A 57,405-nucleotide genomic window follows, 5' to 3' on the forward strand; every position below is an offset into this window, starting at 1 on the left:
GGCCTCCGTCGATGCCGGCCTGGCCCGTGACCGGGCGCAGAAGCTGTTCACGGCCGGTCTGACCGGATATCTGAACGTGCTGACGACCGAGCAGACCGCCCTGTCCGCCGAGGACCAGGCCGTCGTCGGCCGCCTCGCCCGCGTCCGCAACGCCGTCGCGCTGTACATCGCACTCGGCGCCGGATGGCAGGGCAAGGCCCTTACCGACACCAGACTCCCCGTCGAAGTCAAACAGCAGAACGCTTTCGTCAGAGCCTTCACACGGTAAGGCGAGGCTGCATCCCCGTGAAAGCATTTGGCTTTTGCGGGGAAACGGGACAAGCTTCTGGCAGGGTTACCTCGCCCTTGAGTTAGGATCAGTGATGGGCAGACTGTCTTTCAGGCGGAATATTCCCTCTGCCTTTTTCGCTCTGCTCGCTCTCATCCCATCCGCCCAGGCCAGATCCATTCATGACTGCGTCATGACGAGCGAAGTCGTGCCTTTCCTGAACCCCGCTGGCGCTCCCGTGATTCATGTCCGGGTGAATGACCATGACGTCGGCGCCTTTTTCTCGACCTTCACCACGCGCACGAGTGTCTGGGACGCAAAGGGATTTAATTTTTACCGCGAAGATCCCATCAGAACCATTTCGGTCACGGGAACGGGCGGAAACTATTCCACCACCGTCCACAGCCTTCAGATCGGTCAATCCGTTCTCAAGGACATGACGGCCCTGCTGGTCGGTGAACGCCCCCCGAAAGCACCCGACGGGCTGCTCCTGATGGTGGATATCGGGTGGGACATTCTCGGGAACTATCATGTCCTGATCGACCGTTACTCCCAGAAAATGGCCATTTTTACTTACGACACGGCACCGGACTGCCCCGATATCGGAACGCTCATGAAAGATCCGGGGCCCTTCATTCCCCTGGTTTCGTTCGATGATGAGTCCCCCCAGCTCAATCAGATGACGGCCGTGCTGGACGGGCACAAGGTGGACATGCAAATCAATACCAGCGCCAACCGCTCCATCATCCAGCAATGGGTGGCGCGGAAAATGGGCATTTCACGCCGTATGCTCGCGCAGGATGACGAGATCCGCGTCGGCGCCGGCGAGGTCCTGCTCGGACACAGGCATCATTTCAGCACGCTGCAACTCGGCTCGCACACGCTGCATGACATCACCCTGGACGTCGTCCCGGACGCGGAATTCAACATTCTTGGCATGGACGTCCTCAAGCACTTCAACGTTCTGATCAATCCCATGAAGGGCAGGCTCTGGCTTGAGGACTTCAAGCCCCCGCCGGACTATGTCGAGGAGAAAGCTCTCCCCTGGTCGCCAACCCATGACCGGCTCAGCATTACGCATGCCAGCGAGGAAAAGCAGGCCCCGCCTACACAGGACCAAGGGACGACGCCTGCGCCCCGCCCCTCCGGAAATCCGTGATCAGGCGTCCGCCGAGCCACCATCCACATCAAACTTCACGCCCTGCGCAAGCGGCAGGGTCCGCCCGTAATTGATGGCGTTGGTCTGCCGGCGCATATAGGCCTTCCACGCATCGGAACCGGACTCACGCCCGCCGCCGGTTTCCTTCTCGCCTCCGAAGGCTCCCCCGATTTCCGCGCCGGACGGCCCCATATTGACGTTCGCGATGCCGCAGTCGGAACCCTGGGCCGACAGGAACTGCTCAACCTCGCGGATATCAGTCGCAAAAATGGATGACGACAGGCCCTGCACCACGTCGTTCTGAAGCGCGATAGCTTCATCGAGCGTGTCATATTTCATGACATACAGGATCGGCGCGAAGGTTTCTTCCAGAACCGGCCCCGTCTGCGATGGCATCTCGACCATTGCCGGGCGGACATAGAACGACGCCTCGCCGTTCACATCAACGCGCGTTCCACCATGAACCGTGCCGCCTGCGTCCGCAGCAGCCTTCAGGCTATCCTGCATCATCCTGAAGGAGGCCGCATCGATCAACGGACCAACGAGCGCGTCCCCCTCGACCGGGTTACCGACCGAAATCGCCTTGTAGACAGTGACCAGCTTCGGCACGAGCGTGTCATAGACGCTGGAATGCACGAACAGACGCCGCAGCGTCGTGCAACGTTGCCCGGCGGTCCCCATGGCACCGAAGGAAACAGCACGCAGCGTCAAATCCAGATCGGCGGAGGGTGTGACGATGGACGCATTATTGCCGCCAAGTTCCAGAATGGAGCGCCCGAAACGCCGCGCCACACGCTCACCGACATCACGGCCCATCCGTGTCGAACCCGTTGCCGAGATGACAGGGACACGACGGTCTTCCACCATCAGTTCGCCGATCTCGCGACCACCGACCAGAAGCGTGCTGAGCGCGGCCGGTGCGTCACTGCCGAAACGGGCTGCGGCTTTCAGAAACAGGGCCTGCGTGGCCAGAGCCGTCAGGGGGGTCTTTTCCGAAGGTTTCCAGATCACGCTGTCACCGCAGACCAGCGCCAGCGCGGCATTCCAGGACCAGACCGCAACGGGAAAATTGAATGCCGAAATGATACCTACCGGCCCGATCGGATGCCACTGCTCCGTCAGGCGATGGTCCGGGCGTTCGGACTGGATCGTCAGGCCGTAAAGCTGGCGGGACAGACCGACCGCGAAGTCGCAGATGTCGATCATTTCCTGCACTTCGCCCAGCCCTTCGGACGGCACCTTGCCCACTTCCAGCGTCACGAGCCGTCCGAGCGCCTCCTTGCTGGCCCGAAGCTCCTCACCCAGCAGACGGACAAGTTCACCGCGACGTGGCGCCGGAACCCTGCGCCAGGCTTTGAATGCCCCGAGTGAACTGGCGATCGTCTCCTTCGCCTGCTCTGCACTGATTTCCGCGACCTCGGCAATCACTTCCCCCGTGAGCGGAGACTTCACCGCCAGACTGCCCCCCGTATACAGATCAGGCGACACGCCAAGACTGTCGAGGAGCGCTGTCACTTCGCAACGGAGAGATGCCGTCATTGTTCTTCCTGTCCTGGGTCTTTCATACCGGACGCGGGACACGACCGGGTCTGCATGACGCTAACCGAAAAGCATTTCAGCCCGATCCCGCGTTCGTTCTATTCACAAACCGTTATGACAGGTTCGTCAAGATGACGTGGCCAGAGCAGACATGTCCGAACGCGTCAGGAACCGAAACTCAGGCCTGGATATCCTGAAGGACCTGAAAGCCCTCGAATACGGGTGGCCCCAGCGTCAGGGCTGGTCCCTGCCCGGCACCGGCATGCGCGGCCCGGAATTCTTCCGATCGGGTCCAGCCGATGAAAGCATCGTAAGACGCCCAGACGGTATGAGAGGCATAAAGGACGTAATCTTCCATCGCCGGCCCACGAAGAAACTGGAAGCTGACAAATCCGGGCACGGTTCTGAGCAGCACATCACGATCCAGCCATTTTTTGCGAAAAGCCTCTTCGCTGTCCGGCCGGACCCTGAAGCGGTTCATGGCAATATACATCGCGGCATCCCCATTTTCTCGCCCGGCATGACCTGAGCCTGCGGGCATTTTAAAGGGCAGGTTACCCCTGCGGTTTCGCCTGGGTGATCACCCGCTCTCCTGAGATGGATCCCCAAAGCAGCACACACAAGGTTCCCACGCGCCGCCACGCCATCTTCCCGTCTGTGCCGGGCGGCAGAAAACCGCTAGGATATCCGTAAGCAGGACCATGCAGCCGAATCTTGCGGGCCGCAGAATCCACGTCGATAGCGACGCAATCAGAAGATCCATCTGAAGGCAGGACCCATGCAGAATTTTGAATTCTACAATCCCACACGCATCATTTTCGGCGAGAACACGATTCCGAAGCTGGCCGAGCATATCCCGGCCGAAGCGCGTGTCCTGATCCTGTTCGGCGGTTCAAGCGCGGAACGCAACGGCACGCTTCCGGACGTCCGCAAGGCGCTTGAAGGCCGTTTCACACGGGAATTCGGCGGCATCGAAGCCAACCCGACATTCGAAACCCTGATGAAGGCCGTCGAACTCATCCGGAAGGAAAAACTGGACTTCCTGCTGGCCGTCGGCGGCGGGTCCGTGATCGACGGGACAAAATTCGTGGCTGCGGCCGTGGATTTCGAAGGCGATCCGTGGAGCATCCTCACGACGCATGGCGCGAACGTCAAAGCCGCGATGCCACTGGGTACCGTATTGACGCTGCCGGCCACGGGTTCGGAAATGAACAGCTTCAGCGTCATCACGCGTCAGTCAACGCGCGAAAAGCTGGCTTTCGGCAGCCCGCATGTCTTCCCGCGCTTCTCGGTCCTGGACCCCACCCGCACCTATTCCCTGCCCGTGCGGCAGGTTGCGAATGGCGTCGTGGATTCCTTCGTTCACATCATGGAACAGTACCTGACCTATCCCGCGGACGGGCTGGCGCAGGACCGCTTTGCCGAGGGACTTCTGCTCAGCCTGATCGAGATCGGACCGAAGGTGCTGAGCGAGCCGGAAAACTATTCACTCCGCGCCAATTTCATGTGGATCGCGACACTGGCGCTCAACGGGATCATCGGCGTCGGCATGCCGCAGGACTGGTCCACGCACAGCATCGGCCATGAACTGACGGCACGGTATGACATCGACCATGCCCGGACGCTTGCAATCGTCCTGCCGTCCATGCTCCGGACCCGAAAAGACACCAAGCGCGGCAAGCTGCTTCAGTACGCAGCCCGCGTGTGGAACCTGCATGACGGCACGGAAGACGAGCGGATCGAAGCCGCAATCGTGCGGACCGAAGAATTTTTCGAAAGTCTGGACATCCCGACGCGCCTGTCAGCCTACGACATCGGCAAGGACGCCATCGACCCCCTGATCGGACAGCTTGAGGCTCACGGCATGACGGCACTGGGTGAACACGCCGACATCACCCCGGACGTCAGCCGCCGCGTTCTGCAGATGAGCCTGTAAAAAAACGGGGGCGGCGCAGGCTGCCCCCGTTCCAGTCAGGACGCCGTACCGATGACGTCCTGCAGATGCTGGCGATAGGCTGCGAGTGTTGCATCCACATTCGGCGCCTTCATCACGTCCGTCGCAAGAAAGGTCGGGAGCGCAGACATGCCCAGGAATTCGTGAGCCTTGTGAAACGGGAAATATACCCCGTCGATACCGCGCCCCTCGAAGAACTGGTTCGGGTCCGTGAAAGCCTCTGCCGGCGCGTTCCAGGTCGTTGACAGCATGTACCGCTTGCCCTGAACCAAGCCGCCCGAGCCATATTTGCGCTCCGGATGCGCCCGGCTGCGGCCATCATTGGCGTAGAGCTTGCCATGGCCGGCCGTCATGACTTCGTCGATGTATTTCTTGACGATCCACGGCAGCCCCATCCACCAGCCCGGGCACTGATAGATGATCAGATCAGCCCAGATGAAGTTCTCGACTTCCTGCTCCACGTCATAGCCGTCATCGAGCTTCGTCTGGCGGATCTCATGGCCGTTTTTGGAAAGAATGTCCGCCGCAAGAGCCTGAAGCGTGTCGTTCAGCCGCCCGTGGGAATGGGCAAAGACCTTGCCGCCATTGAGGAGAAGAATTTTCGTCATGATCGCATATCCGTTCTGTCAGACATCGGGGATGGGACTGTTCAGGGAGCATGATGAACCGATAACTCCCTCTTGATAATTGTTTCGATCTCCACAAAACCTGTGAAGCAGTTTCACAGATCGGAAGACAGATGGATAACCGTTTCGGGGAAATGAAGATCTTTCTCCGCGTCGTGGAGAGTGGCAGCTTTTCCGAGGCCGCGCGTCTCTCCATGACCACGCCGTCCACCGTCAGCAAGCTGATCGGGCGGGTGGAGAACCGTCTGGGGGTCCGGCTCGTGGAACGCTCGACGCGCAGACTGTCAGTCACACCCGAAGGTCTGGCTTATTACGATCGGGCACAGGCCCTGATCGCGGAGCTGGACGACATGGAAGGGTTCCTGTCCAAGAAAACCGTCCAGCTCACGGGAACGGTGCGGATCAATGCGTCCGTGGCATTCGGGACGCTGGCGCTGGAGCCGCTGCTCCCCGCATTCTGGGACGCCTACCCGGATATCGTGGTTGATCTGTCACTCTCCGATGAAATGACGGACCTGTATCTGGACCGGACGGATATCGCCTTCCGCGTCGGAAAACTTCAGGATTCCAGCCTGACCGCCCGGCATCTGGGAAGCGTACCGCGGCTGATCGTCGGCGCACCGGATTATCTGGAGCGGTTCGGACGGCCTGAAACCGTGGACGATCTGGAGCATCATCGCTGTCTGGGATTCAATTTCCGCCGGGCGGCGCCGGTCTGGCCGCTGCAGGAGCGGGGCAGGATCGTGGACCGGATCGTCCAGGGCCCCTTGCTCGCCAATAATGGCGAGACCGTCCGCCGGGCCGCGATCCGCGGGGCCGGACTGGCACGGCTTGCGGAATATCACGTGCGTGAGGATCTGGCGGCGGGACGTCTGGTGGAAGTTCTGACGGAAAGCGGCACGCGGGACGAGGAAGAGATCCACGCGCTCTACCAGGGCGGAAAACAGGTCCCCCAGCGCATCCGGGTCTTTCTGGATTTCGTCGTCCCGCGCCTTCAGGCCAGCCTCAGGCCACTTGCGGAAAATCTATGAACGCAATTCCCAGATCCGTGATCAGGGGCTCCGCGAGGCGGCACCAGACCCGTCTCCCCGGAACCGGACGAGTTCGCGACGAATGACCTGAAAGACCGTATCGCGCAGCCAGCGATGGACGCCATCCGTATCCACGCGGGGATGCCAGGCCTGAAGCGACGTAACGGGAGGCAGATCGAACGGAAAATCGAAAGCTGCGAGCTGGATCTGGGAGAGTGGCAGGCGATCGATGACGATATCGGGCAGCGGCAGGATCATGTCCGTCTCGCGCATTGTTTCGATCATGGAATGATAAGTGGGGACGACCATCGCGATGGGACGGGTCAGGCCGTACCGCTCCTTCAGGACAGTATCGATCGGACCGTAGGGAAGGCCTTTGCGCGAGACGCTGATATGGTCGTAATCGACGAGGGTCTGCGGGGTGATGCCACGCGCGAAAATAGGGTGTCCCTCGCGGACCATGACGCGAAACGATGTCAGAAACAGGGTCTGACGCATGGTTTCGGGCCGCAGATCGTCCGTGGCGCCCACATAGAGATCGATCCGGCTGTTACGCAAAGCGTCGCTGGCCGCTTCCTCCGTCTCGGGCGAAAACACGATGCTGCAACCGGGGCAGTCCCGTTTGAGGGCCATCAGAATGGCGTGACCGAATGCGCCAACGATCAGGTCATTGGCGCGGATCGTGAAACGGGGCGAGATGTTGCGCAGGTTGAGGGTCTCACTGTCATTCACCAGCGCATCCGCGTCGCGCACGATGCTCTGGACACGATCACGGATGCGATTGGCGAAGGTCGTGGCCACCATGCGTCGGCCCGACAGGACCAGGATCGGGTCTCCGAACACTGTTCGCAGGGTTGCAAGATGGCGGCTCATGGCAGCGTCGCTCACCTTCAGGCGCCGCGCGGCCTGTGAAACACTCTCTTCTTCCACCAGAACCTGAAGATAGCGCAGAAGATCGAGATCGTAGCGTCTGTGGCGGTCAGTCCGCTTCGCCATCGCACACTCCCTTTCCAGCTGGTTTCAGGTGCATTTTCACGCCTTCGTGTAAAAATGGAAGGGATTTCTTCAACCCTTGCGAAAAGTGGAAACGTCACTTGCTTCAAATGTGGGTTTTCGGACCCACTCACTCCGGATAGGGGCTGTCTGGTAACGGAAGAGATTCATGGAACCAGCAGCTTCGTCACCACCTGCCGCCCCACCCGCGCAGCCCTCCTATATCCCGCCTTTCGGCATGCGGACTATCGTCGGCTGTCTGGGGATGCTGCTGGCCGTGCATGTGGCCGGTTTCAACGAACACATCACGGAAATCGGCCTCGCCGACATCCGGGGCGCGATGCATATCGGACATGACGAGGGGACGTGGTTCACCTCGATCTATGAGTCCTTCAACATCGCGGCCATGGCGTTCACGCCCTGGTTCTACATGACGTTCTCGATTTACCGTTTCTCGATCTTCATGACGGCTGTGCTGGCCATGCTGTCGATCCCCCTGCCCTTCATGCCGGACATGATCTCGCTGTGTTTCCTCCGCGCGGCGCAGGGACTGAGTGCGGGATGCCTGCCGCCCGTCCTGATGACGGTCATGCTCAAATACCTGCCGCCACCGATCAAGGTGTTCGGCATTGGCGGCTATGCGATGAGCGCCACCTTCGGCCCCAATCTGGGCGGGCCGCTTGAAGCGATGTGGTTCGAGCATGTGGGCTGGCGCTGGCTGTACTGGGAAGTCATTCCCTTCAGTATCATCGCCATCGCCATGATGGCCTATGGGCTACCGCGCGATCCGGTGCATCTCGAACGGTTCAGAAAGTTCAACTGGCGCGGCTTCTTCATTGGCGTGCCGTCGATCATCTGCGTGGTGACCGTGCTGTATCAGGGGGACCGGCTGGACTGGTTCCGCTCACCCATCATCTCTCATCTGACGTTCTGGGGCGGTGCGCTGTTCGTGGGCTTCCTGTTCCATGAGTGGCATCATCACAGTCCATTCTTCCGCCTTCAGTACTGGAAGAACCGTAACATCACCATGTCACTCCTCACACTGGTGGCGGTGCTCATCATCTGCGGGCTGATGCTCGAAGTTCCGATGACGTATCTGGAAGCCGTGCGGGGATATCGGCCGATCCAGGCAGCTCCGGTCGCGCTGACGGTCGCCCTGCCCCAGCTCATCATGCTTCCGCTGACGGCAGCACTCTGCAACTCCGCACGGGTGGACTGCCGGTATGTGCTGGCCTTCGGTATGTCGTGCCTGGCGCTCTCAGCATTCCTCGGCACATGGCTGACGCCGGACTGGGTGCGGGACAACTTCTATATCATGCAGGGGCTTCAGATCTTCGGCCAGCCAATGGTCGTGATCCCGGTGCTGATGCTGGCCACCATGTCCCTTGGCCCTGCGGACGGGCCGTTCATCTCGGGCATGGTGAACATGCTCAAAGGCATGGCCAATGCATTCGCAACCGCCATTTTCGAAATCCTGCTGCGTCGTCGTGAGCAGTATCATTCCACCATGCTGCTGGACCGGGCTGGCAACAACGCCACGTCGCTCTCAGGCATGGGCGATCCGATCCATGCGGCGATCAACAATACATCGCCCGACAGTAATCATGTGGCGCGCAACACGCTTCAGATCTTCCACACCTATCTGCACGAACAGTCGATCACGCTGGCGCTGGTGGACATCTACTTCGTCGTGATGTGCATCTGCATCTTCTATGTCGCGCTGACCGCCGTGCTGCCGAAACGGGTCTATCCGCCCGGCAAGGGACCTGCTCCCGCCATCCCTGCCGCGGCCCGCGAACCGGATCCCGAACCTGCACCTTCCTCCATTCCCGCCACCGCGCACTGACGGACCTGCCTCGAACATGATTTACGGAAAACCCCTCCTTCTGGCCGGATGTGCGGTCATTGTCCTGACGGGTCTGGCCTGGACGGCTGACCGCTTCTTTGTGGGCGACGGCATCCGCCAGGAAACCAACGACGCCTATGTCACGGCCGACTTCACAACCGTGGCACCCAAAGTCTCAGGTCGTATCGACCGCGTGCTGGCCGAGGACAACGAATACGTCCATGCCGGGGAAGAACTCGCCCATATCGAGGACGACGATTACCGCGCGGCTTTGGGAGCCGCCCGAGGTGACACCGCCGCAGCGCAGGGCGACGTAGACAACCTTCAGGCCCTTCTGGACCGTCAGGGTTCCATCGTCGATGCGGCGAAATATACCGTGCAGTCCGACGAGGCCGCGCTGGTCTTCGCGCGGCAGAATGCGGCACGATATCGCAATCTTTCGGCTGGTGGGGCGAGCACGATCGAGCAGCAACAGGGCGCGGAAGCCCGGCAGCTTGAGGCCGTCGCCGCCCTGGCCCGCGACAAGGCCGAAACCAGCACGGCCGAACAGCAGGTCGCCGTGCTGAAGGCGCAGCTTGAAAAGGCGCAGGGCGCGCTTCTGAAGGCCCAGAGCGCAGAGCATCAGGCCGAACTGAACCTGTCCTACTGCACCATCCCTGCCCCCGTGGACGGCGTGGTGGGCGAGCGTGGCGTGCGCGTTGGTGCGTATGTCCATCCGGGCACGGGGCTGCTGGCGGTCGTGCCGGTCCGCAAGGCCTATGTGCTGGCGAATTTTCAGGAAACGCAGCTGACGAAAGTCCAGACCGGTCAGAGTGCAACGATCTGGGTCGATACGTTCCCCGGCCACCCGCTCAAGGCTCATGTGGACAGTCTGGCTCCTGCGACAGGCGTGGCCTTCGCCGCCATTCAGCCGGACAATGCGACGGGTAACTTCACCAAAGTCGTGCAGCGCGTGCCGGTCAAGCTGACCTTCGATCCCGGCCAGCCTCTGGCGGAAAAGGTGCGCGTCGGCATGTCCGTTGAAGCGCGGATCGATACGTCCTCCACGCCTGAAGGCATTCATGCCCATGACGAGCGGTATCTCTGGAAATGAGACCTTCCATGCTCCAGCCTTCCCGCTGCTTTCTTCTGGCCCTGACCGCACTGTCCGCTTGCACGGTGGGTCCCGACTATCATCGTCCCGATCCGCATGCACCGGCCCACTGGCACCAGAGCCTCGCCCCTGCTGCGAGCCATCCGCAGGAAACCTCTACCATTGAGGCACAGTGGTGGCGGATCTATCGTGATCCGACGCTAACAGCGCTGGAAGAAGACGTCGCACGCAACAACCTCGATCTGCGTGAAGCAGCCCTGCATTTCACGGAAAGTCAGGCTGAACGGAAGATCGCCAGTGCGGCCCAGATGCCGCATATGGAAGGTGCCGCCTCCTATGCCCGCGAGCGCGCCAGCACGAACGGTATTCTCGGGCTTCTGGGAACGACGCAGCAGGCCGGCCCCGGCGAAATCGCCAGCGGGGAACAGGGGTTCGGCCCGGCAGCGGCGGATGGGGCGAAGGGCAACCCATCGTTCAACCTGCCGCAATACGGGCTGAGCGCGTCCTGGGAAGTTGATTTCTGGGGGCATGTCCGCCGGCAGGTCGAAGCGGCAACGGCGGCCATGCATGAGACGGATGAACTGCGCCGCGATGTGCTGGTCTCGCTCATGGCCGAGACCGCGCAGGACTATCTGAACCTGCGCAACATCCAGACGCAGATCGGCATCACGCAACAAAGCATCGATATCGCCCGCCACAGCGTGAAGCTGACGGGACTGCGCTTTGCACAGGGCACGGCGACAAAACTCGATGTCGCCTATTCCCGCGGGCAGATGCATGGCTTTGAGGCGCGTCTTCCGGTCCTGAAAAGTCAGGAAGTGCATCTCGTGAACGCGCTGAGCTTTCTGACGGCGCGGGAACCCGGCGCGCTGAAGGACAGACTTGGATCGTCCCAGACGATCCCGCCCGTTCCCGATATCATTCCGGTTGGTCTGCCCTCTGAACTGGCCGAGCGCCGCCCGGATGTGCGGGCCGCCGAAGACCATCTCCATGCTGCGACAGCCAGCATCGGCGTGGCGGTTGCGGACTTCTTCCCGCGCGTAACGCTCTCGGGCAGTCTCGATATTCAGGCGTTGCAGTTTAGCGGCTTGGGATCATGGGCGTCCCGTCAGTACGGGTTCGGCCCGACCATGACGCTACCACTGTTCGAAGGCGGGCGTCTGACCGGACAGCTTCACCTACGCCGAGCCCAGCAGAAGGAAGCGGCGATTGCCTTGCAGCGCACGCTTCTGAAAGCCTGGGAAGAAGTCGATGACTCCATGGCGGATCTGAGCGCCGCGCAGGAGCGCCGGAACCGGCTGGAAGAGACGGTTTCGGAAGACGAGACCGCCGTCCATATCGCGCAGCTTCAGTACAGTCAGGGTGCGGGAGACTTCCTCAACGTCCTGACGACGCAGAATGCCCTTCTGGCGAGCCGGAGCGCGCTGGCTGAATCCAGCGCTGGCGTATCTGTTTCCGTGGCCCATCTCTACCGGGCACTGGGTGGAGGATGGACGCAGAAATCCTGACGTCCATCCACACAGACACTGTTCTCAGCCGCCGCTCAGGGCGGTGTTGAGAACGGCTGCCAGACGCACGCCCGCCTGTTCCAGACGCAGTTCCATGATCGGCCAGGTCAGCGCGGTGTAATCCTTGCCGATATCCGCGCCCTTGTTAGCCGGAAGGGCGCCATAGGCCACGCTCCGAGCCAGCGAATGGCTCTCATCGGCCCAGTCAACGGTTGCGTTGTAAACATCGCCGCCGTCCAGATCCTGAACCCAGTATTTTGTCTCATCGGGCGTGATCAAGGCGCCAAGACGGTCGGCTTCCTTCTTCGCGCGGGAGGCGTCGATGCTGTAGAACGGGCCGACATGCAGATCCGCCTCATGGTCGATCACACCCTCGTCCCACAGGGAATGCAGGTTCATGTGGCCGTTGGCGTTGTTGCCGAAATAGGTCAGACGGATGGCATTGCCGCCCTTGTCGTTATTGCGCTCGGCAGCGTGCAGGGGCTGGTGGATATCACCGATCAGGTGAACGACCCATTTCAAGGCGACCAGACGATCCTGGGCCGCAGCATGGGTGTCGGCGAGGATTTTGATCTCCTCAGGCAGCTTCTCGACAACGCAGGCATGGTCGGGGCAGTCGCGGGCCTGATCGTAAGCCGGATGGGACACGTCGATATCGACGTAATGCCATTTCAGGGTCTCCGGCGCCCCACCCTTCTTCTTGGGAACATGACCGATCGTATCCGGCCAGGAGGCGACCTGATCGAGGGTCTGATGGTTCTCAAGGGCCAGCAGGGCCGTGGCAGCCTTCTGGGCCTGCGGCGTCAGACGTTCCTGCGCGATATCCGCCACGATCGCATGACCATAAGGTCCCCACGCCAATGCGCTGGAAGAAAAGACAAGAGAGCCGGCCCCGATCAGGGACGCACAAAGAAGACGAAGATGCATGGAAACCTGTCTGTCCAACGCTGAAAGTGATGCCGTTCCAGTTTCTCACCGTTTCGAGAGCACCACAAGGCATTCCGCGGCACGGGCCACGGCGTCGTGACCGCACATATTTCCGTGTTCGGAGAGCACTCCCGCCTCACAGGCCGGGGCCGTGAAAAACAGAATCTCCTGCCGCATGCGCCGGACAGTCCAGAAATTCTTCCCCGGATGCCTCCGTTTTTCATTTCAGATGCAAATAGTCATGAAACCACTGTCGCCGATCGCGACAAGTATTCAGAGGATGACTCTGTCCAGGCATCATTTCCTGTAATTTTTTCCTGCACAAAATCAAAATTGTTCAGAAATATTACCCCAAGAGAAAAGTGTTTTTACCAATTAGAGCCCATCAGGAGTAAAATTTTTACAAAACAAGACACGCAATAAACTAACTAATTAAAACAGTATGTCATAAAGTTTACCGGTGATTATATTCAGTCCTTATTGCACTTGTTGTTTTCAAAAAATACGCTCCTCAAAAGAACACGAGAAAAAGAGATCAATTTTTCAATTATCACTTAATTTTTATTTTGGAGATTCCCTGAATGTCATCCTGGGCACAAGTCTACGATCCCATAGGAAATATCTGGATTTCCGGCGCGATCGCTCTCATTCCGATCCTGTTTTTCTTCTTCGCGCTGCTATACCTGCGCATGAAAGGGCATATTGCCTGTACAATTACTGTCGGAATTACCTTTGTGCTGGCCGTCGCATTCTACGGCATGCCAGTCTTCATGGCGCTGGCCGCGTGTCTTTATGGCTTTGCCTACGGTTTATGGCCCATTTCATGGATCATCATCGGGGCAGTCTTTCTCTATAAAGTCTCCGTTCGGACCGGTCAGTTCGACATCATCCGCCATTCGATTTCGACGGTCTCGGAAGACCAGCGCATCCAGCTTCTTCTCGTTGCCTTCGCGTTCGGGGCGTTTCTGGAAGGTGCTGCCGGTTTCGGCGCGCCAGTGGCCATCACCACAGCCCTGCTCGTCGGCCTCGGCTTTCCCCCGATCTACGCCGCCGGACTGTGCCTGATCGCCAATGCAGCCCCGGGAGCGTTCGGCGCGATGGGCATCCCCGTGATCGTGGGAGCCCAGGTGATCGGAGCGGAACCGTACATGGTGGGCCGGCTGGTCGTGATGCAGTTGATCGTAATCGGCATCGTCATTCCATTCTGGCTGGTCGGCGTAGTTGACGGACTGCGGGGTATCCGTGAGACATGGCCCGTCATTCTGGTCGCGGGTGCCACCTTCGCCATTACGCAGACCCTGACGGCCCTCGTGATCGGTCCCGAGCTTCCCGACATCATAGCCCCGCTGGTCACGATGGTGGCGATCCCCGTCTTCCTTCGGATCTGGAAGCCGAGCCGGATTTTCCGCTTCGAAACCGGAGAGACACCCGCCGACGCCATCGTCGAGAAGGCAACCTATACGGCACCGCAGATCCTGCGGGCCTGGTCTCCCTTCATCATCCTGACGGCTTTCGTGGCTGTCTGGAGCATCAAACCCTTCAAGGCCCTCTTCGCAGCCAGTGGACCGCTGGACTGGACGGTGCTCGTCATCCGCTTCCCGGGGCTGCACAACCTCGTCCTGAAAATGGCGCCGATCGTTCCCAGCCCGACGCCTTATGCCGCGATCTTCAAGGTGGATTTCGTCTCTTCCGTGGGTACGGCCATCCTGCTGGCAGGCGTCATGTCTGTCCTGTTCCTGAAAATGCGCCCGAAGGACGCTGTCGCGACCTTCACGGATACGCTTCGGGAACTGAAGACGCCCATCTATGCCATCGGCATGGTGCTGGCCTTCGCGTTTCTGGCCAACTATTCGGGCCTTTCCACGACACTGGCCCTGGTTCTGGCAATGACCAAGGGTGCATTTACCTTCTTCGCGCCCCTGCTTGGCTGGCTGGGTGTTTTCCTGACAGGCTCCGATACGTCCTCGAATGCGCTGTTTGGCGGCCTTCAGGCGGCAACAGGCCGTCAGATCGGGGTCAGCGGGGAGTTGCTGGTCGCGGCCAATACGGTTGGAGGTGCCGTTGGCAAGATGATCTCTCCGCAATCCATCGCCGTGGCTTCGGCCGCCGTGGGGCTGGTGGGACAGGAAGGCGCCCTGCTCCAGTTCACACTCAAATGCAGCATCGTTCTGGCCATTCTGGTCGGGCTGATGACAACGGCGCTGGTCTTCATGGGAGTGGGCACATAGCCCACTCCTTCTGACTGCAGTATCGAAGGGGCGCAGGGTCACATCTGCGCCCCTTTTCTTTTACAGGACTCTAAAAGTACCCTATTTCTTCATCAAGACACCGAGTTGCGAAACATTCGCAACGTCGAAAAAGCCCCAGATGAGGACCCGGTGCCGACTCTGCCTAATTCACGAAGGACAGAGGTAATAAATCCTCCCGCAGATCTTCATAAATCCTTGGGAACCATAATAAGACAACGGGCGTTTCCGTTAGTTATCCTTCCCTGGTACCTCTTCCTGACTTGCCCTTTTTCGGGATTATTTCCGGATAATTGGCCGTTCACGGTTGCATGATCACGCTGTCGCTGTAGGCTGCGGACCTCTGAAGGTGGCGCGGATCACGGTCCTGTCATCAGTCTCGAGTGTATGCGAAGAGTGATTTTACATGACGAAAGATCGTCACTGCCCTCTTGTTGACCTCCATGTTTCCTCTCCCAATGCCATGCGCCTGAACCGGCTGATGCGGATGTCACGTCGTGATACGCTGATGACGGGCATGGCCGGCATGGGTGTTCTGGCGGCTGGAAATGTCGTGGCCGCAGAGCCTGCAACCGGCGCCGATCCTGAACTTGAACGCTTCATGAAGGTCTCGACACGCCTGACGGACCGCCCTTCTCTCGACCCGCGGATCGGAAAGGCGCTTTACGAGCGCATTCTCCAGTCGGGACCCGAGCGCAAGGCCCAGCTCTCAAAACTGGCTGATCTGCTGGACGGCGGAACCTACGAGAGCGCCTCCGCCTTCGCCAAGGCAGCCGAGCAGACCGACCCGGCGTTCAAGGACGTCATTCATGACCTCATGACCGGCTGGTATCGCGGCGTCGCGGACGGCAAAGTCGTGGTCTATCGCTCGGCGCTGATGTTCGACATCACCAAGGACGCCATCTACCCCAAGACCTACGCCGCAGGCGGCCCGTTCTACTGGACGACGCAGCCGCCTGAAGTCGACAAGCCGACCGGCGCGCCTGCGCTGTCGCCATCGAAGTTCGACGTGGAACCTACCTGAGAGCGGGAACAGCATCTCCTATGTCTTCAGATCAGAATCTTTCCGCCGATGTCGTCATCGTCGGGTCCGGCGTTGCGGGCAGTTCCATTGCGAACGAACTGGCGCGCGCAGGCATTTCCGTCATCGTCCTCGAAGCCGGCCCCCGCGTGGACCGGCAGCATTTCGTCGATAATTTCCGCAATCTGGAAAACAAGCCGTCCTATCAGGGGCCTTTCCCGTCCACGCCCTGGGCCGAGCATCCGCCCAACCAGATCACGCCCAATAAATACCTGCATACGAGCGGCCCGAACGCCGAAGCCTATCAGCAGGTCTATCTGCGGATGATGGGTGGCACGACCTGGCACTGGGCCGGTTGTGCGTGGCGTTATCTTCCGTCCGATTTCGAGCTCAAGACCCGCTATGGTCAGGGCCGTGACTGGGCGCTGAAATACGACGATCTCGAGCCGTTCTATTATCAGGCCGAAGTCATGATGGGCGTGTGCGGTCCGGACCCGAAAGTCGAGGATCTGGGCTCCCCGCGCAGGCAGCCCTACCCGATGGAAGCGCTGCCGATTTCCTATGCGGCGCAGCAGTTCCGCAAACTCATCAGCGAAAAGACGCCCTATCGCGTCGTGCATGAGCCGCAGGCCCGGAACACAAAGCCCTATGACGGCCGCCCGACCTGCGAAGGGCACAACAACTGCATGCCGATCTGCCCGATCGGGGCGATGTATAACGGCGGATATTCCGTCTATCACGCCGAAGCAGCCGGGGCGAAGTTCGTGCCGAACGCGGTCGTCTACAAGATCGAGCGGGACAGCGCGAACAAGAAGGTGACGGCCGTTCACTACTACGACCCGGACAAGGGCTCGCACCGTGTGACCGGCAAGTATTTCGTGATCGCCGCGCACTGCATCGAGACGGCCAAGCTGCTGCTGCTCTCGGCAGACGAGCAGAGCCCCGACGGTGTCGCCAACAGCTCGGGCCATGTCGGCCGGAACATGATGGATCATACCGGCGTGCAGGTGACGTTCATCAGTGGCGACAAGGCCCTGTGGCCGGGACGCGGCCCGCTTGAGACTAACGTGATCGACAATTTCCGTGACGGCGACTGGCGTGGCGATCGCGGCGCGTATCTCGTGCACATGGTCGACGACAACCAGGTCGATTTCGCAACACAGCTTGCAATTTCCAAGGGTTATGTCGGCAGGGACCTGGAAGAGCAGATCCGCTATCTGGCCTCCCACACGGTCCGTCTATTCAGCCATAACGAGGCCCTGCCCGACCCGGACAACCGCCTGACGCTGAGCACGACGCACAAGGATGCGCTCGGGATTCCTCATCCGGATGTCTATTACAAGCTGCCGGAATACACGGTCCGCAGCTGCGAGCACACGCGCGGCCTGTTCAAGAACCTCATCGGCCTGATGCACGGCACGGACGAGCAGTGGACGCCGGGCTACTTCCCGCAGGATCATCCCTCAGGCAGCACCATCATGGGTGTGGACCCCAAGGATTCCGTGGTGGACGGCCATTGCCGGACGCATGACCACGAGAACCTGTTCATCGCGAGTTCGTCCGTGTTCTCCACGGTCGGAACCGGGAACATCACCCTCACCGTCGCAGCCCTTGCGCTTCGTGTTGCCGATACGCTGAAAAAAGAACTGCTCCATGCCTGATTTCAAAACCGTTTTCTGGTCTTTCCTTGCCGGTGGCCTTCTGGGTGGAACGGTTCTGGGCGGACTGTCCGGTCATGCTGCACGGGCGGCGGATGTGGATCAGGATGTCATGAACCGTGGCGCCTATCTCGCTACGGCGGCAGATTGTATCGCCTGCCACACCAAGCCGGGCGGGACGCCGTTTGCAGGCGGTCTGAAGATCGCAACCCCCATGGGCGACATCATCTCGACGAACATCACGCCGGACGCCGACCATGGCATCGGGAAATACTCGGAGCATGACTTCGAGCAGGCCCTGCGTCGCGGCAAGCGGCGCGATGGCGAGAACCTGTATCCCGTGATGCCGTATGTCTCCTATGCCGGCATGACGGATCAGGACATTCACGCGCTCTATGTCTGGTTCATGAACGGGGTCAAACCTGTTGCCGAAACGCCGCCTGCAACCCAGCTCAGCTTTCCCAGCAATATCCGCCTGACCCTGTCGGGCTGGAACATGCTGGCAGGCAGCGAGAAGCAGGAAACCGGCGATTCCGCGACCTATGACAAGCTGCGGCGCGGCAAGTATCTGGCCACGGCCCTTGAGCATTGCGGGACATGCCATACCCCCCGCAACGTGATGCTCATGGAGAAATCCGATGAGTTCCTGGCGGGAAGTCCGGTTGCCGGCTGGTATGCGCCGAACATCACCCCGAGCAAGACCGGCGGGATCGGAGACTGGAACGAAGACGACGTCGTCCAGTATCTGCGCACCGGACGGGTCAAGGGCAAAAGCCAGGCGGCCGGCCCGATGGGCGAAGCTGTCGAACACAGCACGAGCCATCTGACGGATGCGGATCTGCATGCGCTTGCGGCCTTCGTGCTTCAGGTCAAACCGATTGACGACACGGCCGATCATCAGCCGCGTGACGCTTTCGGCAAGGCGAACGATATCCCTGATCTGCGCTCAGGCGAGCTGACCCGGATCGACAACCTGTCTCACAAGAACCCGGAAAACCTGTTCGACGCCAACTGCGCTGCCTGTCACGGGCAGAATGGTGCAGGTACGGCCGATCAGTATGCACCGTCCCTGTACAAGAACTCCGTCGTGGGCGCCGGTCGTCCGGACAATCTGATCATGACGATCCTGACCGGCGTGAACCGCAAGACGGCGGATGGCCATGCCAGCATGCCGGCCTTCGGCAGCACGTCGGATGTGCAGCGTCTGGATGACGAGGAAGTCGCAAGCCTCGTGAACTATGTCAGCAAGACCTTCGGCAGCGGCACCTATCAGGTGACGGCGGATCAGGTCGCCCAGGTCCGCAAGGAGCATACGCAGCACTGACGCCTGCCTGTTCCGCGCAGCAAAAAGGGGAGACGGACCTGGTCCATCTCCCCTTTTTTGTGGAACTGTCCGGGGTCAGCCTTCGCTGGAGCGCTTGTTCGTCAGCAGCAGGATAAAATACGGCAGGAAGAAATAGAGCGCGATCATGACCATGAGCGGCCCCAGAAGCCATGCCATGTTTTCATGGAACAGGGACTGGCTGAACAGGTTGCCCAGTCCCATCATGCAGCTGACGCAGAAGAAACCGCCCAGATTTGCAAGAAATCCCCGATCGCCGTTGATCTGACGCAGCTGCTGGAAAAAAGGGCTGGACTGCTGCGGGACGGTCATGCGGACATACTTCCTGTTTGCCGGCAGAGGATGGGACAAACACGCCAGTCGCGTTCGTTCATTTTCCGGACTGACAGGCAGGATACTGCCACCTCCCGCAAGATCAAAGCCGGAACTCCATAAAAAGCGCCTGATTTCACTTAAGCGATCTCTTTTCGCGAACGGCTTATCATATAATTTGATATATCCGCGAACAGTCGGATCATGAATGATGTCTTCTCATGTTCAGGAGCTTCCCATGATCTCACAGACCGCCGCCGCGCCCCTGCCCCGTAACTGCACGTTCGAAGCGGCGGACTGGGATCTTCTCTCCCGCTGCTGGCATCCAGTGGCGCTGGTGCGCGAACTGGAAGAAAAGCCACTGGGCGTGACGCTTCTCGACGTGCCTCTCGTGCTTTATCGCGCGGGCGGGACGATCGTGATTGCCGATGACCTGTGCCCGCATCGTGGCGTCCCGCTCAGCATGGGCACGGGCAATGGGGAAACGATTGCCTGCGCCTATCATGGCTTCCGCTTCGGCAATGGCGGAAAGTGCGTGCGCGTACCCGCCCACCCTGACAGCGCCATTCCCTCCAAACTGAACCTGCGCACCTATCCGGCCGTCGAGCGATACGGGCTGATCTGGACCTGCCTGAATTCCGACGGGACCGTGACGATCCCGCCAATGCCCCACTGGGACGAGCCGGAGTATCAGCAGATCAACTGCCCCTGGATCGACATCGCGGGTTTTGCGGGGCGGCAGGTTGAAGGCTTCATCGACGTGGCGCATTTCGCCTTCGTCCATACCGAGACCTTCGCCGATCCCGATAACCCCGTCGTTCCCTCCTACATGCCCAGAATGACGAAAGACGGGTTCGAGGCGGAATATCGCAGCACGGTCAGCAATTTTCCGGTCGGGCATGAGGACTGGGAAAAGCCGGGATTTGAATGGCTGCGGCATTTCCGCGTCCATGTGCCTTTCGTCGCCACGCTGGAAATCCATTTCCCGGATGACGGGCGGCTGATCATCATGAATGCCGCCTCACCCGTTTCCGCACGGATGACGCGCATGTTTTCGCCGATCTGCCGGAACTTCGACAAGCATATCCCGCTTCAGGCAGTCTATGATTTCAACCGGAAGGTCTTTGAGGAAGACCGCGCGCTGGTTGAGGCGCAGAAGCCCGAGAACCTGCCGCTCGATCCGACACTGGAAGCACATGTCATGGCGGATCGCAGTTCGATCGCCTATCGCCGGGCCCTGCGCGGAATGGGTTTCAGCCAGTTCTTCAGCGCCTGAGCGATAAAAACCGCATCCCGCTCCGAAAGAGTGGAATGCGGGAGGATTTTCAGTTCATCTGCAACTCCCGTCTCACCGGATCGGGTGGAACGGGAGCATTTTCAGCAAGAAGTTCCTGATTTTTCAGTGTTTCCCAGAACCCGGGTGGGATCGGATGATCGAACCAACCAAGGTTCTGGTCGAGTTGTTGCATCGTTCGGGTTCCCGCGCAAAATGCCCGGATGGCCGGATGCGCGACAACGAATTGCAGGGCTGCCGCAGGCAGGGGAACATCATATTGCTGGCACACGTCCTGAATCCGCGCGACTTTCGCAAGGATTTCCGCAGGCGCGGGTGAATAGTTGTATTTCGCGCCGGGGACCGCTCCGGTTGCAAGAATTCCGGAATTGAACCCTCCTCCGACCATGAGCGTGACCCCCCGCTCCTCGCATAACGGGAGGAAGCTCTCCAGCGCATCCTGCTCCAGAAGTGTGTAACGCCCAGCCAAAAGGAAGCAGTCGAAGTCGCGCTGCTGAAGGGCTTCGTGGCAGACCTGCCATTCGTTAACGCCTACCCCTATACCCTTGACGACGCCTTCGGAACGCAGTTTTTCCAGTGCGCGCCAGCTTCCGTCCATCGCCTGTCTGAAATATTCGGGCTGCGCGTTTCCATGTGTGAAGCGGTCAATATCGTGAATAAATACGAAATCGATGCGTTCGAGCGCCAGCCTCTGAAGGGAGTCTTCAAAAGCGCGCATCGTCCCATCGTAACTATAATCAAACGCCATGGTATTGGCGGCCGCGTTATTCCAGGGCACAAAATCGATGCTGGCGCGGGGTGCTGGATGAAGGACACGGCCGACTTTTGATGTCAGGGCATAATCATCGCGGTTTTTCCAGCGCAGGGCCTGCCCAAGCCGGAGTTCTGCCAGTCCGTGTCCGTACATTGGCGCCGTGTCAAACAGCCGCACACCCCTGTCCCATGCCATGTCGATCATGGTCCGGGCATCTTCCTCGCCAACTTCATGAAGAAAATTACCCAGAGGGGCAGTTCCGAAAGCAAAAGCCGTGACATCCGTTGCACCCCGGCCGAAGGAGCGTTTTTCCGTTGGTTTCATGTCATTTCTTCCTCAAGCGCGCGTTTTTTATGAGCGGCCCTGCGGAACGAGGCTCACAGCCCCGCTCAGGTCGATACCTGACGCGCAGGAAGAAATACGGATTTACTTACACGGAAACTTCATTGTGAAGGTATTTATGAAATATAGTGGAATATAAATTTCCGTATTTCAGAATTATTATTTACAATACCCCTATAAAACCGGCCCCTTAATGAGGGCGCCGGTTTTATATGCACCACGAGTGGATGATCAGGCCGCGCGGATCGAGGTCACCCCGGCCGTGGGCTGCGCAACCGGAGCAGGCGGCGTCAGTGTCCGGCGGACGGCGTCGTGCCAGCCGTCGATCATGATGCGGCGCTGTGCCGGATCCATTTTCGGTGCGAAGACACGCTCCTGCTTCCAGGTGGCCGCGACCTCGTCCAGGTTCTTCCACAGTCCGACCTGCAAGCCCGCCAGGAAAGCCGCGCCCAGTGCGGTGGTCTCGATATTGACCGGACGCTCGACCTCGGCCTTGAGCATGGAGGACAGGAACTGGGCGAACCAGTCATTGACGGCCATGCCCCCGTCGATGCGCAGGATGCTGGTACGCATGGCCCCATCCTCACGCATGGCACGGATCAGGTCATAGGTCTGGTAAGCCACGGATTCCAGCATGGCACGCGCGATGTGCGCCTGCGTGGAGCCAAGCGTCAGGCCGCAGATCAGGCCGCGTGAATCCGGGTCCCAGTGAGGAGCGCCAAGACCAACGAAAGCCGGCACCATATAGACACCATGGCTGTCCGGGATGCGGGTCGCCATATCGTCGGTCTGGGAAGCATGCGTGATCAGCTTCAACCCGTCACGCAGCCACTTGATGCCGGCCCCCGCCACGAAGATGGAACCTTCCAGCGCATAGAAGGTCTTGCCGCCGATGCGATAGGCGATCGTGGTCAGCAGCCGGTTGTTGGACATGATCGGCTTCTCACCGGTGTTGAGCAGCATGAAGCAGCCCGTGCCGTAAGTCGCCTTGGCCATGCCCTCGTGAAAGCAGGCCTGCCCGATGACGGCGGCGTGCTGGTCGCCCGCCATGCCGCCGATGGCGATCTTCTCGCCGAACAGCTTGGCTTCCGTCTCACCGAAATCGCTGCTGTTATCGCAGACTTCCGGCAGAAGGGCGCGGGGCACATTGAAGAGCTTCAGAAGCTCCTCGTCCCATTCCTGCGTGTGAATGTTGAACAGCGAGGTACGGCAGGCATTGGTGATGTCCGTCGCATGGCGCTTGCCCCCGGTCAGACGCCACAGCAGGAAGCTGTCGATCGTGCCAGCCGCCAGTTCCCCCGCTTCCGCGCGGCGGCGGGCATCGGGGACATGATCGAGCAGCCAGGCGATCTTGCTCGCCGAGAAATACGGGTCCAGCAGCAGGCCGGTCTTTTCACGGACCATGGCTTCCTTGCCCTGCTGGCGCAGGAGATTGCATTCATGCGCCGTGCGACGGTCCTGCCAGACGAGCGCGCGATGGATGGCGCGGCCCGTCTCGCGGTCCCAGATCACGATGGTTTCGCGCTGGTTGGTGATGCCAATAGCTGCGATGCGCTCCGGCCCCCCGACTTCGTCGATTGTCTCGCGCGCGGTGGCGAGCACATCACGCCAGATGTCCTCGACATCGTGTTCGACCCAGCCCAGTTCTGGATAATGCTGGGGGAACTCACGGCGGGAAATGGCCAGAGCCTGCGCATCCTTTCCGAAGACAATGCTGCGGGTCGAGGTCGTGCCCTGATCAATGGCGAGGATGCAGTCTTTCTTGCTCATGATGTGTTCTCCGGCGAAAGATCTTGGAAGTTCGAAGGGTTTCAGACGGATTTCAGGAGATCCGGTTGACGACGGGAAATGCGGGGTCGTCCGGATTGGACACGACCAGAACCGGCTCGGCGGGATTGATCCCGTCCGGCGCCATGGTGATGGTCTGTTCCAGATAACGTGGCATGAAAGGACGCAGGCCAAACTGGTACAGGGCCGCCCCGATCGGCCCCCCCACCAGCGGAGCCACGACCGGAACCCAGAAATAGTTGCCCGGAGCCGGCAGTGCACTCTGTCCCCACCCCGCAAAGAAGCAGAACAGGCGCGGGCCAAAATCACGGGCCGGATTGATGGCCCAGGCTTCCAGATAACCGCAGGATGCACCGATGATCGCTACCAGAAGACCGATAATGAGAGCGCCGGAATTAGCCTGCGGAGCCTGTGTGTTGTACTGGCAGGTGACTGCGAAAATACCGAACACCAGCATGGCAGTCATGACCATTTCGTCCCAGAACGCATGGGAGACCGTGATGAAATCACCGGGCTGGGTGAAGAATACCCCGGAAGCTCCACCATCGACGGCACGCGTCAGGTTATGCGCCATGTTGAAGTGGTCGATGACTGGGGCGTAAAGCGAGTACACCAGCGCCGCACCGGCGAAACCACCGAGTACTTGAGCGCTCATGTAAGGAATCACTTTCTTCCACGAAAAGCCACGGAACATGGCCAGAGACAGCGTAACGGCCGGGTTGGCGTGGGTTCCGCTGACAGCGCCAGTGGCATAGATCGCCACCGTCACGCCCAGACCCCAGACGATGCACACGCCCCAGTAGGCCGATTTGTACGGACTGGGATCGTAGAGCGAGTACATGGCCGCAACCCCATCTCCGAAGAGGATGATGATTGCGACAGCGAAGAACTCCGAGAGGAGTTCACCAAGATAACGCCTGTTTTCTGACATGACTGGCATCCGCCATGAAAAAGGAAGCGATAAGGCTCAGGCGACGTTCTGACGTGCGACCTGGTCTGGATTGGAAAGAGGGGTGACATCCCCTTGCAAACGGCCTTCGACATAGGTCTGAAGGGCCGCGCGATCGGCATCGCTGACAAACAGGCCAAGCCGCGAGCGACGCCACAGGATGTCCTCGGCAGTACGGGCCCATTCGTTATCGATGAGGTAGTCCACCTCACGGGCGCTGAGTGTGTCGCCGAACATCTGGCCCATCCCCTCGGGCGTGGACGTAGCGATGATATAGGCGCGCAGCCCGTAATTGCGCATCAGGCGCCAGGACGTACGCTCGGACAGATGCGGCGCATGAGCCCGGAAACGGCTGAGCTGGGCGTCAAAATCCTTCGGCGCGAACTCGCCGCCAGGAAGCGGCGTACCGTCCGTCCAGCCCGGCTTGCGCAGGACCGGGAGATGCGGCGCGAGCTTCTCGACCGCGTGTTCGGCCAGCTTGCGGAAGGTCGTGATCTTGCCACCGAAAACCGACAGGATCGGCGCGGCAGTCGCATCCACATCCAGGACGTAATCGCGTGTGACAGCCGAAGCGTTGCCCGAATTATCGTCATAGAGCGGACGCACGCCTGCATACGTCCAGACGACGTCCTCGGGACGGACGGTCTTCGTGAAGTAGCGGTTCACGCTCTCGCACAGATAGGTGATTTCATCAGGCGAGATCTCGACATGCGCCGGATCCTGCTCCCACGGAACATCCGTGGTGCCGATCAGGGTGAAATCCTGCTCGTAAGGAATGGCGAAGACAATCCGCTTGTCCGGGTTCTGGAAAATGTAAGCCTGCGACCCTTCGAAAACGCGCGGCACCACGATGTGGCTGCCCTTGACCAGACGCACACGATTGCGGCTCGGCACGTTCAGGCGATCCTTCAGCAGTTCGGCAACCCACGGACCTGCCGCATTGACGAGCGCCTTGGCCTGAACCGTGCTCTGCTCACCCGTGCGGGTGTTTTCAAGCGTGGCGGTCCAGCCCTGCGGCCCACGCACGGCTTTGACGAGACGCGTCCGCGTTTCGATCTTCGCGCCAACGCGCACAGCGTCCATGGCATTGAGAACCACGAGCCGGCTGTCCTGCACCCAGCCATCCGAATATTCGAAACCGCGCACATATTCCGAACGCAGCGGCTTCCCGGCCGGAGCCGTCCGCAGGTTCAGAGCCTTCGTTCGCGGCAGCGTCATGTTCGGGCACAGATGATCGTAAAGGAACAGCCCCGTCCGCAGCAGCCAGGCCGGACGCAGCATCTTGGAATGCGGCAGCACGAAGCGCATCGGCCAGATGATGTGCGGTGCGATCTTCAGCAGACGCTCGCGCTCCATCAGGGCCTCGCGGACCAGCCGGAATTCATAATATTCGAGATAGCGCAGGCCACCGTGAATCAGCTTGGTGCTTGCGGAGGACGTATGGCTGGCAAGGTCATCCTGCTCGACGAGAAGCACGCTTGCCCCCCTGCCCGCGGCATCCCTCGCAATTCCACAACCGTTGATCCCGCCACCCACAACCAGCAGGTCGTAAGGCGCGGATGCGCCAGCCGGGGATGAAATCTCGTGAATCGATGACATCACACTCTCCTGTCATCACGCTCCAAAACGAGCGGTCGATGTTCGTTTTGGAGCATGTTGAGCGATAAAGAAAGCGTTTTATGTGATTCGTAACGCAATAGTGTGGAGCTATGAGAAATCAGGCGTTATTTTCAGCCACATGGAGCGTGACGCCTGCCGCGTCCAGATGACGCTGAAACGCCTCGGAGACCGGCCGGTCAGTAATCAGGTCATCAATATCCTGAAGATTACCGACCCGTCCCATGGGGCGCCGGCTGAACTTGGTGTGATCAGCCAGAAGCAGGACCCTGCGTGAATTGCGGATGATGGTCCGCGCGCACTGGATCTCGCTCAGATCGAAATCCAGCAGGGTTCCGTCCTCCTCGATTCCGCTGATCCCGATCACGCCGAATTCCGTGCGAAAGGACGACAGGGTCTCGATGGCGGTCGCCCCGAGAATGGCCCCGTCCCGCGGTCGCAACTGCCCGCCGGCGATGACGGTATGAAAATCCGCCCGCCCCGAAACCAGCGACGCGACATGCAGATTGTTCGTCACGATCCGCAGATCCCTGTGGTTTGTCAGCGCACGGGCGAAGGCTTCCGTCGTGGTGCCGATATTGATGAACAGCGAAGACCGATCTGGAATCAGCGCGGCAGCATAACGCCCGATCGCAGTTTTTGCTGCGGAATTGAGGATCTGACGCGCGTCATAATCCAGGTTCTCAACGGTCGAGACCGGTGTCGCGCCGCCATGATGCCGACACAGCAGCCCCAGCCCGGCGAGATAGGTCACATCCCGGCGAATGGTCTGGACCGCAACGCCGAAATGCTGCGCCATGTCCTCATTGGCCATGTAGCCCTGACTGCGGACCAGACGCACGATCTGGTCCTGTCGGGGGGTGGTCTGAAGGGGCTCATGAGACATGGTGCGGTCCGGACAGCGAATGTGAGAAAACGAACATAAGCGCACATTGTATCACACGGAAAGCCGGTGAAGACCCTGCTACACCCGTTCCATATCGCAGAAAGAAACCGGGGCTCTTCCAGGTCGTTACACAGCACGGTCCAAAAGCCATATTCCAGCCACGCTTTAAGGGCTTTATGACAGTTCAGAGCATGCTCCCGACCGTTTCATCCGGGATGCCATGACTGGGTTTGAAGGTGCGTTATGAAGACAAGACTTTTTGCAGGACTGATGGCTGCCTGCTTCCTCGCCGCAGCTCCTCTCGCCTCTGCCGATCCACGTGGCGGCGGTCCAGGCGGCGGTGGCCATGGGGATTTTCGCGGAGGGGGCGGTCATGGTGGCGGCCAGAACCGCATCTGGCGTCGTGGCGACCGTTATGACGGTCCCCGTGGCAGCCGCTGGGCCATCAACAACTGGCGCAACTATCGCGGCCTTTATGCACCGCCACGCGGCTATTACTGGATGCGTTACGGCGACCAGTTTCTGCTGACGGCTCTGGCAACCGGCCTCATCGCCGGTGTCGTGGCGGCAAACAGCGGCGTGATGCAGCCGGGCGTTCCCGTAGCGCCGCCTGGCGCAGTGGCTCCTGGATATGGTCCCGGACCGTACTGACCGCGATCCACTCCAGACCGGAAAGGTAGGGCTCCCATGGGGTCCTGCCTTTTTTCGTACCTGCACAAGACAGAAGTGATCCGGAGATCATTTCGACATGCAGGTACAATAAACATGCACGATGGCGAAAATGACGAAGCCGGTCATCCAGAAATAGCTGGCATGAATATGCCCGGCGGCGTCCATGGTCGTCGTCATGCAGGCGACAAGAAAAAACGCCGTCATGAGAGCGCCGGACAGAACCATCCAGATGATACGTTTTCTGGTCATTTTTCCACGGGCCTATTCTGCAATTTTGTGCCCGGGACCCTGAACCCAAAAAACTGATGGCGCAAGCAGGGTTTTTTCAAATCCGGATCAGAGCTGCGACCTCATTCCATTCCGGAGCAGCATCGGCAGCGCCATGACGGGTCGTGGCGAGAGCCCCGCAGGCAGACGCAATCCGTGCCGCATCGGGCAGACTTTCCCCGCAGGCCAGCGCCACGGCCAGACCGGCGTTGAAGCAGTCTCCAGCCGCCACGGTATCGATCGGAACAACCCGGAATGGCGGCAGATGACCTGATCCGGTGCCGTCATGCCAGAACACGCCCTTCGCCCCCATCTTCACCAGAACCGCCCGGACACCTTTCGCCAGCAGTATTTCCGCTGCCCTGCGCGCCTCTTCCACTGTTGCGGGACGGATGCCGGTCAGGCTGAAGGTTTCGCTTTCATTGGGCGTGAGAATGTCGATCTCGGACCACAGCGCTTCGGGCAGTCCATGCTCCGGCGCGGGAGCCGGGTCCAGCACGACGAGGCCACCCGCGCTCCGAGTCCGACGCGCCGCAGCCAGAACGGCAGACTGGGGGATTTCAAGCTGGAGCAGCAGGACCTTTGCCCGATCCAGCCAGGGCGCCGCGGCCACGATATCCGTCTCATCCACCGCCATGTTCGCCCCGCCCGCGACGGTGATGCAGTTTTCCGCGGCAGCATCGATCCCGATCAGGGCAATCCCGGTCGGGTTGTCCGCATCATCTCGCAGGGGCGACAGATCCACCCCGAACCCGGCCAGGCTGGCCCGGGCCTGAGCGCCGAACGCATCGCACCCCACACGCCCCGCCAGAGCGACATCCACGTCGAATGCCTGCGCCAGTTTCGCGGCTGCTGCGGCCTGATTGCTGCCCTTGCCCCCCAGACCGATCGCATAGCTCTCGGCATGAACGGTCTCGCCCGGGCGCGGAAGCCGCTGGCTGCGGGCCGTCAGATCGATGTTGATGCTGCCGAAGGAGAGGATCAGGGGCGTCCGCAAGGTCATGTCCACAAGGCCAGAAGCTGGAGAAACAGGGATTTTTCCGAGCCTGCTTATCGGATGGCCCGCAGCCCTTCAAGCATGGCAGGAATTACTTCATGAGGATCACGGTCTCGACACGGACCATGGGGTTCACCGAATGAAGAAGCGTGCTCATGCCCCATTGCCGCTGGTCAAAGCTGCCATGGCTGACGATACGCATCAGGGTGTTGCCCTGGAACTGAAGCTCCGTCGTGAGGACGAGAGGATGCGTCTGCCCGCGCATGGTCAGTTTTCCCGCAAGCTCCGTCCGGAGCTGCCCGTTGACAATCCGAGGACGGCAGTCCCCCACATATTTCATGACGGGATGGGTATCGCTGTCGAGCATGATGCCCGAAAGCATGACCTGTTTCAGGACGGCGCTGCCGACTTTGAGGGAGCTGACATTCATGGTCATGTCCACATGACAGCTCTGCCGGTCCAGATCGTAAGTCAGTGCTCCGGACACATCTCCGAAGTCCCCGTCAATATCCGTCAGGGCCGAGCGCGCATGCAGAAGAGCCTGAGTATTGACCGGCGACAGGACGAGATCCTGTCGGGCAGCAAAAGCCTGCCCGCTGATCAGCAGACCCAGAAGAAACATTGCAGGGAAAAATCTGTCCGTCATTGTTCCACACCACCGTCTTCACAGTTCCTGTCTGCTGAAACTTCCGCAGGACGTTCCGGTTTTCTTTTCCAACTTCCCGTTTCTTACGCTGAACTGTGGCTTTCGGAAAAGGATGTGATAGGCTCCGAGTCCCTATATGGCCGCGCGAAAGTTTCCATTTCCCTCATGCGACCTGCCCACCTCAGTTCCTGCCTTTCCGGCCTCGTCCTTCTGGCGACGGGAGGATGTTCTCTTCGTGGCGCTCCGTCCTTTCCCGTTGTGGGCGCCTATTTTCCGGACTGGATGGTCTGCGGGCTTGTGGGTGTCGCCACAGCCGTAGGGCTGCGGGTCCTCTTTCTGCTGACGGGGATCGATGCCCTGCTCAGTTTCCGCCTTTTCACCTATGTCGCCCTGGGCGTCATCGCCGCACTGGGCGTGTGGACCCTGGTATTCGGACCCTGACCGTGCAGCGCATTTCAGTCTCCGGCAAAAAGCCGATCGGCATTGTCATCGCGGTTGTCTGCGTGGGGGTGGCCGTCCTGTTCGGCGTCCACGTCTCCCACGAAGACAGCACCCACCCCTCCTCCGACAGCGGAAGCATCGACGCGGAAATGGTGCATGTCGCCTCGACCGTGGGCGGGCGCCTTAAGGAACTGGACGTTTCGGTCAACCAGCACGTGCACAAAGGCGACGTGCTGTACCGGCTGGATCCCGAGCCCTACGAACTGACCGTCCGGCAGGCGCAGGCCAATCTGGATCTGGCCAGCGCGGAAGTTGAAAACCAGACGCGCCTGCTGAGCATCAAGACGTCCAATGCCGCCACCGCCGACGATCAGGTCGTCCGGGCCCAGACCAACCGTGATCTTGCAGCACGCACCGTCCAGCGGCTTCAGCCTCTGGCGGGGAAATCGTACATCCCGTGGCAGCAGTATGATCAGGCCCGTGTCGCCCTGCATGATGCCGAAGTTTCGCTGGCTCAGTCCCGCAACCAGTCCGCTGCGGCGACCACAGCGATCGGAGATCTGAAAAGTTCGATTGCCGCGCGCGATGCCAGTCAGGCGGCACTCGATCATGCGCGTTATGAACTGCGGCAGACCACCGTGATCGCTCCGGTTGACGGTTACGTCACCAGCCTGCGGGTCAAACCGGGCGAGGTCCTGGCGCCGTCGCAGGTTCTGTTCACGCTGATTGCGGATGATGAGTGGTACGCCACAGCCAATATCCGCGAGATCAATCTCGGCGCCGTGCAGATCGGAGACTGCGTGACGGTCCATTCCATGATCGACCGGCGCACGCCGCTTCGGGGGCATGTCGAGAGCATTGGCTGGGGGGTGCTCTCGGCGGATTCTGCGGGAATTGCGCGCTCCCTGCCGATCGTGCCGCGGCAGATGGACTGGGTGCATGTGGCCCAGCGGTTCCCGGTCCGCATCCGGCTGGAAAAGGCGAACCCCCTTCTGCTGCGGCTGGGCGCCACCGCGACGATCGAGATCCGGCATGGCGCTGCCTGTCCCTGAAACCGCCCGTTCACTGGAGTCCCCACGTCCGGACCTGATGCGCCCCGGACTGAGTCCTTCACGCATCTGGCGTCTGGTGTGCAATCCCGCTCCGGGACGCATGGGCTATGCGCTTCGCATGGCGGCGGGGTGTACGACGACAGTGCTGGTCGGGGAAATCTGGCAGGTTCCGGAACTCGCCGTCCCGGCCCTCGTGACGATGGCGCTGTGGCAGAAGGACCGCGTCACCAATGCCCTGGCCGGTATCGGGGTGAATGTCGCGGTCCTGATCCTGCTGACGATCATTTACGGCCTGATCCGCCTGACACTCGATCACCCGATGGGGCTGGTCATCGTCATTGCCCTGCTGTCCTTCATATTTTTCTTCCTGGGATCGGCCAGCAAGCTCAAACCCGTCGCTTACATGCTCGGGCTGATTACCGTTTACGGGCTGATTGCGATCGATGAGGTTCCGGTCGGCGAAGTCGTGACGCGCGCGCTGCTTTATACGGACCTGTTTCTTGCGGTTCCCGGCGCGGTCATGGTCGCGCTCGGCCTGTTGATCTGCCCGTCCCCGCGCCGGATCCTGACTGACAGCATTGCCGCGCGTCTTCGCATGGCATGCTGTCTCCTGCGCGATCCGGATGAGCGCATCCGGGAACAGGCCACGGACATGCTGCGCGCCGGCACGACCGACATGATGAAATCCGCGAAAATGGCCGGGCTGGAAAAAATCTGGTCCCCCCATGATCTGGCATGCCTCAGACAGGCCGCCAGCAGCAGCGTGGCCGTCCTCGCCCTGGCCGACGAAGCCAGCCGAAGCGGACTATCGCAGCCAGACACCGCCTGCCTGATCCGAACACTTGAGGACATGGCCGCCATTTTCGCGGATGGAGACTATCCGACCGCCATCGAACGGCCCGCTGTCAGCCCGGCATCCCCCACCGCCTGCGCTCTGGCGGATCTGTTGCCGGATTTTGCCACACCCCCTGCGGATGATGAGAAAGCGCCCTCACAGAAGAAAAAATCGGGGTTTCTGGCCGATGATGCCTTCAGCAATCCCGATCATGTCCGCTTTGCCGTCAAAGGCACGGCGGCGGTCATGCTGAGCTATCTGACGTTCAAGGTCCTGAACTGGCCGGGCATTCATACCTGCATCATCACCTGCTTCATCGTGGCCCTTCCGACGATGGGGGAAATGGTCTCCAAGCTGACCCTTCGCATTTCAGGTGCCCTCGTGGGCGGAGCACTCGGGATTGCCGCCATCGTTTTCGTCATGCCGCATCTGAATGACATCACCGGATTTCTGGTGCTGGTCTTCGTGGTTTCCCTGATCGCGGCCTGGGTCAAGACCGGCGATGAGCGCATTGCCTATGCCGGTTTCCAGATCGGGCTGGCCTTTTACCTGACGGATCTGAAAGGCTACGGCCCCACGGCCGACATGGCGACCGCGCGGGACCGGATCGTGGGGATCATGCTGGGCAATTTCATCACCTACGCCATGTTCACGAGTTTCTGGCCCGCCAGCGCCTTCGACAGGATTGGAGACGGATTGCGCAAGCTGGCGGACTCCCTGAAGGGTCAGGCGAATGCCTCAACGCCGCAGGGCCGATCAGATGCCATCGCCCGCACCCAGTCTGCCCTTCTGGAAAGCGAACGCACACTGGAATATGCCATGTCAGAACCCGCCCATATGCGCACCGATCTGCCCCGCCTCGAAGCAACACAAAAGGCGCTCGATGACGCGGCAGAACTTTCGGAAGAACTGCTCGTCACGCCGGGCCGACCGGATTTTTCTGACCGCATGGCACGACTGGAACAGATTGCCTGATGACCCGCCCTGCCCGTCCTTTTCCGCGCCTGATCCGGGTCACGCTGTATTCGGCTCCACTTCTGCTGTCGTCCTGCGCCACGCAGGCTCTGGACAGCGCGCCCGCGGCCCCTGACCGACCGTGGCAGCCCAATATCGCGGCAAATGGTGAAATCCTGCCCGGCAGACACGATCCACACGCCCTCAACCTGCCGGCCGGATACACCCTGCCATCAAACACGCAGATCCGCGTGCGTCCCCCTGCCCCGGAAATTGCGGTGCAGAACGGGCATGCCTATTCGCTGGCGGAACTGATCGATATTGCGCAGTCCGCCAATCCCGAAACGCGCCGGGCCTGGAACCTTGCCCGAGATTCTGCTCTGGCGGTCGGCATTGCCCGCAGCGCCTATCTGCCCCGCCTCACCGCCACTGTGGTGGGCGGCTATAATCACAGTCGCAATGACGGCGCAAACCCCACGATCAGCAATGCGGGCGCGGCCGAAGGCATCGTCAATTCGGGCCTGAGTGGCCTGGAAAATGCGCTGGGCGGCGTGCGCAACAACAATTCGGGTGCGGGTGAAGTCCAGACGCTTGGCATGGAATGGCTGCTGTTCGATTTCGGCAAGCGCGAAGCCGTGATCGAGGCCACGAAACAGGCCCAGATCGCCAGCAATGTCCTGTTCACCGCTGCGCACCAGAAGATCATCTATGGCGTGACGACGGCCTATTACACGCATGCCGCCGCCGCGGGCCGGGTGCGGCTCCTGCGTCAGGCCCGGGATAATGCGCGTTTTGTGGAAGCAGCCGCGGAAGCCCGGCTGCATCAGAGCCAGGGCACGATTGTGGATGTCACACAGGCCCGGCAGGCGACGGCCCAGACGGAACTGCGGCTCGTCCAGGCTGAGGGCGACGAGGAAAATACCCGGCTGGAACTGCTCAACGCCATCGGCATTTCCCCCGCCACAAAGCTGGAAACGCTGGATATGTCCGGCCGCCCCCTCGCTCTGGACGACATGCGTCTGACGGATGCGTTCGTACAGCAGGCTGTCTCGCGCAGGCCGGACGTTCTGGCCGCCTATGCCAGCGCCAAGGCCGCAAAAAGCAGGGTTCAGGCCGCGCGCAGCGAGTTCCTGCCCAAGATCTTCATGACGGGTAACGTGGCCTACACGACCGGACGTCTGGCGCTGTCTTCCATTCCCGGTGTGGGGAGCGAGGCGCCGCCGACGCTCAACCTGTCCAGCAATGCGTTCAGCAGCCTGATCCTCGGCGGCATTACCGTGCCGATCTTTGACGGCGGAACGCGGGCCGCTCTTCTGAAACAGGCGCAGGACCAGTCTGACAGCGCGGATGCGACCCTGCGGCAGACCGTGGACAGTTCGGTCAAGCAGATCGTCGCCGCGGAAAATGCCCTCCGAACCAGCCTGAGCGCCTATGCCGCATCCGGCAGGCTGGAGACGGCAGCGCGCACCAGTTTTGAAGCATCATCCGCCGCCTATCGCAGCGGCGTGGGCTCCCTGACCCAGACCAGCATTGCCCAGAACGGCTATCTGGACGCGACCCTCAGCCATTCGGATGCCTATTATGCCGCGCTGATTGCCGCGGCCGGACTGGCCTTCGGGACGGGCTCGCTCAGTCGGGAGTAAGGCTCCAACGCACAAAACCTGCCCGGGGTAGCCCCTCGGCAGGTTTTGCAGCAGTCGCGCAGAGAGAATTGTCTCCCACCTGCGCGCAGGTCGGTTCAGGACTTGTGAGAAGCCTGTCCACCTTTGCGGCCGGCTTCGGACGCTTTCTGCGGATCCTTGGCAAAGCCACGGGTAGAGTGCTCCCCCCCTGAAGAGGACGACTTGGAGGTCTCCTTGGTAGAGTGACCGCCATGACTGTGCTCGCCGCCCTTGCGGCCAGCTTCCGAGGCCCTTTCGCGATCCTGCGAAAAATTGCCCGGATTGCCGGAGCTGCCGCTTCCAGTGCCCTGAACTGCGGAAACGATACGGAAATTCTCTTCATATTTACGAAACATGATGGTTTTCCTTCTGCGGATGCCGGTCTCTCCTCTTCTGGAAAAAGAAGTTCTGAACCGGACCATCCGACAACAGAACCCCATGCTTACAGTTTCTGAAATACAGAACAAGAATAGTTTACTTTAAGTAAAGAGTTTTCTATTCGGAATGACATATTTGAAATACTTATTCATCAGGAAATGAAACGCTTTCATTAAAGTATTCATTTATTTTTATCAATCCCGATACCCATCCCCTTGCCTTGGCCCTCCATCAGGACGAGAGTTTGCCCCTCTTTCAGTTCCGGAGCCTCCCATGACCCCTTTCCGCCTGCGTCTGGCCGTCGATATGGATGAAGTCCTGGCCGATGCATTGTCTGCACAACGTGCGTGGTTCCGCAGAACCTGCGGCTATGAATGGACCGACGCCGAACTGCGCGGACGCCGCTTCAGGGATCTTGTGTCTCCTGAAGACTATGCGGCCATGGAAGCCATGCTGCACCAGGGTGATTTCTTCGCCTCACTCGACGTCATGCCCGGCGCACAGGAGGCCATTTCAGCCCTGTGCGAGACCTGCGAAGTCTTCATCACGACGGCTGCCATGGAATATCCGGCGTCCTGCGCGCCCAAATTCGCGTGGCTCCGGGAACATTTTCCCTGCATTTCGCCGCTGAATATCGTTTTCTGCGGCGACAAGAGCATTCTGGCCGCCGATGTGATGATCGATGACAACCTGCGCCACTTCAGGCGCTTTCAGGGGCAGGGTGTGCTTTTCACGGCCCCTCACAACGCACTGGAAACCTGGAGCCCGCGTGCGGATAACTGGCAGGATGTCCTGGCAATCGTGGATCGGATTGATGAGGACCGGTAAAATCGGCCACATCTGTGTCTTTCAGGAAACAGCCACGGACAAACCGGGGCACATGAGTCGCTGAACACAGCGAATCATTTTGACACCGGGTGTCATAATGTAGAGAGGGAAAGCCAGCTTTACGACATAGACCGATCAGGACCGACCGCCCATGAAATCCGCACGCCTGCTGCTTTGTCTCTTCTCCGGATCTGTACTGAGCAGTATGCCAGCATTTGCAGCGGAGACACAACCGGCTTCCAAGCAGAAAGCGGCACATCCCGCTGCCCCGGCCAAGGCCGCCCCTGCCTCCCCGAAAGCCGAGAACATCACCGTCCACAGCCGCAACGGCACCGGTACGGCCGCGGATTACAGGACCAAGGACGTGGCGCTCGGCCCGCTTGGAACACGCTCCGTCCTCGATACGCCCATGTCCATCATGGTCGTGCCGCATGACGTGCTGGTCAACCAGCAGGCGCGCAATATCAACGATCTCGTGGCCTATGTCCCGTCCGCTCAGCTTGAGATGCGCGGCGATCCGAACACCAGCCGTCCGCAGTCCCGTGGTTTTGAAGGCGATGTGATTTCCAACACCCGCATGGACGGGCTGAACATGGTCATCACCACGCCTTATGCCGCCGAGCAGTTCGACAGCCTTCAGGTTCTGAACGGTCTGGCAGGCGCGCTCTACGGGCCGCAGAACCCGGCCGGCACATTCGACTTCACGCTCAAGCGTCCGACGGACCGCATGACCGAGCGACTGGTCGTGGGTACGGACTCCATCGGCGCCCCCATGGAAAGCGCCGATGTCTCCGGTCGCGTAGGCAAGAACGGCTGGTTCGGGTATCGCCTGAACCTGCTGAACCAGAACGGCGAAGGCTATGTCGAAGGCTCGCATCTGCGGCGTGATCTCGTCAGCGGCGATTTCGATATCCACCTCTCGCCCAAGACCGTCATCCAGCTCGATGCCAGCCAGTACACCTATGCCGAGCGCGGATTTCCGGGAGGTTTTGCCTACAGCACCGCGATCCAGCTCCCCCAGGCGCCGGATCTGAGCCAGAAGGGTTATGGCCAGCCACAGGCGGGCTATAACATGGAAACCGATACGGCCATGGCCAAGATCATCCATACCTTCAACGACAACTGGAGTCTCAAGCTCGGCGGTCTGTGGCAGAACGCGGCGCGTAACGTCTTCAGCACGTCCAACCAGCTTCTCAATTCCGCAGGCCTGTACAAGCAGACGATCTCCGCGGCCCTCACGGCCAATGACTTCGTGGCCGGCAGCAACATGGCCTACCTGAACGGCAAATTCCGCACCGGCCCCCTGCGCCACCAGATCGAACTCGGCACGAACGGCTACGTGATGGGGAACTACAACCCCACCTCCTCCACCGGCACCCTGACGCTGGGTGAGGCCACCATCGGCCACCCCAAGAGCTTCGCCAGCGCGCAGCCCTACTATTCCGGCCGCTACAAATCCGCCGACACGATGGACCAGTCCCTGCTGGCAGGCGATACCATTTCACTGGGCAAGCACTGGTCGATCATGGGCTCCCTCGCCTGGAGCTGGCTGAGCACGAACAACTACGCCACAACAGGCACCAAGACATCCACTTATAGCCGCTCGGCCGCATTCAGCCCGATGACGAGCCTGATGTACAAGCCGGCCGACAACCAGACCGTCTATTTTACCTGGGGACGTTCGCTTCAGGCCGGTACCATTGCACCTGCCGGATCAGTCAACGTCAATGAAGTGACGGCGCCACTGCGTTCGGAAGAATATGAGGTCGGCTACAAGATCCTCATCGCCAAGCGCATGCAGGTGAATATTGCCGGTTTCCGCATGTCCCGCCCCTATGGCTTCACGGACCCCGTCACCAAGGTCTATGCCAATTACGGCCTGCAGCGGAACTACGGTGTCGAGTTCCAGGCTTCCGGAAACATCACCGACGATCTGACCTTCCTCGGCGGCATGACCTGGCTGGATGCGCAGATGTTGGGTACGGGATCATCGCTGACGGCCAACAAGCAGGTCGTGGGCGTGCCGCCGCTGATGGCGAATGCACTGCTGGATTACCGCCTGCCGTTCCTCAAGGGCGCTGCCGTCAATGCGAACGTCCATTACATGGGCCGTCGCGCCGCCAATGTGTACAACACGACCTTCGCGCCGTCCTATGTCACGCTGGATCTGGGCGCGCGTTACGCGACCCATGCTTACGGGCAGCCGCTGGTGTTCCGCTTTGGTGTGAACAACGTGACGAACCAGAGCTACTGGGCGTCCGTCTATCCGTCGAGCATCAATGGTGTAAGCACGGCCACGAACTCGGCGGTCGCCGGTCTGCCGCGCACGTACCACTTCAGCATCGAACTGGACCTCTGAGGAGGTTCAGGCCGAACTCTCAGCCTGAACTCAGGGGGAAGTCGTCCTGCCACAGTAGGGGCTGGAGCGTGAACGTCCGACGCAGGATGGCCTCCAGATCGGATTTGCCCTCGGTCTTCATCCATTCGTCCAGTGCGGTCCGGAACGTCGCAATCGCCGTCCGGGCCAACAGGCGGGCCACGAGAGAGGGCATTTCGGTCGCGGGCAAGCGGGCGATCAGGGCATTGGCCAGCGTCTCTTCCCATTCGGAATATCGGCGCAGGGCCATATCCCTCAGGGCTGGCGTGCCTTCCACGAGCCTGACAACGGCATAAGCATCCATCCTGTCGGACGAATAACACGCCACGACCGGCACCAGTCCGGCCAGAACGGCATCCTGTAACGGAATATCCAGCGGCACGTCACGAATGGCTTCGGTCAGGATCGTGGTCACGCCGCCGGTCCAGGCCAGAATGATGTCCGCCTTGCCTGGGAAGTACCGGAACAGCGTCCGCCGCGAAATCTGCGCGGCTTCGGCGATCTCGTCGACCGATGTTTCCTCGTAACCATAGGTCGAGAACAGGCGCATGGCCTCCCGCACCAGCGCGGCGTGGGTGCGGTCCTTCTTGCGCTGCCGGAGCGGCCCGTCCTGTTCTGCGTCAGTCGTCATGCCGTCCAGTTATCCCGAAGTCCCCAAAGAGCATAGACCCGATCTGCAAAACCCTTCAGGGCATAAGCCTGTAACGGGCGCGGACCAGAACGTCATTTTCAAGCTGTTGCCGGACCGCCACAAGATCCTGCGCCCCGGTCAGGATGGCAACTTCACGGAAAAACGGGCGCCTGCCAACCACCCGATCCTGAAACACCTGCGCCAGAACCATGGCCACGGGCTCACGCGTACAGCACAGACATCCCGCCGCATGCCGGTTCATGAAAGGCGAGGCTGCCGGAATATCGGCCACATCTCCCCATCCGCCATCCGCCCCCGCCTCACCGATGAGCAGGGCGTCGCGCCTGCGCTCTTCGGGCCATTCCGCTGGATCGGACAGGAAGGTCAGCGGGATCAGTGCGGTGCCGGAAGACGTCATGCAACCTTCTGTAGCAGCCCTAAGCAGAGCGGGCAGCATTTTCATGGTGTTGCCTCTTTGCCGGAGGGGAACCGTTTTGCTACACCCTCCTGTCCCTGACCGTGTATAGAGGCCCAGCCCCGATCGCGGGGCCAGCCTTCTCCTGTCATTCCCAGTTACAGAGCCTTCTGCCCATGTCCTCACGTCCCCATCTGCTTGATGCCCTCTCCGATCAGGTCCTGCTGTGCGATGGCGGTATGGGATCGCGGGTGCAGATGCTGGATCTGGAAGTCGAGCGCGATTACTGGGGGCAGGAAAACTGCACCGAAATCCTGAACCTCTCGCGCCCCGAACTCGTCCGTGAAATCCATCGCGGCTATTTCGAGGCCGGTGCGGATATGGTGGAGACCAACACCTTCGGCGGCTCCATCGTCACGCTGGCGGAGTTCGGACTTCAGGACCGCACGCGCGAAATCAACCGCACGGCCGCGACACTGGCCCGCGAGGCCGCCGAGACGTTCTCGGACGGGCGGCACCGCTACGTCATAGGCTCCATCGGTCCGGGCACGAAGCTGCCGACGCTGGGCAACATTGCCTATGACGATCTGGAAGCCGGTCTGGTCGAACAGTGCCGCGGCCTGATTGATGGCGGCGTGGACGGGTTCCTGATCGAGACGTGTCAGGATACGCTTCAAATCAAGGCGGCTGTGAATGCTGCCAAGATTGCCCGGATCGAACTCGGCTCCGATGCGCCGATCTTCGTGCAGGTGACGGTCGAGACCACTGGCACGCTGCTGGTCGGCCCTGATATCGCCGCTGCCGCCACAACCGTTCAGGCGCTGGACGTCCCCTCGCTCGGCCTGAACTGCGCGACTGGCCCGCAGGAAATGGGCGAGCATGTCCGCTGGCTGTCAGAAAACTGGCCCGGCCTCATTTCCATGCAGCCCAATGCCGGTCTGCCGGAGCTTGTGGACGGCAAGACCGTCTATCCGCTCAGCCCCGAGGAAATGGCCGTCTGGATGGAGCGCTTCGTCAAGGAAGACGGGCTGAACCTGATCGGTGGCTGCTGTGGCACGTCCACGCCGCATATTCAGGCGCTGGACGGGATGCTGCGTCGCCTTGGTGGCGCGAAGCTGCGCCCTGCCCCGGTCAAGCGCAGCACAATCTGGATGCCGTCGGTCTCCAGCCTCTACACCCAGACGCCGCTGCGTCAGGAAAACAGCTATTTCTCCATCGGCGAGCGCTGCAACGCCAACGGCTCCAAGAAATGGCGTGAGCTTCAGGAAGCCAATGACTGGGACGGCTGCGTCGCCATCGGGCGTGAACAGGCCGCCGAAGGTTCCAACGCGCTCGATATCTGCACGGCCTTCGTCGGGCGTGATGAAGTCCGCGAAATGAACGAGGTCGTCACGCGCTTCACCTCGTCGGTGAATGCGCCGCTGGTGATCGATTCCACGGAAACGCCGGTCATTGAAGCCGCGCTGAAACTGCATGGCGGCAAGCCCATCATCAACTCGATCAACTTCGAGGATGGTGAGCAGCAGGCCCATGACCGCATGAAGCTGGCCCGCAAGTTCGGCGCCGCCATGATTGCGCTGACGATCGACGAAGTCGGCATGGCGAAGGAGCCGCAGGACAAGCTGCGCATTGCCGAACGTCTGGTCGAGTTCGCCTGCACCCAGTACGGGCTGCCGCAGTCCGATCTGATGATCGATCCGCTGACCTTCACCATCGCCACCGGCGTGGAAGACGACCGCAAGCTCGGACAGTGGACGCTTGAGGGTATCAAGCTGATCCGCGACAAGTTCCCCGATATCCAGATCATCCTTGGCCTGTCGAACATTTCCTTCGGTCTGAACCCGGCCGCGCGTGCGGTGCTGAACTCGGTGTTCCTCGATCATGCGGTCAAGGCGGGCATGACCGGCGCGATCGTGCATGTCTCCAAGATCCGCCCGCTGCATCTCATTGCCCCCGAAGAGGTCAAGGTCGCGGAAGACCTGATCTTCGACCGCCGCACCGAAGACTACGATCCGCTCCAGAAGCTGCTGGAGCTGTTTGCAGGCCGTAAAGCTGCCGATGCCGTCAAGAAGCGCCGTGCGGAAACACCGGCCGGGCGTCTGAAAGACCGGATCGTGGATGGTGACCGCAAGGGCATCGAGCAGGATCTGGCAGACGCAATGGCTGAAATGCCGCCGCTCGACATCATCAACAATGTCCTGCTCGATGGCATGAAGGTCGTGGGCGAGCTGTTCGGTTCGGGCAAGATGCAGCTTCCGTTCGTGCTGCAGTCCGCCGAGACGATGAAGACCGCCGTGGCCTGGCTAGAGCCGCACATGGAACGCGTGGAAGGCCAGCATCGCGGCACGATGGTGCTCGCCACCGTCAAGGGCGACGTGCACGATATCGGCAAGAACCTCGTAGACATCATCCTGACCAATAACGGCTATCAGGTCATCAATCTGGGCATCAAAGTGCCGCTCGCGGACATGATCGCGGCGGTGAAGGAACACAAGGCCGATGCGCTCGGCATGTCCGGGCTTCTGGTGAAGTCCACGGTCATCATGCGCGAAAACCTTGAGGAAATGCACCGTCAGGGCTTTGACGTTCCGGTTATTCTCGGTGGTGCGGCCCTGACGCGCAATTACGTCGAGGAAGAATGTGCCCGCTCCTATGGCGCTGGTGAGCCGGGGCGCGTGGCCTATGCGCGCGACGCGTTCGACGGTCTGGGCCTGATGGACAAGATCGCCAACAAGGAACTCGATTCCTATCTGGGCGCGATCCAGACGCGCCGCGCCAGCCAGGCGAGCCGCAAAACGGCGCGCGCACCGGAAATCGCGGAAACACGCGGCTTCGGCGTGGTGGATCGCGAAGCCGCCAAGGCCCGGCGTGAGCGGATTTCAGGCTCCGAGCCGGTCATTACACCGCCTTTCTGGGGCGGACGTGTTCTCGAAGCGACGCCGAATGCGGTTCTGCCGTTCCTCAATGAGCGCTCGTTGTACCAGTTCCAGTGGGGCTTCCGGAAACAGGGCCGCTCGCTCGACGAATTCATGGAATACGCCAAGACTGAGCTCCGTCCTGTGCTGAAGCGCATGCTGGCGCTGAGTGCGGAACAGGACATCATCCGGCCGCAGGCGATCTATGGGTACTGGAAGGCTGCGGGCGACGGGAACGATCTCGTGCTGTTCGAGGAAGACGGCAAGACGGAAGCCGCACGTTTCACCATGCCACGCCAGCCCAAGGATGACGGCGAGTGCATCGCCGATTTCGTCCGCGACATCAGCGATGATACCCGCGATGTGGTCGGACTGCAGGTCGTGACCGTCGGACAGAAGGCGTCTGATCTGGCGCGGGTATGGTTCGAGGAAAACCGCTACCAGGACTATCTGTACCTGCATGGCCTGTCGGTCGAGATGGCGGAAGCCATGGCGGAATATACCCACAAGCGCATCCGCGCCGAGCTGGGCTTTGCCGGCGAAGACGATCGCGACATGGAGAAGCTGCTCTCGCAGTCCTATCGCGGCTCGCGCTATTCCTTCGGCTATCCCGCCTGCCCGCGGCTTGAGGATCAGGCACCGATCCTGAAAATGCTGGATGCCGAACGCATCGGCGTGTCGCTTTCAGACGGCTATCAGCTTCACCCCGAGCAGTCGACATCCGCGCTCGTGATGCTGAACCCACGGGCAAAATACTTCACCGTCTGAGGACGGCAGGCTTTAAAAAAGACGAGAAAAGACAGTCCATGACGGCCCCATCAGTTCCGCAGACCACCTATGTCCTGACGCTTTCATGCCCCAACCGCCCGGGCATCGTGGCGGCAATCAGCGGCAGGCTTGCGGAACTGAACGCCAACATCACCGAAGCCCAGCAGTTCGATGACCGGGACAGCACGGTCTTCTTCATGCGCATCGTGTTCGAAATCACGGATGGCCAGACCAGCATGGAGCAGCTTCGCGACGCGCTGGCTGTTCTGGGTGATACGTTCAGCATGGACTGGGCGCTGCATGACCGGAGCGTGAAGCCGAAGGTCCTGCTGATGGTGTCGCGTTTCGATCACTGCCTGGTGGATCTGCTGTATCGCTGGCGGATTGGGGAACTGCCGATCGAGCCGGTCGGGATCGTGTCGAACCATCCGCGCGAAGTGTTCGCGGATCTGGATTTCTACGGCATCCCGTTCCACCACCTTCCCGTCACGAAAGACACGAAGCCGGCGCAGGAAGCGCAAATTCTGGACCTGTTTGCCTCAACGGGAGCCGAACTGGTTATTCTCGCGCGCTACATGCAGGTTCTGTCCAATGAGATGGCCGCCAGCCTGTCGGGGCATTGCATCAACATCCATCACTCCTTCCTGCCGGGATTCAAGGGCGCGCGTCCCTATCACCAGGCCTTTGCGCGGGGCGTGAAGCTGATCGGCGCGACTGCCCATTACGTCACGCGCGATCTGGATGAAGGCCCGATCATCGAACAGGACGTGGAGCGCATTTCCCATGCCGACACGCCCGATGACCTGATCCGCAAAGGGCGCGATATCGAACGCCGGGTTCTGGCGCGCGCGGTGCGGTATCACATTGAACGCCGGACCATCATCAACGGCAACAGGACAGTCGTCTTCACGCCCTGAGCCCTGCTTTTCGTCGACAGGACATGAATCTTTCGCACGACACCCGGAATATTCTCTCCTAGGCTCGACCCGGCATGTTCACAGCCGGCAGCAATATTCAGATGACCGTCCGCAAAACCCTTCTTTCACTTGCCCTGTTCACGTCGCTGGTCGCGCAGACTGCCTGTTCCGGTGACCTGGTCCTTGAGAAGCGGCTGACCCCGGCGGATACCCTGCGTGAGACCACAAACCGGACCGTCGTGCCCGGCACGTTTGTCATGACCGTGAAAAGCGTGAATGTCTTCAACAAGATGGTCTTCCTCAATTCGGAAGACACCTACCTGGACCGGGCCAATGTGGCCGTGCAGATCACGTCCGCTGTGGCCTATAACGCCGATATCCGTTTCGGCGGCGATTTCCGCAAGATGGTCCTGAACCGCAAGATCCTGGTGATCGGATCGGCCATGAAGGTTGGCGCTGATCTGGAACAGGGGATCATCGTGAACAACAAGGACGATTACCGCACCTATATTTTCGTCAGCCGGGCGAGCAATATTTTCCTGCGATAAGCACCCATAATATCTGATCTTGCATCGTATATTCGTTTCCCGACAGATTATTCCATTTTATAGCCCCATAACGATCCGAAGATATTTCCCAGGACTCCGATCCAGCCTATGAAGGGCATCCTTTCTCCATGCCGGATCCTGTTCATGACCGTCTCTTCCGCCTCCGCTCCGGACCGTCTTCAGGCCGTTCTCAAGGCGCTTCAGCCCGTCATGGGCGAGCGGATCAGCACGGCACCGTCCGTTCGCGAAGAACACAGCCACGGCGAGGCCATGAATGCCTCCCGCCTGCCCGAGGCGGTGGTGTTTGCGGAGAGCACGCAGGATGTCGCAACTGTTCTGCGACACTGCCACGAATGGCGCGTTCCGGTCGTGGCGTTCGGCGCCGGAACCTCGGTCGAAGGCCATGTCGTGCCGCCCGAACAGGCCATCAGCCTCGATCTGTCCCGCATGACCGCCATTGTGGAACTGAACGCCGAGGATCTGGACTGCCGGGTCCAGGCCGGCATCACGCGTCAGACCCTGAACGTCGAAATCCGCGATACGGGCCTGTTCTTCCCGGTCGATCCGGGTGGGGAAGCCACGATCGGCGGTATGTGCGCCACCCGTGCCTCAGGCACGGCCGCCGTGCGCTACGGCACGATGAAGGAGAATGTGCTGGGCCTGACCGTCGTTCTTGCAACCGGCGAAATCATCCGCACAGGCGGCCGCGTGCGTAAATCCTCCACCGGCTATGACCTGACATCCTTGTTCGTCGGCTCGGAAGGCACCCTTGGGATCATCACGGAAGTCCAGCTCCGCCTGCACGGACGTCCGGACAGTGTTTCGGCCGCGATCTGCCAGTTCGAGAACCTGCATGACGCCGTGCAGACCGCCATGGAAATCATCCAGTGCGGCATCCCCATCACCCGCGTAGAACTGATGGACAGCGTGCAGATGGCGGCTTCCATCCAGTATTCCGGCCTGAGCGAATACCTGCCCCTGACCACGCTGTTTTTCGAGTTCACAGGCTCGCCGGCGTCAGTACGGGAGCAGGTCGAGACGACGGAAGCCATTGCGTCTGGCAATAACGGGCTTGGTTTCGCCTGGGCCGAAAGCCCCGAGGAGCGCACCCGCCTTTGGAAGGCGCGGCATGATGCCTACTGGGCGGCCAAGGCCATCGTTCCGGGCGCGCGCGTCATTTCCACGGACTGCATCGTCCCGATTTCCCGTCTGGGCGAACTGATCGAGGGCGTGCACAGCGATATCGAGGCCTCCGGCCTGCGCGCACCGCTTCTGGGCCATGTGGGGGACGGCAATTTCCATACGCTCATCATCACGGACGATACTCCCGAAGGGCATCAACTTGCCCTTGATCTGGACCGGAAAATCGTGGCCCGCGCCCTATCCCTGAACGGATCATGTAGCGGGGAACATGGCGTGGGCATGGGCAAGCTGGAGTTTCTGGAAACCGAGCACGGGCCTGGAAGCCTCAGCGTGATGCGCGCCCTGAAGAACACGATGGATCCGCACCATATCCTCAACCCCGGCAAGCTCCTTCCGCCCGGTCCTGTTTACACAGGCTGAGCTTTCGGGGATCTTTCAGCCGCCTTTCTTTCCAGTCCCTGCCGGATTTCAGCACCATGTCGTCACTCTCCAACGTCTGCCCCGATATCGTCCTGATCGGCGCCGGGATCATGAGTTCCACGCTCGCCGCCCTGCTGCGGGAGCTGGATCCATCGCTCTCGATGGTGATGTTCGAAACCCTTTCCGACTGCGGGCAGGAAAGCTCTTATGCCTGGAACAATGCCGGGACCGGACATGCAGGCAACTGCGAACTGAACTACACGCCCCAGCGCGCGGATGGCAGCGTCGATATCTCCAAGGCGCTGGCCGTCAATACGGAATTCGACCTCTCCCGGCAGCTTTGGGCTCACTGGGTCCGTGAAGGCCGCATTGCCGATCCGGCCGCGTTCGTTCAGCCCTGTCCGCATATCAGTCTGGTGTGGGGTGCGGAAAATGTGGCGTTCCTCAAGGCCCGCTATGAGGCCATGGTCGCCCATCACTGCTTTGCCGACATGGAATATACCGATGATCCGGCCGTCATCGCACAATGGGCCCCGCTGGCCATGGCGGGGCGCGACACGACGCAGCCCGTCGCAGCCACGCGCATCAGGGAAGGCACGGACGTCAATTTCGGCGCTCTGACCCATGCCCTGACCGCATCGCTCAAGACAGACCGTAACGTCTCCATCCACTACAACCATCGCGTCACGGATCTGACCCGGACCGAGGACGGCCGCTGGCGCGTTACGGCAACGGACACCGAAAGCGGCCACGCCACGACGGTTCTGACGCACTTCGTCTTCATCGGCGCGGGCGGCAATGCCCTGCCGCTGCTTCAGAAATCCGGCATCCCCGAAGCGACGCATTACGCGGGCTTTCCAGTCAGCGGGCTTTGGCTGCGCTGCACCGACCCGGCCATCACCCGCCAGCACCACGCCAAGGTCTATGGCAAGGCCCCCGTCGGTTCCCCGCCCATGTCGGTCCCGCATCTCGATACCCGTGTGATTGACGGGAAATCCTGCCTGCTGTTCGGGCCCTATGCCGGTTTTTCCACGAAATTTCTCAAGAGCGGGTCGTGGACGGATTATTTCCGCTCCCTCACACTAAAAAACATCATCCCTGCCCTGACGGCCGGAAAAGACAATCTCGGCCTGCTGGACTATCTCGTGAAGCAGGTCATCCAGACGAACGAGGCGCGTTTCCGGGCCCTTCTGGAATTTTATCCGACCGCGCGGCCCGAGGACTGGAGCAAGGTCGTGGCCGGGCAGCGGGTGCAGATCATCCGGCCGGACAGTGGCCTGCATGGGAAACTCCGCTTCGGCACCGAACTCGTCAAAACCGCTGACCGCTCCCTTGTCGCGGTGCTGGGTGCCTCTCCCGGCGCCTCCATTGCGGCGTCCGTGGCACTTCAGGTCGTACAGGGCTGTTTCCCGGAGCGCCTTGTCGAGGGCGACTGGCTGCCACGTCTGCGTCAGGTTTTCCCTGCCTATGACGTGGATCTGACACAGGATGCAGCCACCTGCGCAACGCTCCGCCAAGACACGGCGCAGGTGCTGGGCATTGCGAGTGAGGCCGGATGATCACCTTTTGGGGCCGGATTGTGTTCATGAGGCGTTACAGACCTGTTCCGGCCTGATATGGTGAATGTGATTTTACATTCATCTGTTTGCTTTCACGCTCAGGAATCGATTTGAGACATGACTGATGGTCCGGGCTCCGTGATCCCCACCGCCTTGCCGCAGAGTTCAAAACGACGGGATAATTCGGCCCGCCAGAAACAGATCCTCGACGTTCTTCTCGAAACCGGTAGTGCTACGATCGAAGGTCTGGCCGAGCGTTTCGATGTCAGCCGCATGACGATCCACCGCGATGCGCATGCGCTGGTCCAGCAGGGTCTGATCGACAAGCTGCATGGCAGCATCGTTCTGCGCAACAAGGTTACAACACAGAAAACCGTCAATTTCCGCCGCTCGCGCGCTACGGATCTCAAGGACGCCATCATCCAGCGGGCCATCTCGCTGATCCAGCCTGAACAGGTTCTGGTTCTGGATGACTCCACAACCGTTGCGGCGATGCTGCCCCTGCTCCCGGCCCTGGCGCCGCTGACGATCATTACGAACGCTGTCGGCGTGATCCAGGCGCTCTCGCCCTATCCCAACCTGAAGCTGATCTGCCTTGGCGGCGACTATAACCCGCCGCGCAATGCCTTCTTCGGTCTGGTCTGTGAACAGGCGGCGCAGTCGCTGCGGGCGAACATGATGTTCCTCTCAACATCCATCATCCACAACGGAACCGCTTTCCAGAACGATCAGGACGTGGTGAAGGTCAAGCGGGCCATGATGGATATCGCGGATCAGTGCGTCCTGCTGGTGGACAGCACGAAGTTCCGCAAGGGCGGCCTGCACCGTCTGGCGTCCCTGTCGGAATTCGACCGTGTCCTGACGGACTCCCATCTCAAGCCGTCCATCGCCAAGGCCCTGACGCAGGACGACGTGAAGCTCGAAATCTGCACCTGACTGACTCCAGTTCTCAGGCGTCGGGCAACGCCTGCATGAACTGCTTCAGTCCGCCCTCGATCGCTTTTTCGAACAGGCTCAGGGTTTCGCTCCCAACGTAATGCTCCACGCCTTCGGCATCGACGCGGGCATTTTCCTCGCTCACGCCCAGCGCCAGCAGGAACGCTTCTACGATCCGGTGCCGGTGTCGCGCCCTGTCCGCCATGTCCTGCCCGGCGGCCGTGAGGAAAACACCCCGATAGGGCTTCTGCGTGACGTAGCCTTCCGTCGCAAGGCGGGCGAGCATCTTCGCCACCGTCGGCTGTGACACACCCAGACGCCCTGCGATATCGACCTGCCGGGCCTCCTGCCCTTCGGACAGCAAATCCGAGATCAGCTCAACATAGTCCTCGACCAGCACATTGCGCCGTGCCTCGCGATTGGCTCGGAACCCTTCGGAATGGGTTTCGACGTCAGGCAGCGTCTCCTTGGGCGCGAGATCCCTGAGACGTCTTTTCCGTTCCATGCGCCGTCCTGTGCCTCCATGCAGAAAACATTATTCACGGCGGAATAAAACATTCCCGACATATGTGCCAGTAGGATCCATCACGTTTTCCCGATATCCCGGTTTTTCATGAGGCTCATCAATATAGCATGTTGAATATTCATTCCCGATAGGATTGAATACACGCCTGATGTCAGACACCCCCTCGCCCCACACACCATCCCCTGAAATCCGCCCGAGCCTGCCCGATGCCTTTTCCAGCATCCGGGTTCCGGGAGCGGATGCGTCCTGGTTCAGGCGCTTCATGGCCTTTGTTGGGCCGGGGTTCATGGTTTCGGTCGGCTATATGGATCCGGGCAACTGGGCCACGGACCTGCAGGGCGGGTCGCGCTACGGCTATACGCTGCTCTGCGTCATCATGCTGTCGAACCTGATGGCGATCCTGCTTCAGGCGCTTTCCGCCCGCCTCGGAATCGCGACCGGACGGGATCTGGCGCAGGCCTGCCGGGATCATTTCTCGCCGGCTGTGAACATCGTGCTGTGGCTGGCCTGCGAACTGGCCATCATCGCCTGCGATCTGGCGGAAGTGATCGGCACGGCCGTGGCGCTTCAGCTTCTGTTCGGTCTGCCGCTTCTGGGCGGCGCGCTGCTCTCCATTCTGGACGCACTGGTGGTCCTGCTGCTGATGAACCGGGGCTTCCGGTATCTGGAAGCCTTCGTGATCGCGCTTTTAGGCATCATCGCGCTGTGCTTCGGCATCCAGCTTGTCGCAGCAGCCCCGCCCGTCCACAGCATTATGGCCGGGCTCCTCCCCGATCCGAAGATCGTGACGACGCCGGGGATGCTCTATGTCGCCATCGGCATCATTGGCGCCACGGTCATGCCGCATAACCTGTATCTGCATTCCTCGATCGTGCAGACCCGCGCCTATGAACGCACGCCGACTGGCCGCCGTGATGCGATCCGCTGGACGACCTGGGACAGCACGATTGCCCTGACGCTTGCGCTGTTCATCAATGCGGCGATCCTGATCGTGGCAGCGGCCGCGTTTCACACTTCCGGCCATAAGGACGTGGCGGAAATCCAGGATGCCTACAGGCTGCTCTCCCCGATCCTCGGGCTTGGCATGGCGTCCACGCTGTTCGCACTCGCTCTTCTGGCGGCAGGCACGAACTCGACGATCACCGGCACACTGGCCGGACAGATCATCATGGAGGGCTTCCTGCACCTCCGCATCCCGCACTGGGCCAGACGGCTTCTGACGCGCGGGCTGGCGATTGTGCCGGTCGCAATCGTCACGCTGATCTATGGCAACCGGGGCGTGGGCGATCTGCTGATGGCCAGTCAGGTCATCCTGTCGCTGCAACTGCCCTTTGCCGTCATACCGCTGGTCATGTTCGTCTCGGACCGCCGGAAGATGGGCGAGTTCGTGATTTCCGCCCCCGTCCGCATTCTGTCCTGGGGTGTTGCGGGACTGATCCTGCTGCTGAACTTCAAGCTGCTTTACGACACGCTGGCGGGCTAAGCGTCAGGTCGGATTGGCGACCCAGGGGTTCGCGCGGAAAACCGACCAGCCCGTATGCTGCACAAGCCGTTCCAGCGCACGCGTTCCCAGCAGGGAGTTGCCCTGCGCGTTCAGTCCCGGCGACCACACGGCAATAGACGCCACACCCGGCGCAATGGCGAGGATGCCGCCCCCAACGCCGGATTTTCCCGGCAGGCCAACACGGATGGCAAAGGCGCCGGAGCCGTCATAATGTCCGCACATCATCATCAGCGCGAGGATTGTCTGGGCATTGCGCTCGGACATGATGCGCTCGCCCGTGAGGGGGTTCCGGCCGCCCGTCATCAGACAGGTCCCGACCTGCGCCAGCTGATGACAGCTCATGGTGAGTGCGCACTGATGGAAATAGAAATCCAGCGTGTCCTCGACCACATTGCGGATATTGCCGAAGGTCCGCATGTAGTTGGCCAACGCCATGTTGCGAAAACCGGTCTCACGCTCCTGCCGGGCGACATCGGTATCGATGTCGATCGAGGACGGATCGCTCACTAGCGGACGCAGGAACTCCAGCAGGCGCGTTTGGGCATTCTCGCGGCCATAACGCGAGACCAGAATGTCAGCGATGACGATGGCGCCCGCATTGATGAACGGATTGCGGGGGATGCCGTGTTCGTTTTCAAGCTGAACGATGGAATTGAACGCGCTTCCAGAAGGCTCCTGACGCACCCGTCCCCACAGTTCGTCGCCCATCGCATTAAGCGCCATGCTCAGGCTGAAGACCTTGGACACACTCTGGACCGAGAACGGGACTTCCGCATCCCCGACCGTATGCGTCTCTCCGTCCATGCCCACAACGGCCATGCCGAACCGGTTCAGATCCACCCGTGCGAGCGGGGGAATGTAATTGGCGACCGTGCCCCGTTCGGAGGCCGTGCGCATCTCCTCTGCGATCGAGACGATAATGGACGCAACTGTGCTCATGGGGCCCCGGACTGTGAAACGCGATGTGACTGAAAGAACAGGAGTTTCACAGGCAGGTGAGCCCGTGAGCAACCCGCAGGATCATACGGAGCGATATGCATTCAAAGCATGGCTGAAAGAGTATGTCTTCCAGCCATGCAGACCCCGTCACCTCAGGGCGAAACGACCCGGTGCCGGACGACCTGCCCGACGATCACCAGCGCGGGCGATTTCACCTGCGCTTCGGCCGCCTGCTGCGCGATGGTGGACAGCGTTCCGGTAAAAACCCGCTGCCGCGGCTGCGTGCCCCGCTCCACGATCGCCACCGGCCAGTCAGCCGGCAGTCCTTTTCCCAGAAGTCCGGCGGCAAGCTGCGGCAGGGTCGAGATGCCCATATAGATCACGACCGTCTGGCGTCGATCGGCCATGTCGTCCCAGGGCAGATCCAGAACGCCATCCGCCTTTGCATGTCCGGTCACGAACAGGCAGGCCTGCGCGCAATCCCGATGCGTCAGCGGAATGCCGGAATAGGCCGCGCATCCATTGGCTGCGGAAATACCCGGCACCAGCCGGAACGCGACCCCGGCTTCGACCAGAGCTTCGATTTCCTCACCGCCACGCCCAAAAATGAACGGGTCTCCACCCTTGAGACGCAGGACACGCTCGCCAGCCTGTGCACGGCGGACCATCTCACGGTTGATCTCATCCTGCGGCAGGGCATGGCGGTCCCGCTGCTTGCCAACGAAGACGAGTTCGGAGTCCCGGCGCACCATATCCAGCAGGGCTGGCGAGACCAGATTGTCATAAAGAACAGAATCCGCATTCTGCATCAGGTGCAGCGCCTTGAGGGTCAGCAGATCCGGATCACCAGGGCCGGCCCCGACCAGCCAGACTTCTCCCGCCTTGCGCTCCCCGTCCAGCAGCGCCTCCAGTCGCATATCCGCCCGGCTTTCATCACCAGAACGCGCAGCTTCCGCGCCGGGACCATCCAGAAAATCCTCCCAGATGCGTTTGCGGTCCTGAACATTGGGATAGCGCCCCGAGACGAGTGCCCGGCGGGACTGCATATAGGCCGCCAGACGGCCTGTGCCTTCGGGAAGCAGCGTCTCGATCTGCTCGCGCAGGCGACGCGCCAGAACGGGCGCCGCGCCCCCGGTGGAGACGGCCACGCGCACCATGCCCCGGCGGACCTGAGCGGGCGTGATGAAACTGGAAGGTCCGGGATCGTCCACGGCGCAGACGGGGATATTCAGTTCGTCAGCTAGGGCCGCGACCTGACGGTTGGTGTCCCGGCTGTCGGTCGCGGCATAGACCAGCCGGCAGCCCGGAAGCAGACGGCGCAAGACGGCCTCATCCGCGCGTTCGCCCACATGGCGCACCCTGTTGTTCTCGACCCAGCCCTGTACGACCGGGTGCAGTTTTTCGGCCAGAACATCGATCCGCGCTCCGTGATCGAGCAGCAGCCGTCCCTTGTTGACGGCGATTTCTCCGCCGCCCACGAGCAGGACCCGCGCGCCCGAAAGCCGGATGGAAATGGGAAACCAGCCGCCGTCCTGAGGGGAATCCGGGCTGGAAGGGTGAGGCTGGGTGTTCATCGAGGCACGGATTTTCCGGATCGGGGGAGACGCTTGCGTGCCGCATTCAGCGACAGGCCGGCCGGAAGGTCAAATCCGGCAGTTCCGTGCCTTCAGGTTCGGGGACGTGCCTTTGCCCGGCACGTCCCGGTAGGCGCTGTTACCAGCCGCCCTGTCCCCCCTGACCACCGCCCATGCCGCCGCCATTCATGCCGCCCATACCCTGGCCACCACCCATACCCTGGCCGCCCATGCCACCCTGACCCTCACCGCGGTCGCCGCGATGATGGTGATGTTCGCCGCCGCGGCGGTCATCGTAAGGACCGTCACAGGCGGTCAGCGACAGGGTCAGACCGGCTCCGAGAGCCAGAGCAAGAATCTTTTTCATAAGATGCTCCATCAGCAATGTTTCAGTGCCGAGGATGCCCGATGAAATATGGTATTCTCAAGGACAGGAACGTAACGGACAATGACAGCATCCGATTTTGCGGGGATATTCCGCCAGACAGGTGCATGGAAATGCTATAACCGTTCGCGAACAGAGGTCCTGTTGACTGGCTCTCCCGGACTGCACTTCTTTTCAGGGAAGAGGTTTCATGGCGCAGTTGATGGTGAAAATCTTCAAGTCCATTCAGGAGGGTCCCGGTTTTCTTGTATTGCTCGGGGTTCTGGTCGCTGCGGTCTTTGTGGGATATGAAGTCCTGCATGCGCTGGTCGGATAAGGCTTTCGCCACCGCCGCGATGCGCATCGCCACAGACAGGACCCCAGCATGACAAAAGGCGATCTTGAAAAGCGTCTCGACTTTCTCCGGGAAGCGTCGCGCCTCAAGGACATCCTGAGGCGGACCTACACCCATGGCGGGCAGACCGAGAGCACGGCGGAGCATACCTGGGCGCTCTGCCTGCTGGTCATGACCTTCGCCGACCAGCTTGAGGGTATCGACCTTCTGAAGCTGCTGAAAATCTGCATCCTGCATGATCTCGGGGAAGCCATTCACGGTGATGTACCCGCGATCTCGCTGCACGCCTCGGCCAACAAGTCCGCGCAGGAGCGCGAGGATCTGCTGACGATCATGGCGCCGCTGCCTGACGAGCTTCAGGCCGAGTTCCTGGCGCTGTGGGACGAATATGAAAACGCGGCCTCTCCCGAAGCACGGCTGGCCAAGGCCTTCGACAAGATCGAAACCATCAGTCAGCACAATGCCGGTCTCAATCCGGATGATTTCGACCATACGTTCAATCTGACCTATGGCCGCCAATATACCGATGCCACGGAACTGACACGCCAGATCCGCGCCATTCTCGATGAAGAAACGCGCCGGAATATGATTCGAAACCGGAACATGGTTCCCGGCTGAACAGCCCTTTGTGCTCGACACCGTAACATAAATCCGCCAGAAACGGCTCCAAATGGCCTTCCGCTGTTACGATATCCTTGCAGAATCGTGACATTCTGCATCTGATGCGGACGTTCCAGGCCCGCACCAGACACAGGAGCCGGCAGACGCGCGCATGCCAGATCATGACCTGAAAACCCCAGCAGCCCCCTTTCCGGCACGGCCGGGGCTGCGTCCGGCTCTCGGTCTTGTCTGGGGCCTCGGCAGCCTCCTCTCCGCTCCTTCTGCCCTCGCGCAGACCGCTGCGAACACCCTCACCACGCCCTCTGCCACCCAGAACAGCGCGACGACCGTGACCACGTCCACGACGTCCATCAATGGCGGCGAGAAAATCGAGGTCAAAGCCCATAAACCCGCCAGCGCCGTGCTGGGCGATGCCAAGCCGATCATGCAGATCCAGGCCGATGAAATCCGCTCTTATGGCGTCGATACCGCAGCGGATCTGCTGACGGCCATTGCGCCGGAAACCCGTTCAGGACGCGGCGCGACCGGCAACACACCGGTCGTCCTGCTGAACGGCAAGCGCATTTCGGGCATGCAGGAAGTCAACGACCTTCCCTTCGAGGCCATCGCGCGGGTCGAAATCTTCACCGAGGAAGAGGCCCTGCGCTACGGCTATCCGGCCGACGAGCGCGTGGTGAACATCATCACCGTGAAGCATTTTCGGGCTGTGCGGATGCGGGCCTATGGCAGCACATCCACGGATGGCGGAGGCGATGATGGCGTTCTGGGCGCCAGCTTCACGAAGCTCTCCGGAGAACGCCGGATCAATCTGAGCGCGCGCTATGAAGCACAGGCGCGGCTTCTGGACAGCGACCGCGGCGTCACACCCCCTTCCGCCAGCAGTCTCTATTCCAATGCCGGCAACGTCACATCCACGGATGGCGGCAGTCTTGACCCGGCGCTTGATGCGCTCGTCGGGCAGAGCGTGACATCTGCGGGCGTGCCGTCGCTCGCATCAGGGCAGATCCCGACCCTTCAGGATTTCACGACTTATGCCAATGCACCGCATGTCAGTTCAGACGCCTCGGATTACAGCCTTCAGCCAAGAACGCATGAACTGAACCTGAACGGTGTCTATGCGGACCAGATCTTCAAGAGCGTCTCAGCCTCCTTCAACGCCAGCTACACCCACAGCAATTCCGAAAGCCTTCAGGGACCGGCGCGCGGCATCCTGACCCTCCCGTCCGGCAGCCTGTACTCACCGTTCTCGCAGGACACGCTCCTGTACCGGGACTACACCAACGTCTCCGCGCTTCAGCAGAGATCCCATACGGATTCCGTTCATGCCGGGCTGAATTTCAATGGCGACGTGGGGAACTGGAAGTGGAACAGCACCGGAAGTTTCGACCGCTCCACCACCGCGACCAACAGCCAGACCGGGCTTGATCTGAGCGCCGCCCAGACGGCGCTGACGGAGGGCCTGGTCGGCTTCGATCCGTTCTCGGAAGTGGACCGAAGCTGGCTGAACAGCCGGCTGGTCAATCAGGGCCATACCACCGGCACGACCGGCAAGATCAGCGGTCTGGTCTCCGGCTCGCTGTTCTCCCTGCCCGCCGGTGATGTCTCGACCAGCATTGCCCCCACCGGCACCCTGACCGAACAGAACGCGACCTCCATCAGCCAGGGCAAGCTGCAGCGCACCCATATCAGCCGCGATGTCGGCACCCTTCAGATCAACGGCGACATTCCCATTGCCAATGCGCGCAAGCATGTCCTGTCGTTCCTGGGAAAGCTGGATGCAAACGTCAACGGCGCGGTCAGCCAGGTGTCCCATTTCGGAACACTCGGGACGATCGGCGGGGGCGTGACCTGGGAGCCCGTCTCCTGGGTCCAGTTCCCCTTCTCCGTGACCGACCGGACAGAAGCGCCCAGCGCCACCAGTCTCGTCGCCCCGCAGATCGAAACCCCCAACGTCACGACCTATGACTATGTCACAGGACGCTCCGTGCAGGTGACGACCATCTCAGGCGGCAACCGGAACCTGCACGCGGCGGACCGGCACGAGATCAGCATCGGCACGATCCTTTCCCCGACCTTTCTCGAAGGGACGCGGCTGCATGTAAATTATGTCCGGGACCGCAACCACAACCCGGTCATGAGCCTGCCGACCGCAACGGCCGCCATCGAGGAGGCTTTTCCGGACCGTTACCAGCGCAATTCGGACGGAATTCTGGATGTCGTCGATATCCGCCCCGTCAATGCGCTCATGGAAAAGCGCAATGAATGGAATGCGACCTTCTCGTTTTCCAGACCGCTGGGGAAGAAGCCCGAAGGAAAAGGCGGCAAACATGGCGCTGGCGGCCGGTATTACATCGTTCTGACGCAGGTCTGGCGCCTCAAGGACACGGTACAGCTCCGGTCGGGCCTGGCGCCAATCGATCTGCTCAATGGCGGGACGATTGGCGGCACCGGGGGTCAGCCCCGCCACGAAGTCGAGCTTCAGGGGGGCGTGTTCAAGAACGGCCTGGGTTTCCGTCTCGTCACCAAATGGCAGTCCGCAACCTCCACCCTCGCCAGCACCCACGCCAACAGCCTGTTCTTCAGCGATCTGGCGACCGTGGATATGACGGCCTTCGCCGATCTGGGCGAAATCCCCCGCTGGCAGAACCGGAACTGGGCGAAGAATTTCCGGGTCATGGTCTCGGTCAGCAACCTGTTCAACAGCCGCATCCGTGCCCGCAACGGCTCGGGCATCACGCCCGCCGGCTATGAACCGGCCTTTCTCGACCCGCTCGGGCGGACCATCTCGTTTTCCATCCGCAAATCGGTTTGACCCGGCTCAGCCACCCGACACATAGACGCGGTGGAAACGGCTTCCCAACGCCGTCAGGACCTCGTAGCCGATCGTCCCTGCCGAGCGCGCCAGCGCATCCACATCCTGCGCCGGTCCCAGCACCGACAGCACGTCCCCCGCTTTCAGATCGGCCGGAGCATCGGTCAGATCAACGGAAATACTATCCATCGAGACCC

General features: G+C 60.8%; 51 protein-coding genes and 1 pseudogene (1 of these 52 only partly in view). 29 read left to right on the forward strand and 23 right to left on the reverse strand.

From position 1 onward, the window contains the following. Positions 1-268: pseudogene (locus HKD27_RS11145) on the forward strand (secretion protein); the annotation flags it as partial. A gap of 193 nt (positions 269-461) precedes the next feature. Continuing rightward, the gene (locus HKD27_RS11150; RefSeq protein ID WP_194689670.1) at positions 462-1,427 is read left to right on the forward strand and encodes a retroviral-like aspartic protease family protein; all 966 of its coding nucleotides are present in this window, start codon (positions 462-464) and stop codon (positions 1,425-1,427) included. Here the strand turns inward: HKD27_RS11150 and HKD27_RS11155 are convergent, their stop codons facing one another. Next, positions 1,428-2,966 (reverse strand): aldehyde dehydrogenase family protein, encoded by a 1,539-nt coding sequence (locus tag HKD27_RS11155; RefSeq protein ID WP_194689669.1) that lies wholly within the window; start codon positions 2,964-2,966, stop codon positions 1,428-1,430. 178 nt (positions 2,967-3,144) lie between these two features. Then, entirely contained in the window at positions 3,145-3,459 is a 315-nt protein-coding gene (locus tag HKD27_RS11160) for an antibiotic biosynthesis monooxygenase (protein WP_062496655.1), read from the reverse strand. 285 nt (positions 3,460-3,744) lie between these two features. On the opposite strand from HKD27_RS11160, the gene HKD27_RS11165 reads away from it, so the two are divergent. Continuing rightward, a complete protein-coding gene (locus HKD27_RS11165) occupies positions 3,745-4,902 on the forward strand; it encodes an iron-containing alcohol dehydrogenase (RefSeq protein WP_194689668.1) in 1,158 nt (385 codons plus the stop codon). A 35-nt stretch (positions 4,903-4,937) separates the two neighbouring features. On the opposite strand, the gene HKD27_RS11170 is transcribed toward HKD27_RS11165, so the two are convergent. Continuing rightward, entirely contained in the window at positions 4,938-5,528 is a 591-nt protein-coding gene (locus HKD27_RS11170; protein ID WP_194689667.1) for an NAD(P)H-dependent oxidoreductase, read from the reverse strand. A gap of 131 nt (positions 5,529-5,659) precedes the next feature. Between HKD27_RS11170 and HKD27_RS11175 the strand changes: the two genes are divergently transcribed. Beyond that, complete coding sequence (locus HKD27_RS11175; RefSeq protein WP_062446885.1) at positions 5,660-6,577, forward strand: LysR family transcriptional regulator; 918 nt, start codon at positions 5,660-5,662, stop codon at positions 6,575-6,577. 21 nt (positions 6,578-6,598) lie between these two features. On the opposite strand, the gene HKD27_RS11180 is transcribed toward HKD27_RS11175, so the two are convergent. Continuing rightward, the gene (locus HKD27_RS11180) at positions 6,599-7,573 is read right to left on the reverse strand and encodes a LysR family transcriptional regulator (RefSeq protein ID WP_194689666.1); all 975 of its coding nucleotides are present in this window, start codon (positions 7,571-7,573) and stop codon (positions 6,599-6,601) included. A gap of 166 nt (positions 7,574-7,739) precedes the next feature. Here HKD27_RS11180 and HKD27_RS11185 point away from each other — a divergent pair, with 166 nt between their 5' ends. Genes HKD27_RS11185 through HKD27_RS11195 form a run of 3 tightly spaced genes read left to right on the forward strand, consistent with a single transcriptional unit; the run spans position 7,740 to position 12,017 of the window. Continuing rightward, complete coding sequence (locus HKD27_RS11185; protein WP_194689665.1) at positions 7,740-9,416, forward strand: MFS transporter; 1,677 nt, start codon at positions 7,740-7,742, stop codon at positions 9,414-9,416. A 16-nt stretch (positions 9,417-9,432) separates the two neighbouring features. Then, complete coding sequence (locus HKD27_RS11190) at positions 9,433-10,509, forward strand: HlyD family secretion protein (protein ID WP_194689664.1); 1,077 nt, start codon at positions 9,433-9,435, stop codon at positions 10,507-10,509. An 8-nt stretch (positions 10,510-10,517) separates the two neighbouring features. After that, positions 10,518-12,017, forward strand: a complete 1,500-nt coding sequence (locus tag HKD27_RS11195) for an efflux transporter outer membrane subunit (RefSeq protein WP_228518491.1) — start codon at positions 10,518-10,520, stop codon at positions 12,015-12,017. Positions 12,018-12,041: 24 nt separating this feature from the next. Here the strand turns inward: HKD27_RS11195 and HKD27_RS11200 are convergent, their stop codons facing one another. Continuing rightward, on the reverse strand, positions 12,042-12,944 hold the full coding sequence (locus HKD27_RS11200) for a S1/P1 nuclease (RefSeq protein WP_194689662.1): 903 nt from the start codon (positions 12,942-12,944) through the stop codon (positions 12,042-12,044). Positions 12,945-13,040: 96 nt separating this feature from the next. Between HKD27_RS11200 and HKD27_RS11205 the strand changes: the two genes are divergently transcribed. The 5 genes from HKD27_RS11205 (at position 13,041) to HKD27_RS11225 (ending at position 19,193) form a co-directional block, all read left to right on the forward strand. Next, positions 13,041-13,367, forward strand: a complete 327-nt coding sequence (locus tag HKD27_RS11205; RefSeq protein ID WP_194689661.1) for a hypothetical protein — start codon at positions 13,041-13,043, stop codon at positions 13,365-13,367. A 158-nt stretch (positions 13,368-13,525) separates the two neighbouring features. Continuing rightward, positions 13,526-15,172 (forward strand): lactate permease LctP family transporter, encoded by a 1,647-nt coding sequence (locus tag HKD27_RS11210; RefSeq protein WP_194689660.1) that lies wholly within the window; start codon positions 13,526-13,528, stop codon positions 15,170-15,172. A 424-nt stretch (positions 15,173-15,596) separates the two neighbouring features. Beyond that, positions 15,597-16,214 carry a sorbitol dehydrogenase family protein gene (locus HKD27_RS11215; protein ID WP_194689659.1) on the forward strand — a complete coding sequence of 206 codons (618 nt, stop codon included), beginning with the start codon at positions 15,597-15,599 and terminating at the stop codon, positions 16,212-16,214. Between the two features lie 20 nt (positions 16,215-16,234). Next, the gene (locus HKD27_RS11220) at positions 16,235-17,872 is read left to right on the forward strand and encodes a GMC family oxidoreductase (protein WP_194689658.1); all 1,638 of its coding nucleotides are present in this window, start codon (positions 16,235-16,237) and stop codon (positions 17,870-17,872) included. Then, on the forward strand, positions 17,865-19,193 hold the full coding sequence (locus HKD27_RS11225) for a cytochrome c (RefSeq protein ID WP_194689657.1): 1,329 nt from the start codon (positions 17,865-17,867) through the stop codon (positions 19,191-19,193). Before HKD27_RS11220 ends, HKD27_RS11225 begins: the two co-directional genes overlap by 8 nt. 75 nt (positions 19,194-19,268) lie before the next feature. Here the strand turns inward: HKD27_RS11225 and HKD27_RS11230 are convergent, their stop codons facing one another. After that, positions 19,269-19,523, reverse strand: a complete 255-nt coding sequence (locus tag HKD27_RS11230; RefSeq protein ID WP_041112272.1) for a hypothetical protein — start codon at positions 19,521-19,523, stop codon at positions 19,269-19,271. Positions 19,524-19,761: 238 nt separating this feature from the next. Here HKD27_RS11230 and HKD27_RS11235 point away from each other — a divergent pair, with 238 nt between their 5' ends. Beyond that, complete coding sequence (locus HKD27_RS11235) at positions 19,762-20,799, forward strand: Rieske 2Fe-2S domain-containing protein (RefSeq protein WP_194689656.1); 1,038 nt, start codon at positions 19,762-19,764, stop codon at positions 20,797-20,799. A 49-nt stretch (positions 20,800-20,848) separates the two neighbouring features. On the opposite strand, the gene HKD27_RS11240 is transcribed toward HKD27_RS11235, so the two are convergent. From HKD27_RS11240 to HKD27_RS11260, 5 genes are all read right to left on the reverse strand, one after another. Then, entirely contained in the window at positions 20,849-21,895 is a 1,047-nt protein-coding gene (locus HKD27_RS11240; protein WP_194689655.1) for an aldo/keto reductase, read from the reverse strand. 249 nt (positions 21,896-22,144) lie between these two features. Beyond that, a complete protein-coding gene (gene glpK / locus HKD27_RS11245) occupies positions 22,145-23,683 on the reverse strand; it encodes a glycerol kinase GlpK (RefSeq protein WP_194265317.1) in 1,539 nt (512 codons plus the stop codon). A 52-nt stretch (positions 23,684-23,735) separates the two neighbouring features. Further along, positions 23,736-24,632, reverse strand: a complete 897-nt coding sequence (locus tag HKD27_RS11250; RefSeq protein ID WP_194689654.1) for an MIP/aquaporin family protein — start codon at positions 24,630-24,632, stop codon at positions 23,736-23,738. A 36-nt stretch (positions 24,633-24,668) separates the two neighbouring features. Further along, on the reverse strand, positions 24,669-26,249 hold the full coding sequence (glpD, locus tag HKD27_RS11255; RefSeq protein WP_194265319.1) for a glycerol-3-phosphate dehydrogenase: 1,581 nt from the start codon (positions 26,247-26,249) through the stop codon (positions 24,669-24,671). A 118-nt stretch (positions 26,250-26,367) separates the two neighbouring features. Then, on the reverse strand, positions 26,368-27,153 hold the full coding sequence (locus HKD27_RS11260; protein ID WP_194689653.1) for a DeoR/GlpR family DNA-binding transcription regulator: 786 nt from the start codon (positions 27,151-27,153) through the stop codon (positions 26,368-26,370). Positions 27,154-27,396: 243 nt separating this feature from the next. Between HKD27_RS11260 and HKD27_RS11265 the strand changes: the two genes are divergently transcribed. After that, a complete protein-coding gene (locus HKD27_RS11265; RefSeq protein WP_062496684.1) occupies positions 27,397-27,804 on the forward strand; it encodes an RcnB family protein in 408 nt (135 codons plus the stop codon). 87 nt (positions 27,805-27,891) lie between these two features. Here the strand turns inward: HKD27_RS11265 and HKD27_RS11270 are convergent, their stop codons facing one another. From HKD27_RS11270 to HKD27_RS11280, 3 genes are all read right to left on the reverse strand, one after another. Beyond that, positions 27,892-28,074: a hypothetical protein gene (locus HKD27_RS11270; protein WP_024717098.1), complete on the reverse strand. Its 183-nt coding sequence runs from the start codon at positions 28,072-28,074 to the stop codon at positions 27,892-27,894. Positions 28,075-28,150: 76 nt separating this feature from the next. Beyond that, on the reverse strand, positions 28,151-29,095 hold the full coding sequence (locus HKD27_RS11275; RefSeq protein WP_062496686.1) for a ribokinase: 945 nt from the start codon (positions 29,093-29,095) through the stop codon (positions 28,151-28,153). An 85-nt stretch (positions 29,096-29,180) separates the two neighbouring features. After that, positions 29,181-29,735, reverse strand: a complete 555-nt coding sequence (locus HKD27_RS11280) for a YceI family protein (protein WP_194689652.1) — start codon at positions 29,733-29,735, stop codon at positions 29,181-29,183. A 165-nt stretch (positions 29,736-29,900) separates the two neighbouring features. Between HKD27_RS11280 and HKD27_RS11285 the strand changes: the two genes are divergently transcribed. The 4 genes from HKD27_RS11285 to HKD27_RS11300 are packed head-to-tail and all read left to right on the forward strand — an operon-like array spanning position 29,901 to position 34,660. Continuing rightward, on the forward strand, positions 29,901-30,176 hold the full coding sequence (locus HKD27_RS11285; RefSeq protein WP_194689651.1) for a YtcA family lipoprotein: 276 nt from the start codon (positions 29,901-29,903) through the stop codon (positions 30,174-30,176). Positions 30,177-30,178: 2 nt separating this feature from the next. After that, complete coding sequence (gene mdtN, locus HKD27_RS11290; protein WP_194689650.1) at positions 30,179-31,228, forward strand: multidrug transporter subunit MdtN; 1,050 nt, start codon at positions 30,179-30,181, stop codon at positions 31,226-31,228. Positions 31,229-31,265: 37 nt separating this feature from the next. Next, complete coding sequence (locus HKD27_RS11295) at positions 31,266-33,038, forward strand: FUSC family protein (RefSeq protein WP_370544267.1); 1,773 nt, start codon at positions 31,266-31,268, stop codon at positions 33,036-33,038. Beyond that, positions 33,038-34,660, forward strand: coding sequence for a TolC family protein (locus HKD27_RS11300; RefSeq protein WP_194689649.1), 1,623 nt, complete (start codon positions 33,038-33,040; stop codon positions 34,658-34,660). Before HKD27_RS11295 ends, HKD27_RS11300 begins: the two co-directional genes overlap by 1 nt. Positions 34,661-34,755: 95 nt before the next feature. Here the strand turns inward: HKD27_RS11300 and HKD27_RS11305 are convergent, their stop codons facing one another. Next, positions 34,756-35,034, reverse strand: coding sequence for a general stress protein (locus HKD27_RS11305; RefSeq protein ID WP_194265324.1), 279 nt, complete (start codon positions 35,032-35,034; stop codon positions 34,756-34,758). Between the two features lie 295 nt (positions 35,035-35,329). On the opposite strand from HKD27_RS11305, the gene HKD27_RS11310 reads away from it, so the two are divergent. After that, positions 35,330-35,884, forward strand: a complete 555-nt coding sequence (locus HKD27_RS11310; protein ID WP_194689648.1) for a 5' nucleotidase, NT5C type — start codon at positions 35,330-35,332, stop codon at positions 35,882-35,884. A gap of 151 nt (positions 35,885-36,035) precedes the next feature. Beyond that, positions 36,036-38,243, forward strand: a complete 2,208-nt coding sequence (locus tag HKD27_RS11315) for a TonB-dependent siderophore receptor (RefSeq protein ID WP_194689647.1) — start codon at positions 36,036-36,038, stop codon at positions 38,241-38,243. Between the two features lie 19 nt (positions 38,244-38,262). On the opposite strand, the gene HKD27_RS11320 is transcribed toward HKD27_RS11315, so the two are convergent. Then, complete coding sequence (locus HKD27_RS11320) at positions 38,263-38,892, reverse strand: TetR family transcriptional regulator (RefSeq protein WP_062496700.1); 630 nt, start codon at positions 38,890-38,892, stop codon at positions 38,263-38,265. 55 nt (positions 38,893-38,947) lie between these two features. Continuing rightward, on the reverse strand, positions 38,948-39,310 hold the full coding sequence (locus HKD27_RS11325; RefSeq protein WP_194689646.1) for a hypothetical protein: 363 nt from the start codon (positions 39,308-39,310) through the stop codon (positions 38,948-38,950). Between the two features lie 173 nt (positions 39,311-39,483). Between HKD27_RS11325 and metH the strand changes: the two genes are divergently transcribed. The 6 genes from metH to HKD27_RS11355 all read left to right on the forward strand — a co-directional run bounded on the left by metH (position 39,484) and on the right by HKD27_RS11355 (position 48,513). Beyond that, positions 39,484-42,990 (forward strand): methionine synthase, encoded by a 3,507-nt coding sequence (gene metH / locus HKD27_RS11330; RefSeq protein ID WP_194689645.1) that lies wholly within the window; start codon positions 39,484-39,486, stop codon positions 42,988-42,990. A gap of 38 nt (positions 42,991-43,028) precedes the next feature. Next, complete coding sequence (purU, locus tag HKD27_RS11335; protein ID WP_194689644.1) at positions 43,029-43,907, forward strand: formyltetrahydrofolate deformylase; 879 nt, start codon at positions 43,029-43,031, stop codon at positions 43,905-43,907. A gap of 101 nt (positions 43,908-44,008) precedes the next feature. Beyond that, on the forward strand, positions 44,009-44,455 hold the full coding sequence (locus HKD27_RS11340) for a hypothetical protein (protein ID WP_194265330.1): 447 nt from the start codon (positions 44,009-44,011) through the stop codon (positions 44,453-44,455). Positions 44,456-44,599: 144 nt separating this feature from the next. Further along, positions 44,600-46,018: an FAD-binding oxidoreductase gene (locus HKD27_RS11345; protein WP_194689643.1), complete on the forward strand. Its 1,419-nt coding sequence runs from the start codon at positions 44,600-44,602 to the stop codon at positions 46,016-46,018. 56 nt (positions 46,019-46,074) lie between these two features. Further along, the gene (gene mqo / locus HKD27_RS11350; RefSeq protein WP_194689642.1) at positions 46,075-47,577 is read left to right on the forward strand and encodes a malate dehydrogenase (quinone); all 1,503 of its coding nucleotides are present in this window, start codon (positions 46,075-46,077) and stop codon (positions 47,575-47,577) included. A 117-nt stretch (positions 47,578-47,694) separates the two neighbouring features. Continuing rightward, positions 47,695-48,513, forward strand: coding sequence for a DeoR/GlpR family DNA-binding transcription regulator (locus HKD27_RS11355; RefSeq protein WP_194689641.1), 819 nt, complete (start codon positions 47,695-47,697; stop codon positions 48,511-48,513). Between the two features lie 13 nt (positions 48,514-48,526). Here HKD27_RS11355 and mntR read toward each other — a convergent pair whose 3' ends face one another. Further along, positions 48,527-49,018, reverse strand: coding sequence for a manganese-binding transcriptional regulator MntR (gene mntR, locus HKD27_RS11360; RefSeq protein WP_194689640.1), 492 nt, complete (start codon positions 49,016-49,018; stop codon positions 48,527-48,529). A gap of 169 nt (positions 49,019-49,187) precedes the next feature. Here mntR and HKD27_RS11365 point away from each other — a divergent pair, with 169 nt between their 5' ends. After that, positions 49,188-50,522 carry an Nramp family divalent metal transporter gene (locus HKD27_RS11365; protein ID WP_194689639.1) on the forward strand — a complete coding sequence of 445 codons (1,335 nt, stop codon included), beginning with the start codon at positions 49,188-49,190 and terminating at the stop codon, positions 50,520-50,522. Between the two features lie 3 nt (positions 50,523-50,525). On the opposite strand, the gene HKD27_RS11370 is transcribed toward HKD27_RS11365, so the two are convergent. The 4 genes from HKD27_RS11370 to HKD27_RS11385 form a co-directional block, all read right to left on the reverse strand. Next, the gene (locus HKD27_RS11370; protein WP_011253579.1) at positions 50,526-51,482 is read right to left on the reverse strand and encodes a glutaminase; all 957 of its coding nucleotides are present in this window, start codon (positions 51,480-51,482) and stop codon (positions 50,526-50,528) included. A 152-nt stretch (positions 51,483-51,634) separates the two neighbouring features. After that, positions 51,635-53,056 carry a siroheme synthase CysG gene (gene cysG / locus HKD27_RS11375; protein WP_194689638.1) on the reverse strand — a complete coding sequence of 474 codons (1,422 nt, stop codon included), beginning with the start codon at positions 53,054-53,056 and terminating at the stop codon, positions 51,635-51,637. Positions 53,057-53,195: 139 nt separating this feature from the next. Further along, the gene (locus HKD27_RS16660) at positions 53,196-53,423 is read right to left on the reverse strand and encodes a hypothetical protein (protein ID WP_155723197.1); all 228 of its coding nucleotides are present in this window, start codon (positions 53,421-53,423) and stop codon (positions 53,196-53,198) included. 22 nt (positions 53,424-53,445) lie between these two features. Further along, positions 53,446-53,790: a hypothetical protein gene (locus tag HKD27_RS11385; protein ID WP_155723198.1), complete on the reverse strand. Its 345-nt coding sequence runs from the start codon at positions 53,788-53,790 to the stop codon at positions 53,446-53,448. Positions 53,791-53,805: 15 nt separating this feature from the next. Here HKD27_RS11385 and HKD27_RS11390 point away from each other — a divergent pair, with 15 nt between their 5' ends. Together HKD27_RS11390 and HKD27_RS11395 are read left to right on the forward strand one after the other, a co-directional pair. Continuing rightward, on the forward strand, positions 53,806-54,393 hold the full coding sequence (locus tag HKD27_RS11390; RefSeq protein WP_194689637.1) for an HD family hydrolase: 588 nt from the start codon (positions 53,806-53,808) through the stop codon (positions 54,391-54,393). Positions 54,394-54,547: 154 nt separating this feature from the next. After that, positions 54,548-57,208, forward strand: coding sequence for a hypothetical protein (locus tag HKD27_RS11395; protein WP_194689636.1), 2,661 nt, complete (start codon positions 54,548-54,550; stop codon positions 57,206-57,208). A gap of 6 nt (positions 57,209-57,214) precedes the next feature. Here the strand turns inward: HKD27_RS11395 and alr are convergent, their stop codons facing one another. Continuing rightward, positions 57,215-57,405, reverse strand: the 3' portion of a protein-coding gene (gene alr / locus HKD27_RS11400; protein ID WP_194689635.1) for an alanine racemase. Its footprint extends 913 nt past the window's final position; only the last 191 of its 1,104 coding nucleotides appear in the window; its start codon lies off the right edge, out of view — the gene reads right to left on this strand; the stop codon is at positions 57,215-57,217.

This window comes from Gluconobacter sp. R75690 (assembly GCF_015244525.1).
GTDB classification, from domain to species: Bacteria; Pseudomonadota; Alphaproteobacteria; order Acetobacterales; family Acetobacteraceae; genus Gluconobacter; species Gluconobacter potus.

What these genes read in the sequence shown, in the direction of transcription:
- HKD27_RS11150 (WP_194689670.1), top strand. Translation starts at nt 462, where the DNA reads ATGACGAGCGAAGTCGTGCCTTTCCTGAACCCCGCTGGCGCTCCCGTG.
- HKD27_RS11155 (WP_194689669.1), bottom strand. Translation starts at nt 2,966, where the DNA reads ATGACGGCATCTCTCCGTTGCGAAGTGACAGCGCTCCTCGACAGTCTT.
- HKD27_RS11160 (WP_062496655.1), bottom strand. Translation starts at nt 3,459, where the DNA reads ATGTATATTGCCATGAACCGCTTCAGGGTCCGGCCGGACAGCGAAGAG.
- HKD27_RS11165 (WP_194689668.1), top strand. Translation starts at nt 3,745, where the DNA reads ATGCAGAATTTTGAATTCTACAATCCCACACGCATCATTTTCGGCGAG.
- HKD27_RS11170 (WP_194689667.1), bottom strand. Translation starts at nt 5,528, where the DNA reads ATGACGAAAATTCTTCTCCTCAATGGCGGCAAGGTCTTTGCCCATTCC.
- HKD27_RS11175 (WP_062446885.1), top strand. Translation starts at nt 5,660, where the DNA reads ATGGATAACCGTTTCGGGGAAATGAAGATCTTTCTCCGCGTCGTGGAG.
- HKD27_RS11180 (WP_194689666.1), bottom strand. Translation starts at nt 7,573, where the DNA reads ATGGCGAAGCGGACTGACCGCCACAGACGCTACGATCTCGATCTTCTG.
- HKD27_RS11185 (WP_194689665.1), top strand. Translation starts at nt 7,740, where the DNA reads ATGGAACCAGCAGCTTCGTCACCACCTGCCGCCCCACCCGCGCAGCCC.
- HKD27_RS11190 (WP_194689664.1), top strand. Translation starts at nt 9,433, where the DNA reads ATGATTTACGGAAAACCCCTCCTTCTGGCCGGATGTGCGGTCATTGTC.
- HKD27_RS11195 (WP_228518491.1), top strand. Translation starts at nt 10,518, where the DNA reads ATGCTCCAGCCTTCCCGCTGCTTTCTTCTGGCCCTGACCGCACTGTCC.
- HKD27_RS11200 (WP_194689662.1), bottom strand. Translation starts at nt 12,944, where the DNA reads ATGCATCTTCGTCTTCTTTGTGCGTCCCTGATCGGGGCCGGCTCTCTT.
- HKD27_RS11210 (WP_194689660.1), top strand. Translation starts at nt 13,526, where the DNA reads ATGTCATCCTGGGCACAAGTCTACGATCCCATAGGAAATATCTGGATT.
- HKD27_RS11215 (WP_194689659.1), top strand. Translation starts at nt 15,597, where the DNA reads ATGACGAAAGATCGTCACTGCCCTCTTGTTGACCTCCATGTTTCCTCT.
- HKD27_RS11220 (WP_194689658.1), top strand. Translation starts at nt 16,235, where the DNA reads ATGTCTTCAGATCAGAATCTTTCCGCCGATGTCGTCATCGTCGGGTCC.
- HKD27_RS11225 (WP_194689657.1), top strand. Translation starts at nt 17,865, where the DNA reads ATGCCTGATTTCAAAACCGTTTTCTGGTCTTTCCTTGCCGGTGGCCTT.
- HKD27_RS11230 (WP_041112272.1), bottom strand. Translation starts at nt 19,523, where the DNA reads ATGACCGTCCCGCAGCAGTCCAGCCCTTTTTTCCAGCAGCTGCGTCAG.
- HKD27_RS11235 (WP_194689656.1), top strand. Translation starts at nt 19,762, where the DNA reads ATGATCTCACAGACCGCCGCCGCGCCCCTGCCCCGTAACTGCACGTTC.
- HKD27_RS11240 (WP_194689655.1), bottom strand. Translation starts at nt 21,895, where the DNA reads ATGAAACCAACGGAAAAACGCTCCTTCGGCCGGGGTGCAACGGATGTC.
- glpK (WP_194265317.1), bottom strand. Translation starts at nt 23,683, where the DNA reads ATGAGCAAGAAAGACTGCATCCTCGCCATTGATCAGGGCACGACCTCG.
- HKD27_RS11250 (WP_194689654.1), bottom strand. Translation starts at nt 24,632, where the DNA reads ATGTCAGAAAACAGGCGTTATCTTGGTGAACTCCTCTCGGAGTTCTTC.
- glpD (WP_194265319.1), bottom strand. Translation starts at nt 26,249, where the DNA reads ATGTCATCGATTCACGAGATTTCATCCCCGGCTGGCGCATCCGCGCCT.
- HKD27_RS11260 (WP_194689653.1), bottom strand. Translation starts at nt 27,153, where the DNA reads ATGTCTCATGAGCCCCTTCAGACCACCCCCCGACAGGACCAGATCGTG.
- HKD27_RS11265 (WP_062496684.1), top strand. Translation starts at nt 27,397, where the DNA reads ATGAAGACAAGACTTTTTGCAGGACTGATGGCTGCCTGCTTCCTCGCC.
- HKD27_RS11270 (WP_024717098.1), bottom strand. Translation starts at nt 28,074, where the DNA reads ATGACCAGAAAACGTATCATCTGGATGGTTCTGTCCGGCGCTCTCATG.
- HKD27_RS11275 (WP_062496686.1), bottom strand. Translation starts at nt 29,095, where the DNA reads ATGACCTTGCGGACGCCCCTGATCCTCTCCTTCGGCAGCATCAACATC.
- HKD27_RS11280 (WP_194689652.1), bottom strand. Translation starts at nt 29,735, where the DNA reads ATGACGGACAGATTTTTCCCTGCAATGTTTCTTCTGGGTCTGCTGATC.
- HKD27_RS11285 (WP_194689651.1), top strand. Translation starts at nt 29,901, where the DNA reads ATGCGACCTGCCCACCTCAGTTCCTGCCTTTCCGGCCTCGTCCTTCTG.
- HKD27_RS11295 (WP_370544267.1), top strand. Translation starts at nt 31,266, where the DNA reads ATGCGCCCCGGACTGAGTCCTTCACGCATCTGGCGTCTGGTGTGCAAT.
- HKD27_RS11300 (WP_194689649.1), top strand. Translation starts at nt 33,038, where the DNA reads ATGACCCGCCCTGCCCGTCCTTTTCCGCGCCTGATCCGGGTCACGCTG.
- HKD27_RS11305 (WP_194265324.1), bottom strand. Translation starts at nt 35,034, where the DNA reads ATGTTTCGTAAATATGAAGAGAATTTCCGTATCGTTTCCGCAGTTCAG.
- HKD27_RS11310 (WP_194689648.1), top strand. Translation starts at nt 35,330, where the DNA reads ATGACCCCTTTCCGCCTGCGTCTGGCCGTCGATATGGATGAAGTCCTG.
- HKD27_RS11315 (WP_194689647.1), top strand. Translation starts at nt 36,036, where the DNA reads ATGAAATCCGCACGCCTGCTGCTTTGTCTCTTCTCCGGATCTGTACTG.
- HKD27_RS11320 (WP_062496700.1), bottom strand. Translation starts at nt 38,892, where the DNA reads ATGACGACTGACGCAGAACAGGACGGGCCGCTCCGGCAGCGCAAGAAG.
- HKD27_RS11325 (WP_194689646.1), bottom strand. Translation starts at nt 39,310, where the DNA reads ATGACGTCTTCCGGCACCGCACTGATCCCGCTGACCTTCCTGTCCGAT.
- metH (WP_194689645.1), top strand. Translation starts at nt 39,484, where the DNA reads ATGTCCTCACGTCCCCATCTGCTTGATGCCCTCTCCGATCAGGTCCTG.
- purU (WP_194689644.1), top strand. Translation starts at nt 43,029, where the DNA reads ATGACGGCCCCATCAGTTCCGCAGACCACCTATGTCCTGACGCTTTCA.
- HKD27_RS11340 (WP_194265330.1), top strand. Translation starts at nt 44,009, where the DNA reads ATGACCGTCCGCAAAACCCTTCTTTCACTTGCCCTGTTCACGTCGCTG.
- HKD27_RS11345 (WP_194689643.1), top strand. Translation starts at nt 44,600, where the DNA reads ATGACCGTCTCTTCCGCCTCCGCTCCGGACCGTCTTCAGGCCGTTCTC.
- mqo (WP_194689642.1), top strand. Translation starts at nt 46,075, where the DNA reads ATGTCGTCACTCTCCAACGTCTGCCCCGATATCGTCCTGATCGGCGCC.
- HKD27_RS11355 (WP_194689641.1), top strand. Translation starts at nt 47,695, where the DNA reads ATGACTGATGGTCCGGGCTCCGTGATCCCCACCGCCTTGCCGCAGAGT.
- mntR (WP_194689640.1), bottom strand. Translation starts at nt 49,018, where the DNA reads ATGGAACGGAAAAGACGTCTCAGGGATCTCGCGCCCAAGGAGACGCTG.
- HKD27_RS11365 (WP_194689639.1), top strand. Translation starts at nt 49,188, where the DNA reads ATGTCAGACACCCCCTCGCCCCACACACCATCCCCTGAAATCCGCCCG.
- HKD27_RS11370 (WP_011253579.1), bottom strand. Translation starts at nt 51,482, where the DNA reads ATGAGCACAGTTGCGTCCATTATCGTCTCGATCGCAGAGGAGATGCGC.
- cysG (WP_194689638.1), bottom strand. Translation starts at nt 53,056, where the DNA reads ATGAACACCCAGCCTCACCCTTCCAGCCCGGATTCCCCTCAGGACGGC.
- HKD27_RS16660 (WP_155723197.1), bottom strand. Translation starts at nt 53,423, where the DNA reads ATGAAAAAGATTCTTGCTCTGGCTCTCGGAGCCGGTCTGACCCTGTCG.
- HKD27_RS11390 (WP_194689637.1), top strand. Translation starts at nt 53,806, where the DNA reads ATGACAAAAGGCGATCTTGAAAAGCGTCTCGACTTTCTCCGGGAAGCG.
- HKD27_RS11395 (WP_194689636.1), top strand. Translation starts at nt 54,548, where the DNA reads ATGCCAGATCATGACCTGAAAACCCCAGCAGCCCCCTTTCCGGCACGG.